44 protein-coding genes, 1 tRNA gene and 2 rRNA genes (1 of these 47 running past the window's edge) are annotated in these 57,671 nt (G+C 66.9%); 27 read left to right on the top strand and 20 right to left on the bottom strand.

Annotation, left to right across the window (positions count from 1 at the left end; translation table 11 throughout):
- The 4 genes from AC5JJ2_RS27140 to AC5JJ2_RS27155 form a co-directional block, all read left to right on the top strand.
- A 23S ribosomal RNA gene (locus AC5JJ2_RS27140) occupies nt 1-313 on the top strand; the annotation flags it as partial.
- 76 nt (nt 314-389) lie between these two features.
- A 5S ribosomal RNA gene (gene rrf / locus AC5JJ2_RS27145) occupies nt 390-498 on the top strand.
- Nucleotides 499-857: 359 nt separating this feature from the next.
- Nucleotides 858-2,006: a PQQ-binding-like beta-propeller repeat protein gene (locus AC5JJ2_RS27150; protein WP_495861194.1), complete on the top strand. Its 1,149-nt coding sequence runs from the start codon at nt 858-860 to the stop codon at nt 2,004-2,006.
- A 31-nt stretch (nt 2,007-2,037) separates the two neighbouring features.
- Nucleotides 2,038-3,009 carry an AAA family ATPase gene (locus tag AC5JJ2_RS27155; RefSeq protein WP_495861195.1) on the top strand — a complete coding sequence of 324 codons (972 nt, stop codon included), beginning with the start codon at nt 2,038-2,040 and terminating at the stop codon, nt 3,007-3,009.
- A 132-nt stretch (nt 3,010-3,141) separates the two neighbouring features.
- On the opposite strand, the gene AC5JJ2_RS27160 is transcribed toward AC5JJ2_RS27155, so the two are convergent.
- Nucleotides 3,142-3,720, bottom strand: a complete 579-nt coding sequence (locus tag AC5JJ2_RS27160; protein WP_495861196.1) for a glutathione peroxidase — start codon at nt 3,718-3,720, stop codon at nt 3,142-3,144.
- Between the two features lie 33 nt (nt 3,721-3,753).
- Nucleotides 3,754-4,386 carry a pyridoxamine 5'-phosphate oxidase gene (pdxH, locus tag AC5JJ2_RS27165; protein WP_495861197.1) on the bottom strand — a complete coding sequence of 211 codons (633 nt, stop codon included), beginning with the start codon at nt 4,384-4,386 and terminating at the stop codon, nt 3,754-3,756.
- A 54-nt stretch (nt 4,387-4,440) separates the two neighbouring features.
- On the opposite strand from pdxH, the gene recO reads away from it, so the two are divergent.
- From recO to lptE, 3 genes are all read left to right on the top strand, one after another.
- Nucleotides 4,441-5,178: a DNA repair protein RecO gene (gene recO, locus AC5JJ2_RS27170; RefSeq protein WP_495861198.1), complete on the top strand. Its 738-nt coding sequence runs from the start codon at nt 4,441-4,443 to the stop codon at nt 5,176-5,178.
- Nucleotides 5,179-5,253: 75 nt separating this feature from the next.
- Nucleotides 5,254-6,402 (top strand): tetratricopeptide repeat protein, encoded by a 1,149-nt coding sequence (locus tag AC5JJ2_RS27175; RefSeq protein ID WP_495861199.1) that lies wholly within the window; start codon nt 5,254-5,256, stop codon nt 6,400-6,402.
- A 17-nt stretch (nt 6,403-6,419) separates the two neighbouring features.
- Nucleotides 6,420-7,034, top strand: a complete 615-nt coding sequence (gene lptE, locus AC5JJ2_RS27180; RefSeq protein ID WP_495861200.1) for an LPS assembly lipoprotein LptE — start codon at nt 6,420-6,422, stop codon at nt 7,032-7,034.
- Between the two features lie 147 nt (nt 7,035-7,181).
- On the opposite strand, the gene AC5JJ2_RS27185 is transcribed toward lptE, so the two are convergent.
- Nucleotides 7,182-10,616, bottom strand: coding sequence for a serine/threonine-protein kinase (locus tag AC5JJ2_RS27185; RefSeq protein ID WP_495861201.1), 3,435 nt, complete (start codon nt 10,614-10,616; stop codon nt 7,182-7,184).
- 180 nt (nt 10,617-10,796) lie between these two features.
- Here AC5JJ2_RS27185 and AC5JJ2_RS27190 point away from each other — a divergent pair, with 180 nt between their 5' ends.
- Genes AC5JJ2_RS27190 through AC5JJ2_RS27205 form a run of 4 tightly spaced genes read left to right on the top strand, consistent with a single transcriptional unit; the run spans nt 10,797 to nt 16,782 of the window.
- The gene (locus tag AC5JJ2_RS27190) at nt 10,797-12,239 is read left to right on the top strand and encodes a hypothetical protein (RefSeq protein ID WP_495861202.1); all 1,443 of its coding nucleotides are present in this window, start codon (nt 10,797-10,799) and stop codon (nt 12,237-12,239) included.
- Between the two features lie 40 nt (nt 12,240-12,279).
- Nucleotides 12,280-14,589 carry a DEAD/DEAH box helicase gene (locus AC5JJ2_RS27195; protein ID WP_495861203.1) on the top strand — a complete coding sequence of 770 codons (2,310 nt, stop codon included), beginning with the start codon at nt 12,280-12,282 and terminating at the stop codon, nt 14,587-14,589.
- A gap of 28 nt (nt 14,590-14,617) precedes the next feature.
- A complete protein-coding gene (locus AC5JJ2_RS27200) occupies nt 14,618-16,078 on the top strand; it encodes an APC family permease (RefSeq protein ID WP_495861204.1) in 1,461 nt (486 codons plus the stop codon).
- The gene (locus tag AC5JJ2_RS27205; RefSeq protein ID WP_495861205.1) at nt 16,075-16,782 is read left to right on the top strand and encodes a phytanoyl-CoA dioxygenase family protein; all 708 of its coding nucleotides are present in this window, start codon (nt 16,075-16,077) and stop codon (nt 16,780-16,782) included. Before AC5JJ2_RS27200 ends, AC5JJ2_RS27205 begins: the two co-directional genes overlap by 4 nt.
- Before the next feature lies 1 nt (nt 16,783).
- On the opposite strand, the gene AC5JJ2_RS27210 is transcribed toward AC5JJ2_RS27205, so the two are convergent.
- Complete coding sequence (locus tag AC5JJ2_RS27210) at nt 16,784-17,188, bottom strand: hypothetical protein (RefSeq protein ID WP_495861206.1); 405 nt, start codon at nt 17,186-17,188, stop codon at nt 16,784-16,786.
- A 183-nt stretch (nt 17,189-17,371) separates the two neighbouring features.
- On the opposite strand from AC5JJ2_RS27210, the gene AC5JJ2_RS27215 reads away from it, so the two are divergent.
- From AC5JJ2_RS27215 to AC5JJ2_RS27240, 6 genes are all read left to right on the top strand, one after another.
- Nucleotides 17,372-18,112: an RraA family protein gene (locus tag AC5JJ2_RS27215; RefSeq protein ID WP_495861207.1), complete on the top strand. Its 741-nt coding sequence runs from the start codon at nt 17,372-17,374 to the stop codon at nt 18,110-18,112.
- Nucleotides 18,113-18,226: 114 nt separating this feature from the next.
- A tRNA-Cys gene (locus tag AC5JJ2_RS27220) sits at nt 18,227-18,298 on the top strand.
- Nucleotides 18,299-18,361: 63 nt separating this feature from the next.
- The gene (locus AC5JJ2_RS27225) at nt 18,362-18,844 is read left to right on the top strand and encodes a GNAT family N-acetyltransferase (RefSeq protein ID WP_495861208.1); all 483 of its coding nucleotides are present in this window, start codon (nt 18,362-18,364) and stop codon (nt 18,842-18,844) included.
- Between the two features lie 534 nt (nt 18,845-19,378).
- A complete protein-coding gene (locus AC5JJ2_RS27230; RefSeq protein WP_495861209.1) occupies nt 19,379-19,954 on the top strand; it encodes a response regulator in 576 nt (191 codons plus the stop codon).
- A gap of 134 nt (nt 19,955-20,088) precedes the next feature.
- Complete coding sequence (gene aspS, locus AC5JJ2_RS27235; protein ID WP_495861210.1) at nt 20,089-21,963, top strand: aspartate--tRNA ligase; 1,875 nt, start codon at nt 20,089-20,091, stop codon at nt 21,961-21,963.
- Nucleotides 21,964-22,077: 114 nt separating this feature from the next.
- On the top strand, nt 22,078-23,643 hold the full coding sequence (locus AC5JJ2_RS27240; protein ID WP_495861211.1) for a DUF6798 domain-containing protein: 1,566 nt from the start codon (nt 22,078-22,080) through the stop codon (nt 23,641-23,643).
- Here the strand turns inward: AC5JJ2_RS27240 and AC5JJ2_RS27245 are convergent, their stop codons facing one another.
- The 4 genes from AC5JJ2_RS27245 to AC5JJ2_RS27260 form a co-directional block, all read right to left on the bottom strand.
- Nucleotides 23,644-25,392, bottom strand: coding sequence for a multiheme c-type cytochrome (locus AC5JJ2_RS27245; RefSeq protein ID WP_495861212.1), 1,749 nt, complete (start codon nt 25,390-25,392; stop codon nt 23,644-23,646).
- A 79-nt stretch (nt 25,393-25,471) separates the two neighbouring features.
- A complete protein-coding gene (locus AC5JJ2_RS27250) occupies nt 25,472-26,881 on the bottom strand; it encodes a hypothetical protein (RefSeq protein ID WP_495861213.1) in 1,410 nt (469 codons plus the stop codon).
- A 39-nt stretch (nt 26,882-26,920) separates the two neighbouring features.
- Nucleotides 26,921-27,685 carry a UvrB/UvrC motif-containing protein gene (locus AC5JJ2_RS27255; RefSeq protein ID WP_495861214.1) on the bottom strand — a complete coding sequence of 255 codons (765 nt, stop codon included), beginning with the start codon at nt 27,683-27,685 and terminating at the stop codon, nt 26,921-26,923.
- A 1-nt stretch (nt 27,686) separates the two neighbouring features.
- On the bottom strand, nt 27,687-30,422 hold the full coding sequence (locus AC5JJ2_RS27260; protein WP_495861215.1) for a M16 family metallopeptidase: 2,736 nt from the start codon (nt 30,420-30,422) through the stop codon (nt 27,687-27,689).
- Between the two features lie 123 nt (nt 30,423-30,545).
- Here AC5JJ2_RS27260 and AC5JJ2_RS27265 point away from each other — a divergent pair, with 123 nt between their 5' ends.
- Entirely contained in the window at nt 30,546-30,902 is a 357-nt protein-coding gene (locus AC5JJ2_RS27265) for a putative signal transducing protein (protein WP_495861216.1), read from the top strand.
- A 7-nt stretch (nt 30,903-30,909) separates the two neighbouring features.
- Here the strand turns inward: AC5JJ2_RS27265 and AC5JJ2_RS27270 are convergent, their stop codons facing one another.
- Together AC5JJ2_RS27270 and AC5JJ2_RS27275 are read right to left on the bottom strand one after the other, a co-directional pair.
- Entirely contained in the window at nt 30,910-31,932 is a 1,023-nt protein-coding gene (locus tag AC5JJ2_RS27270; RefSeq protein ID WP_495861217.1) for a threonine aldolase family protein, read from the bottom strand.
- Between the two features lie 18 nt (nt 31,933-31,950).
- Nucleotides 31,951-32,568, bottom strand: a complete 618-nt coding sequence (locus AC5JJ2_RS27275; RefSeq protein WP_495861218.1) for a hypothetical protein — start codon at nt 32,566-32,568, stop codon at nt 31,951-31,953.
- A 134-nt stretch (nt 32,569-32,702) separates the two neighbouring features.
- On the opposite strand from AC5JJ2_RS27275, the gene aroC reads away from it, so the two are divergent.
- Nucleotides 32,703-33,785 (top strand): chorismate synthase, encoded by a 1,083-nt coding sequence (gene aroC / locus AC5JJ2_RS27280; protein ID WP_495861219.1) that lies wholly within the window; start codon nt 32,703-32,705, stop codon nt 33,783-33,785.
- Here aroC and AC5JJ2_RS27285 read toward each other — a convergent pair.
- The gene (locus AC5JJ2_RS27285; RefSeq protein ID WP_495861220.1) at nt 33,775-34,764 is read right to left on the bottom strand and encodes a hypothetical protein; all 990 of its coding nucleotides are present in this window, start codon (nt 34,762-34,764) and stop codon (nt 33,775-33,777) included. The genes aroC and AC5JJ2_RS27285 overlap by 11 nt on opposite strands.
- A 27-nt stretch (nt 34,765-34,791) precedes the next feature.
- Entirely contained in the window at nt 34,792-36,492 is a 1,701-nt protein-coding gene (locus tag AC5JJ2_RS27290) for a glycine--tRNA ligase (RefSeq protein ID WP_495861221.1), read from the bottom strand.
- A gap of 166 nt (nt 36,493-36,658) precedes the next feature.
- On the opposite strand from AC5JJ2_RS27290, the gene AC5JJ2_RS27295 reads away from it, so the two are divergent.
- Both AC5JJ2_RS27295 and AC5JJ2_RS27300 read left to right on the top strand, forming a co-directional pair.
- The gene (locus AC5JJ2_RS27295) at nt 36,659-36,892 is read left to right on the top strand and encodes an addiction module protein (protein WP_495861222.1); all 234 of its coding nucleotides are present in this window, start codon (nt 36,659-36,661) and stop codon (nt 36,890-36,892) included.
- A complete protein-coding gene (locus tag AC5JJ2_RS27300; protein ID WP_495861223.1) occupies nt 36,889-37,092 on the top strand; it encodes a hypothetical protein in 204 nt (67 codons plus the stop codon). Before AC5JJ2_RS27295 ends, AC5JJ2_RS27300 begins: the two co-directional genes overlap by 4 nt.
- Before the next feature lie 94 nt (nt 37,093-37,186).
- On the opposite strand, the gene AC5JJ2_RS27305 is transcribed toward AC5JJ2_RS27300, so the two are convergent.
- Nucleotides 37,187-38,803, bottom strand: a complete 1,617-nt coding sequence (locus tag AC5JJ2_RS27305) for a HEAT repeat domain-containing protein (protein ID WP_495861224.1) — start codon at nt 38,801-38,803, stop codon at nt 37,187-37,189.
- Nucleotides 38,804-38,857: 54 nt separating this feature from the next.
- Nucleotides 38,858-40,159, bottom strand: a complete 1,302-nt coding sequence (locus AC5JJ2_RS27310; protein WP_495861225.1) for a Na+/H+ antiporter — start codon at nt 40,157-40,159, stop codon at nt 38,858-38,860.
- A 101-nt stretch (nt 40,160-40,260) separates the two neighbouring features.
- Here AC5JJ2_RS27310 and AC5JJ2_RS27315 point away from each other — a divergent pair, with 101 nt between their 5' ends.
- Nucleotides 40,261-41,304 carry an NHL domain-containing protein gene (locus AC5JJ2_RS27315; RefSeq protein WP_495861226.1) on the top strand — a complete coding sequence of 348 codons (1,044 nt, stop codon included), beginning with the start codon at nt 40,261-40,263 and terminating at the stop codon, nt 41,302-41,304.
- 125 nt (nt 41,305-41,429) lie between these two features.
- On the opposite strand, the gene AC5JJ2_RS27320 is transcribed toward AC5JJ2_RS27315, so the two are convergent.
- The 6 genes from AC5JJ2_RS27320 to AC5JJ2_RS27345 all read right to left on the bottom strand — a co-directional run bounded on the left by AC5JJ2_RS27320 (nt 41,430) and on the right by AC5JJ2_RS27345 (nt 50,112).
- Nucleotides 41,430-41,819, bottom strand: a complete 390-nt coding sequence (locus tag AC5JJ2_RS27320; protein ID WP_495861227.1) for a RidA family protein — start codon at nt 41,817-41,819, stop codon at nt 41,430-41,432.
- Between the two features lie 20 nt (nt 41,820-41,839).
- A complete protein-coding gene (locus tag AC5JJ2_RS27325; protein WP_495861228.1) occupies nt 41,840-42,475 on the bottom strand; it encodes an HAD family hydrolase in 636 nt (211 codons plus the stop codon).
- A gap of 41 nt (nt 42,476-42,516) precedes the next feature.
- The gene (locus AC5JJ2_RS27330) at nt 42,517-44,784 is read right to left on the bottom strand and encodes a site-2 protease family protein (RefSeq protein ID WP_495861229.1); all 2,268 of its coding nucleotides are present in this window, start codon (nt 44,782-44,784) and stop codon (nt 42,517-42,519) included.
- Nucleotides 44,785-44,862: 78 nt separating this feature from the next.
- Entirely contained in the window at nt 44,863-47,043 is a 2,181-nt protein-coding gene (locus tag AC5JJ2_RS27335) for a hypothetical protein (RefSeq protein WP_495861230.1), read from the bottom strand.
- A 137-nt stretch (nt 47,044-47,180) separates the two neighbouring features.
- Nucleotides 47,181-49,331: a hypothetical protein gene (locus AC5JJ2_RS27340; RefSeq protein WP_495861231.1), complete on the bottom strand. Its 2,151-nt coding sequence runs from the start codon at nt 49,329-49,331 to the stop codon at nt 47,181-47,183.
- 418 nt (nt 49,332-49,749) lie between these two features.
- Nucleotides 49,750-50,112 carry a hypothetical protein gene (locus AC5JJ2_RS27345; RefSeq protein WP_495861232.1) on the bottom strand — a complete coding sequence of 121 codons (363 nt, stop codon included), beginning with the start codon at nt 50,110-50,112 and terminating at the stop codon, nt 49,750-49,752.
- A gap of 188 nt (nt 50,113-50,300) precedes the next feature.
- On the opposite strand from AC5JJ2_RS27345, the gene AC5JJ2_RS27350 reads away from it, so the two are divergent.
- The 5 genes from AC5JJ2_RS27350 to AC5JJ2_RS27370 all read left to right on the top strand — a co-directional run.
- Nucleotides 50,301-52,601 carry an AMP-binding protein gene (locus AC5JJ2_RS27350; RefSeq protein ID WP_495861233.1) on the top strand — a complete coding sequence of 767 codons (2,301 nt, stop codon included), beginning with the start codon at nt 50,301-50,303 and terminating at the stop codon, nt 52,599-52,601.
- 99 nt (nt 52,602-52,700) lie between these two features.
- Entirely contained in the window at nt 52,701-53,456 is a 756-nt protein-coding gene (locus AC5JJ2_RS27355; RefSeq protein WP_495861234.1) for an RNA methyltransferase, read from the top strand.
- A gap of 122 nt (nt 53,457-53,578) precedes the next feature.
- On the top strand, nt 53,579-55,291 hold the full coding sequence (locus tag AC5JJ2_RS27360; RefSeq protein ID WP_495861235.1) for a hypothetical protein: 1,713 nt from the start codon (nt 53,579-53,581) through the stop codon (nt 55,289-55,291).
- A 14-nt stretch (nt 55,292-55,305) separates the two neighbouring features.
- Nucleotides 55,306-56,697: a DUF1800 domain-containing protein gene (locus AC5JJ2_RS27365; RefSeq protein WP_495861236.1), complete on the top strand. Its 1,392-nt coding sequence runs from the start codon at nt 55,306-55,308 to the stop codon at nt 56,695-56,697.
- Nucleotides 56,698-56,708: 11 nt separating this feature from the next.
- A protein-coding gene (locus tag AC5JJ2_RS27370; protein ID WP_495861237.1) for a DUF1501 domain-containing protein crosses the window boundary here: on the top strand, nt 56,709-57,671 show its 5' portion. The gene runs 279 nt beyond the window's last position; the window shows 963 of its 1,242 coding nt (coding positions 1-963); it begins with the start codon at nt 56,709-56,711; the stop codon falls past the right edge of the window.

The raw sequence follows: 57,671 nt of genomic DNA on the forward strand, positions 1-57,671 counted from the left end.
CGTGAGCTGGGTTTAGACCGTCGTGAGACAGGTCGGTCCCTATCTGCTGTGGGCGCAGGAAATTTGAGAGGCTTTCTCCCTAGTACGAGAGGACTGGGAGGGACGCACCGCTGGTGTGCCAGTTATGGCGCTAGCCGTATCGCTGGGTAGCTACGTGCGGAATGGATAAACGCTGAAAGCATATAAGCGTGAAACTTCCCTCAAGATCAGATTTCCTTGAAGACTCCTGGGAGACTACCAGGTCGATAGGCCGGGTGTATAAGTGCAGCAATGCACTCAGCTAACCGGTACTAACAGTCAAACGTTTGGCCACATTGTTCATTTTCTCAACCCGTGGCCCGAGAAGTCCGCTTCGTACTCCCCCAAGTTGCATTGATACATTGCGACTTGCCGGTGATTTGACCCAAAGTGGTGAACCCGTTCCCATTCCGAACACGGCCGTAAAACCTTTGGGGCCGATGGTAGTCCGTCTAGGGCGAGAGTAGGTCATTGCCGGCATAATACACGAAGCCCGCGGCTGAAAGGTCGCGGGCTTTTTGTTTTTCCCGTCCCGCTATTCCGATTATCATGACCTTCGCCTCCATCGCCCGCGAGGGTCCACCGTGCGTACCGTCCTTTCGCTCAGTCTACTCGCGCTCGCTTCTTGCGCCCCCGCCTCTCAGCCCGATAAACCGACCCCCAAGAGCAACCGCACGACTCCGCCGGCGGACGTACAAGCCGCGAAGCCGGGGGCGTGGGACCGCGCGAAGCCGTCACGCACAGGCACTGACTGGCCACGGTTCCTCGGCCCGACCTGCGACAACGTTTCCACCGAGACCGGCATTCTGACCGTTTGGCCGCGTGACGGGTTGAAGAAGATGTGGGAAACGAAAATGGGTACGGGGTACGCCCCGCCCTCTCTCGTGGACGGGAAGCTGTACCACGTCGATGCCTTCGAGCTGACTTGTCGGCTGACTTGTAGAAACGCGGAAACCGGCGAGTTCATTTGGAGCCACGAGTACCCGTTTGTCTACGAAGACTTTTACGGCTACGACAACGGCCCGCGGTGCTGTCCCGTGATCGACGAAGGCCGCGTCTACGCCTACGGCGTCGAGGGGACGCTCAACTGCCTGGACGCGAAGACCGGCGTCGTCGTCTGGTCCTTCGACACGCGGACGAAGTATTTTTTCCACCAGAACTTCTTCGGCGTCGGTAGCACGCCGGTCGTCGAGGGCGACCTCCTGCTCCTCGCCGTCGGCGGCAGCCCGAAGGCCGGGCGGCCCGCCGATCTGCGCGACGTGAAGCCGAACGGCACGGCGATCGTCGCGCTCGACAAGAAGACCGGGGCTGTGAAGTATTCCGCGATCGACGAGCTGGCGAGCTACGCCAGCCCCGTCGTCGTGACGCTACACGGCAAGCGGGTCGGCCTCTACTTCGCCCGCGGCGGCCTCGTCGCGTTCGACCCGGCCACCGGCAAACAATTCTTTCACTCGCCGTGGCGGGCGAAAATCCAGGAGAGCGTCAACGCCGCCAACCCGGTCGTCGTCGGCGACACGATCTTGCTGACGGAGTGCTACGGCCCCGGCGCGGTCTGCCTGAAGGTGAAGCCGGACCTGTCGGGCGCGACGGAAGTTTGGAGCGACAAAGAGAAGGACCGCGAGGACCGGTCGCTGGCGTGCCACTGGAACACGCCGATCCACCACGGCGGGTTCGTGTATGGCTCCAGTGGCCGCCACGAGAATGAGGGCGACCTGCGCTGCGTCTCGCTCGCTACCGGGGAGGTCGCGTGGCGCGAGAAGCGAACCGGCCGCAGCTCCCTGCTCGCCATCGACGGCCACCTGCTCAGCCTCGGCGAGCGAGGCGAGCTGCGGCTGTTCAAGATCGACGAGAAGAAGTTTAACGAAGTCGCCCGGTTCGAGACGGACCTCGAATACCCGTGTTGGGCACCACCCGTCGTCAGCCGCGGGTTGCTGTACGTGCGGGGTAAGGACCGGCTCCTCTGCTACGAACTGATCCCCAAGAAGTAGACCGGCCGCGGCCCGGCGATACGCTTTCACCATGACACCACCCGACCCGGCGACCGCGCGGACGCTGCTCGCCCCGTTCTTTCAGTCCGTAGAGGGCGTCGTCGTCGGGCAGCGGAAGCTCATCGACCGCGTTCTGATCGCCCTGCTCACCGACGGCCACGTCCTGCTCGAAGGCGTTCCCGGATTAGCGAAGACGCTCGCGGTTCGCGTGATCGCGCAGACGCTGCACCTGAAGTACCACCGCATCCAGTTCACGCCGGACCTGCTGCCCGCGGACGTGATCGGCACGCAAATCTACAATCCGCGGACCGGCGAGTTCACGGTGAAGCACGGCCCGGTGTTCGCTAACGTCGTTCTCGCGGACGAAATCAACCGCGCCCCTGCGAAGGTGCAGTCCGCACTCCTCGAAGCGATGCAGGAGCGGCAGGTGACCATCGGCGAGACGACGTTCCCGCTGCCGCGGCCGTTCTTCGTGCTTGCGACTCAGAACCCGGTGGAACAGGAGGGTACGTACCCGCTCCCGGAGGCGCAGGTCGATCGGTTCATGTTGAAGGTACTGATCGACTACCCGAACAAGGCGGAAGAGCTGCAAATCCTCGACCGCATGGCGAGCGTGGACGCGACCACGACCGTCACCCCGGTCCTCGCGGAAGCGGACCTCGCGGCGGCGCGGGCGGCGGTCGATGCCCTGTACCTCGACGGCAAGGTGAAGCAGTACGTCGTGGACGTGGTGCGGGCCACGCGGACCCCGGCCGAGTACGGCGTCGATCTCACCGGCCTCTTGCAGTTCGGCGCGTCCCCGCGGGCAACGCTCGCCCTGGTCCGCGCCGCGAAGGGCCACGCCTTTCTCAACGGCCGGAACTACGTGACGCCGGAGGACGTGAAGCTCATGGCCCCGGACGTGCTACGGCATCGGGTGATGCTGTCCTACGAGGCTGAGGCGGAGGAGCTGCGGCCGGACGAAATCGTGAAGCGCATCCTGGACGGGCTTCCGGTTCCATGAGTTGGCCATAGATAAATACAGAGAAAACAGATCAGAAAAGAACGATTTCAAAGACTCGATCGGTACTGGTCTATGAAAATCATTCTTGGTTTTCTCTGATCTGTTTTTATCCGTGTTCCTCTGTGGCCGATGTTACTTCTTCGCGAGTTCGGCGGCCACGGCCTTAGTCAACTCGTCGGAGTCCGGCTTAACCCCCGGCTCGTACCGGCCGACGACATCGCCCTTGCGGTTGACGAGAAACTTCTCAAAGTTCCATGTGATGTCGCCGGCGTACTTGCCATTCGTGTCCTTCGACGTGAGGTGCTTGTACAGCGGTGCGATGCCGTCGCCCTTCACGACCACCTTCGACAGCATCGGGAAGGTGACGCTGTACTTCGTGCTGCAAAACTTCTGAATCTCCTCGTCCGTGCCCGGCTCCTGCGCGCCGAACTCGTTCGCCGGGACACCCACGACGACGAGGCCGTCGTCCTTGTGCTTCTCGTACAGGGCTTGCAGACCCTTGTATTGCGGCGTGTACCCGCAGGCGCTCGCCACGTTCACGAACAGCACGACCTTGCCCTTGTACTGGGCGAGATCGACTTCCTTCCCGTCGATGCCCTTCATTTTGAAGTCGAGTGGACCGCTCACTTTGGCGTCTCCTTTTTTGGCGTCGTCCGCCCGACAGGCGGTGACCGTCAGGCCGAGGACCGCCGCGAGAACGAGGAATCGCATCGCGTAACTCCGGGGTTGGGGAACAGTATCGTTCTAGGGCGAGAGACGCTCCCGCGACCACCCGCCGGCCAGCTTCCGAAACCGGATGCGGTCGTGCAGGCGGCTCGGGCGGCCCTGCCAGAACTCGAAAGCGTCGGGCAGCAGTCGGTAGCCGCCCCAGTGCGGCGGCCTTGGAATGTTGCCGTCCGGGTACTTCGCGAGCAACTCTCGCTGGGCCGTTTCCAGTACCTCGCGGCCGGCGATGACCTCGCTCTGCTCGGACGCCCACGCCCCGAGGCGGCTGCCCATCGGTCGCGAATGAAAGTACATGTCCGACTCCACCGATGTCACCTTCTCAACGGTCCCTTCCACGCGAACCTGACGTTCGAGTTCGTCCCACAGGAACACGGCGGCCGCGAACGGGTTCGCCTCCAACTCGCGGCTCTTGCGGCTCAGGTAGTTCGTGAAGAACGTCAGCCCGTGGTCGAGGCCCTTCAGCAGCACGATGCGGTTCGACGGTCGGCCGGCGGGCGAAACGGTCGCGAGTGCCATCGCGTTCGGCTCCGGCAGCTTCGCCTCGACGGCCGTGTCGAACCACTGTCGGAAGAGTGCGAACGGGTCGGCCCCGGCGTCGGCCTCGGTCAGCCCGGCGAGGGTGTAATTCTTACGGAGGTCGGCGATGGTCATGGCGTCATCTTAGTCGCCTTCGCGGCCGGGCGGCGATCTGCTATTCATCACGGTATGGCCGCCGAACGTGCGACAGCCCTCGTCATCCGCGGGACCGACTGGAGCGAAACCAGCCGGATCACTACGCTCTGGACCCGCGAGTTCGGGAAGGTCCGGGCGCTGGCAAAGGGCGGCCGCCGGTTGAAGTCGAGCTTCGAGGTCGCGTTCGACCTGCTCACTGTCTGCGAGGTCATGTTCCTGCGGAAGGCCCACGGGGGCCTCGACCTGTTGACGGAAGCCACGGTCCGCGAACGGTTCCCGCACCTGCGGACGGACCTGCGGGCGCTCTACTGCGGGTACTACTTCGCGGAACTCCTCGGCGACGGCACGTTCGACTACGACCCGCACCCGGCCCTGTTCGACGCGACGTTGGAAACGATGCGGACACTGGGAAATCAGGCCGCTGATCGCCCGGCGGCCGTCAGCGGGTTTGAGCTTGTCTGGCTCCGGGAACTGGGCTATAGCCCCCGCCTTGAGGACTGTGCCGCTTGCGGAACGGCCGTCGGCCCGACGGCCCGCGTTCAGTTCAGCCCGACGACGGGCGGCGTGCTGTGCGGGAACTGCGCCGCGGCGGCGCACGACCGGCGGTGGCTGACCGGCGACGCACGAGCCTCGCTGATCGCGCTCGCGGCCGGGGAATGCGAACTGCCCGCGGGCGTGCGGAACGAGGTCCGGCAGCTGCTCGGCCAGGCGGTCAGCTCCGTCCTCGGCCGACGGCCGAAGATGCTGGTGTACCTGGACGGGGCCGGGTAGAGCCGCTCGGAAATTGGGGGGATCGACGTGAAGGATTCAGCCGACCGCTTCCGACTTCGCACGCGACTCCCACTGTTGCTCGCTTGCCTCGTGGCGTCCGCCGGCTGCACCGCCGTCAAGAGCCTCAAGCAGAAGGCATACGAATCGTCCCGCGGGTTCGTGTCGAAGTCCTACGACGACCCGCGGGCGGCCGAGAAGATGGCCGACGCCGAGCGGCGGCTCGAGGCCGGCGAGTATTCCGCGGCCCGCGGCGTCTTCCACGACATCGCCAACAACTCGCTCAACCCGGCGCTCATGGCCGAGAAGGCCCGGTTCCTGGAAGCCGAGTGCTACCGGCAGGCGCAGAAGTACCCGGACGCCGTGGACACGTACCACCGCATGCTGAAAGAGCACCCGACCGGGGCGTACCGCGAGCAGGCGTGCCAGGAGATGTTCAAGATCGCCGACTACTGGCTGGACGACACGCGGACCGAGATTCAAGCCGAGCAGGACGGCGAGAACATGTTCCAGCACCGGATGAAGAAGTTCTTCACCTACGACAAGACGAAGCCGACGCTCGACCGCGAGGGGCGGGCGATGCAGGCGCTGGAGAACGTCCACGTCAACGACATCGCCGGGCCGACGGCGGACAAGGCGCTGTTCTGGTGCGGGTTTGTCAACTTCTACCGCGGCAACTACATCGAGGCGGACCACTACTTCAGCACGCTCATCGAGTTCCATAAGGACAGCCCGCTGCGGCCGAAGGCCACGGAGCTGGCGATCATCAGCAAGAACAACAGTACCGGCGGCTCCGTGTACGACGGCCAGAAGGCGGCCGAGGCGCTGCAACTGGTCAACCACGCCGAGGCCGCGATGCCGGAGTTCAACGACCCGGAGCGGCGGGACTTCCTGACGCGGCAGAAGCTGGCCGTCCGCGCCCAGCAGGCGGAAAAGGATTTCAAGACGGCCGAGTACCACGAGCAGACGAAGCACCCCGGCAGCGCGTACTTCTGCTACGAGCTGGTTCGCCGGCGGTATCCCGGCACGAAATACTCCGACTTGGCGACGGAGCGGATGGAAGCGATCCGGGCGAACGCGGAGGTCGAGGCGGCGAAGCCGAAGGCCGGCCCGCTGCAATCGGCCGTGAAGCAGGTCGAGACGCTGCTCGGCCGGACCGAGCCGGAGGCCGTGCCGGGCATCCTGCCGAGTTCGGTGACCGGCCAGCCGCCGCAACAACTGCCGTGACCCACGGGGCGACCACGATGCCGCGACGCAGTCTTCTTCTTGTGTTGCTAGCCGTGACCGGGTGTCAGTCCGGCCGCGACTTCACGCTGTTCGGGTACTCGACGCGGCCGCAGTACGACGACTCGATCCGCACCGTGTACGTGCCGACGATGAAGAACACGGCGTTCCAGACGACGCCGAACCGCGAGCTGGAAGTGGACATCACGAAGGCGATCATTCGGGAGATCGAGGCGAAGACGCGGATGAAGGTCGTGTCCGACCGCGAGCGGGCGGACACGGAGCTGCTCGGCACACTCGTGGGCATCCGCAAGTCCGTCGTGAACGTGACGCAACAGAACCTGACCCGCGAGGCCGAGGTGACGGCGACGGCGAACTTCGTGTGGCGAGACCTCCGCACCGGGGCCGTGCTGTCGAACCGCCGGCCGGCCGTCGCGCCGGAAGCCCCGATTCCGTTCGACCCCAGTTTGCCGCCGCCGGAGGCCGTGCCCGTGGACGAGAAGGCCGTGCCGGCGCAGATCGTGGTCGTCGGGCGGATCATTCCCGAACTCGGCGAGTCGAACGCGACGGCGAACCTGTCCGTGGCGAATCAAATGGCGAAGCAGGTCGTCCACATGATGGAAGCGGCGTGGTGAGCTAGCGCCTGACCTCCGAAGTCCGGCTTCGACTTCGGAAGTCGAGCGGAACCAACACACACACGGGCGGGGGAGAGATGTCCCCGCGCGGGATCGACTTCCGAAGTCGAAGCCGGACTTCGGAAGTCTGAGGGGCTACCCACCCCCTTACGGTGTCTTCTCTCGTATCGGCGGCGCGGGTTCGCGGAACTCGCGGATTGCTGCCTCGTAGTCCTGCAATCCCCGAACCGCCAGCAAGTCCGGGTCGCTCTTGATCTGCTCCAGCCACGCGAAGCCGCTCTCGAGTTCTTCTAGCGCCGCCAGGCCGTTGTCCGCGAGGTCGAGCGCGACCTGCTTCCGCTTCCCCTCGTCCAGGGTCGGGTCGCGGGTCGCCAGCGCCGCGGCCCGGCCGAACAGGCACGCCGCCTCGAACCGGCCGCGGTCCGGCCGCGTCCCGACGGCGGTGATCCGCCGGGCCACGACCGCGACCTGATCATACCGGCCCAGGTCGGACAGCAGGTCGGCGTAGAGTCGTGCGTACCCGCGGATCGTGGTCCAGGTGTTCTCGTCGGTCGCGCTCACGCCCGGTGCGACCGCGGCGGACTGCACGTTATGCCACGCCGCCCCCAGGAGCGTCTCGGCCGGAACGAGCTGCTCGCGGAGGAAGAGGACCGTCGCCAGTTCGATCTGGTAGTACGCGAGGTCGTTCGCGTACCGCGGATTCGCCTTGTTCTGCGCGAGCAGCCTCTCGGCGAAGCTCACGGCCCGCCGCGCGGCGTTCTCGGCCCCGGCGAGGTCGTCTTGCTCCCGCTTCTGAACGGCCTCCGCGTGGGCGGCCCGGCCGCGGTACAGGGCCGTCGTCCGGTCGTTCGGGAAGCGGCGGTCGAGGTCGTCGAGGACGGCCCCCATCGCGGCCAGAGCGTTCGCGGCCGGGCGGAAGCGGCCGGCCTGCTGCTCGGCCGCCGCGAGCGTCAGGTTCGCCCCGGCCAGCGACTGCCGGTAGCCCACGTCCGCCGGGTAGAGGCTCGCCAGCCGCGACCAGTTCTGAACCGCGTTCTCGGCGTGCCGCGCCGCCTCGCTCCGCGTCGGCACGACCGGGGCCGGGGCTGGCGGCGGCGGCGGCGGGAGCAGTTGCTTCGCCCGCGCGATTTTCGCCGGCGGGGCCGGGCGGTTATCGCCCGCCGTGAGCTTCCGTTCGGACGACGCGATCGCGAGGAGGTTGTCGATCTCGGCCAGCAGCACGAGGTTCACGGCCGAGGTCGGGTCGTTCTTCAGCAACCGCTCGCAGATGTCCCGCGCCGCGGTTGCGTCCGCCAGCGCCTCGGACCGGCGGCCGTCGGCGTTACACACCATCGCGATCTGCCGCAAGCTCTGCGCGATGCGGAACTGGTACTCCGGCTCCTCCGGCTGGCGGCCCGCGAGCGTCCGCCGGTTGGCGAGCGAGTTGCGGAACCAGTCCTCGGCCTCCGCGTGGTTCCCCTGGACGTAGAGCGAAAGGCCGAGCCGTTCCTCCGCCTGCCCGAGCCGGTGCCACCATTCCGGCTTGGCGTGAGTGGTCCCGACTTCGACGGCCTGGATCATGTCGAAGAAGATTTGCCGGGCCGTGCGGAACTGCGCTTCGGCTTCGGGCAGGCGGCCGAGCGACATCTGATGGATGCCGAAGTAGAGGTGCGTCTCGCCGCGGAGCTGCGTCCACTCCGGTCCGGGTCGGTCCTTCGTTAGCTCGAAGGCCCGCCGGTACGCCTGTTCCGCGGCCGCGTGCTCGCCGAGCTTTACCTGCAACCGGCCGACGCGGAAGTGCGCCCCGGCGACGAAGAACTTCGACTCCGGCGTGTCCGGCGACTCTTGGACGAACCGCCGGTACATGTCCACGACGGCTTGCAGAAACGCCCACTGCCGGCCGGTCGCGGCGTGCTGGCTCGTCAGGATTTCGCCGATGGCGTCGTCCGTCAGGGCGAGGAGCGCCACCCGCGTGGCCTCCCGGCTGCGCTCGGCCGTGTTCCGCGCGTCGCGGACCCGCTTCTCTTCAACTTGAAGTTGTTCGTAGGCCGTGCGAACCTTCTTCTCTTCCTCGTCGAGCCGGCCGTAGGCTTCCTCGGTCTTCTCCTTCTGGGCGTTCACCGCGAAGAGGCCGTAGCTCAAGGTGACGATGGCCGTAACGAGCACGGCGGCCGTCCCGAGGACGACGTTCCGGTGTCGCCGCGCCCACCGCGCCGCGCGGACGGTCCACGGCTCCCGGTGAACGCTCACCGGCTCGTCGGCCATCCACCGCTCCACGTCGTTCGCCAAATCGAGGGCCGTCGGGTAGCGGTTCTTCGGGTTCACGGCCATCGCCTTCCGGCACACGGCCGCCAGCGCCATCGGCACGCCCGGCTTTTGCTCCTCGAACGGGACGAACTCCCCGCGCTTCACCCGCTCCAGAATCTCGTTCGTGTCCCCCTTGAACGGCGGCTTGCCCGTCAGGATCGAGTAGAGCGTCGCGCCGAGGCTGTAGATGTCCGCGAGCATGCCCACGTCGTCCCACCGGCCGTCGGCCTGCTCCGGGGCCATGTACGCGGGCGTGCCCATCGCCTTGCCGAACTCGGTCAACTCGCCGGTGTTGCCGAACGGCGTCCCGGCCAGGCTCACGCCCGGCCGGTCCTGGATCGCCGTGCGGGTCGCGTCGAACGCCGCGGAGTGGACCGGCGACGAGATCGCCACCGGCGGGGTGACGCCGGAGGTCGGCCGCTCGAACGCCAGCTTCGGGACCACCTGCGTGCCTTCGGGCTTCCTCGCCGGGACGGTCGTGTCTTTCGCCAGCCCCCAGTCCACGACGAGCGTTTCGCCGAACGCGCCGAGCATGACGTTGGCCGGCTTCAAGTCGCGGTGCAGGATGCCGCGGCTGTGGGCGTAGGCGATGGTGTTGCAAACGTCGATGAACCGCTTGAGCAGCTTCCGGAGCGCGAGCGCCCGCTCCCGCGGGTCGCGGTCCGGCGTGTCCGCGCGGTGAAACGCCTGGACGGCGTCCTGCAGGCTCTCGCCGGTGATGAACCGCATCGCGTAGTACGGCCGGCCGTCCGCGTGGCGGTTCAGGCCGTACACCGGGACGATGCCGGGGTGTTCGAGCCGCCCGGTGACGCGGGCCTCGAGCAGGAACCGGGCCGCGACCGACGGGTCGTAGGCGTACCGCGGCTGAATCTCCTTGAGCGCGACCTGTCGGTCGAGTTCCTCGTCCACGGCGATGGACACCTGGCCCATCCCGCCCTTCGCGTGGTCTTGCAGGAACCGATACCGTCCGCCGGGCGGGCCGCCGGACGGCAGCGTACCGCGGGGGAACGCCCCGACGTTCGACGGGCCGGTCGCCATGACCGTGCCGGTCGGCCCGTCCGCGAACGGCCCGGAATCCACCGACGACGCGCCGGCCGGCAGGTAACCCGGCGGGGCCGCGAGCGTCTGCTCGGCCTGGGCGGGGTCCATCATCGACGGCAGGTAAAGGCCGACGGACTGCCCCTCGCGGTCGGGCGGGACCACGGCCGTCGCGGTCGGCGGCGACGCGGTTTGGGGAATGGTTCCGGTGTTCTGCGTGAGGTCGTCTGACGTTTTGTCGGAGGGGTCAGAACTCATGATCGAAGCGATCTCGATGGCGGGCGGGGCTGCGATCCATTCTACTTCGGAATTTCGCCCCCGGCCGACGGTTACCGGGCCGGCCCGGTTTTCCCCCGGAACGCGGCTTTCCGATTCAACCCGCCTTCTCCCCCCGGCCGATACACCCCGATACGACGCGGATTTCGGAAGGAGCCGACCATGGCGCGGGCGATCTGGAAGTGGACCCACGGGCTGGCCGCGACGGCGGCCTTCGCCCTGCCCGCGGCCGCGCAGGTTCCGTCGGCCGTCGAGACGGCCGTGCATCCGGACATCCTCCAGGCCCAGGGGCCGGTCACGCCGACCCCCCGCCCGCCGCAGACGCCGGGGACGGTCCCGGCGACCCCACCGCCGGGGATCACGGCCCCCGTAACACCCGGCGGCCGGCCGCGGACGCCGGTGAGTACGCAGTCCGGCATGGCCCTCGGCCTCACGGCCGCCGGTACGACGGCACGGCCGGTCGAGCTTCCGAACATGTACGGCGACATGGGCGGCCTGTTCAACTACACCCCGTACACGCAGGGGATCACGCCGGCCGGCCAGCGGGTGACGCTGCTGCCGGGCCAGACGCAACGGTTCCCCGCGGGCACGGTGTTCAACCGCGACATCTCCGCCTTCAGCGTCCTGCGGACCGGCACGGTCATTCAGCTGCCGGACATCCCGCTGCCGCCGGGGTTCCGCGAGAAGCTCGGCGAACGCGAGACGTTGACCGCGACCACCCTGACCAGCGGCCAGCGGTCGGCGACCGACATCCTCGTGACGGGCGACGTGCCGAAGGCGCACACCGGGGCGCTGCCGGTCAACACCGTCCGTGGGGCGTTCAAGATCGCGGAGAACGAAAGCCCGCGGCCGGTGGACCGTGTGTACCTCACGTACAACTTCTTCCACGACGTAAACAGCTCGCTCGCCGTCCCCGGCCTGCCGATCACGAACGTCCACCGGCAGACGCTCGGCTTTGAGAAGACGTTCCTCGGCGGCGATGCGTCCATCGGCTTCCGGCTGCCGCTGCTGCAACTCACCGGCCCGTCCGACCTCGACCGCGCCACGGTCGGCGACCTGAGCATCGTGCTCAAGTACGCGCTCATCAACAACCCGTTCGAGCCGACCCCCGACGGCACACTTTCCGGCGGCGAGGTTCTCTCGACCGGCCTCGTCATCACGACGCCGACCGGCGGCGCGGCCGCGTTCACGGCCCAGGACCCGCAGGTCCACCCGACCGTGATTCAGCCGTGGGTCGGCGGGATCGTGACGTTCCCGCGGGCCTACGCCCAGTTTTTCAGTTCGCTCGCCGTGCCGACCGACGGGCGGGATACCGTCTTCTACTTCAACAGCCTCCAGGTCGGGTATCTCCTGTACCGCGACCCGACCGGCTCGCGCTACCTCTCCTCGGTAACTCCACTGGCCGAGGTCCACGTCAACACGCCGCTGAACAACCGCGGCATCCTTCGCCTACCGATCGCGGCCGTCGATCAGGTCAGCTTCACGGGCGGTACGACGTTCGGCCTCGGCCGGCGGTCGTTCCTGAACCTCGGGGCGAACGTCCCGGTGACGGGGCCGCGGCCGTACACGGTCGAGGCGATGGCCCACCTGAACATCCTCTACTAGCGCGGCGAACCGGGCGGCGGGGTTGGCGTAAGATGTCCGGATGACCGCACCCACCCGCGAAGACCTCGCCACCCGCTACCTCGACCAGTTGCCCTACCCGCCGTACCCCGTGCAGGAGGAAGCCCTCCTCGCGTGGTTCACGTCCGCCGAGGGGGTGATGGTCTGCGCCCCGACCGGCACGGGCAAGACGATGATCGCCCAGGCCGCGCTGTTCGAGGCGTTGCACACGAATCAGGTCGCGTACTACACGACGCCGCTCATCGCGCTGACCGATCAGAAGTTCCAGGAAATGCAGGCCGCCGCGGAGCGGTGGGGCTTTTCCCGCGACGACATCGGCCTCGTCACCGGCAACCGGAAGGTGAACCCGAACGCCCGCGTCCTCGTCGTCGTCGCCGAGATTCTGCTCAACCGCCTCTTGCACCCCGAGGGGTTCGACTTCGCGAACGTCTCGTCGGTCGTGATGGACGAGTTCCACAGCTTCGCCGACCCCGAACGCGGCATCGTCTGGGAGCTGTCCCTCTCGCTTTTGCCGAAGCACATTCGTCTGATGCTCCTGTCCGCGACCGTCGGGAACTCGGTCGAGTTCCTGAACTGGCTCGACCGCTGCCACGGCCGCAAGCTCGAACTCGCCGAGGGCCGGGAGCGTAAAATCCCGCTGACGTACCACTGGGTTCCCGACGAGTACCTGAACGACATGCTCGTCGAGATGGCGAAGGGCGACGACGCGACACGGAAGACGCCGGCGTTGGTGTTCGCGTTCAACCGCGACGAGTGCTGGTCCATCGCGGAGCAACTGAAGGGCCTCGACCTGCTAAACGCGGCGCAGAAGTCGGCGTTGAACCAGGCCGTGGACAAGCTCGAATGGCCGCAGGGCGTCGGGCCGAAGCTGAAGCAGATGCTCCGCCGCGGCGTCGGCGTCCACCACGCCGGGCTGCTGCCGAAGTACCGCCGCGTCATCGAACAGCTCTTCGAGAAGAAGCTGCTCAGCGTCGCGCTCTGCACGGAAACGCTCGCCGCCGGGATCAACCTGCCGGCCCGCTCCGTCGTCCTCACGTCGCTGGTGAAGGGGCCGTTCGGCAAGGAGAAGCTGATCGACCCGAGTTCCGCGCACCAAATCTTCGGCCGGGCAGGGCGGCCGCAGTTCGATACGGAGGGGCACGTCTTCGTCGGCCCGCACGAGGACGACGTGCGGATCGTGAAGTGGAAGAAGCAGTACGACCAAATCCCCGAGACGACGAAAGACCCGGCCATGTTGAAGATGAAGAAGGCGCTGCTGAAGAAGAAGCCGACGCGGAACAACACGAAGAAGTATTGGACGGAGAGCGACTTCGAGAAGCTGAAGGCCGCGCCGCCCGCCCGCCTCTATAGCAAGGGGCCGCTCCCGTGGCGGCTTCTCGCGTACCTGCTGAAGGTGTCGCCGGACGTGGAGAAGATTCGCGCCGTCGTGCGGAAGCGGCTGCTCGACCAGCCGCGGATCGAGGCCGGGATGAAGCAGCTCGATCGGATGTTGCTCGTGTTGCACAACCGCGGCTTCGTGAAACTCGAACCCGAACCGCCACCGCCGGCCGAGGGCGTCGAGTCGCAGCCGTTCCAGGCGGCGCGGGCCGTGCCGACGGAGGCGCTCGACAAGCTGCTCGTCTTCCGCGCGTGCCACCCGATCTACGGCGCGTTCCTCGTCGATCAGCTCGCCGTCGCGAACCCGGACGAGCGGGTTCAACTGCTCGAATCCGTCCTCGAAATCCCGCGGCCGATCTTGAAGTTCGTCCGCGTCCCGTTCGACCTGCCCCCCGGCCCGCTCGCGACGGAAAAACTGGACCCGGAGTTGATCGCCCGCGGCCTCATCATCGCGAAGCCGCCGAAGGCCGAAGGTGAGGAAGAAGACGAGGAAGAGGAGTTCGAGGAACGGCCGCCGACGCTGGCGGAGAAGGTGCGGATGCTGTTCGACGCGACGCACCCGGACGTGACGGACGTGAACACCCAGGCCGTCTGGGCCGCCGGCGAGGTTCTCCGCTACGGCGGCAACTTCAACCAGTACGTGACCTCCAAAGACCTGACGAAACAGGAAGGGATCATCTTCCGCCACCTGTTACGGTTCATCCTGTTGCTCGAAGAGTTCGCGCAGCTGACGCCGCCGGGCATCGACCCGGTCCAGTGGCAGGCGGACCTCCGCGAACTCGGCGACAAGCTGACCGAGGCGTGCCGACAAGTGGACCCGACGAGCACGGAGGAAACGATCAAGAAGGCGCACGCCGCCGACGTGGTCGAGGGCGAGGACCACGCGAAACCCGCGACGGCTGCCGAAATCGCGGCGAAACCGGAAGACGAGTTCGGGGCGGGAATCTTGGACTAATCGCCCTGGAGGGGTTAAACTTTCGCGAATGAATCAACAATCACTTCCCCGCGTCATCGGCCCGTGGATGGCGGCGGCCGTCGTCGTCGGCACGGTCATCGGGTCCGGCGTCTTCAAGAAGGGGCAGAAGGTCTCCGAACTCTGCCCCGAGTTCGGCGTCGCCATCGCCGTCTGGGTCATGGGCGGGGTGCTGGCGCTACTGGGGGCGCTGACGATCGCCGAGGTCGCGTCGCGACTACCGAAGGCCGGCGGGAACTACGCCTTCCTCCGCGACGCCTACGGGCGGTGGGCCGGATTCCTGTGGGGGTGGGTCGATTTCGGCATCATCCGCACGTCGTCCATCGCCGTCCTCGCGGTCATGTTCGTCGAGTCCCTCAACAACGTGCTGCTCATCACCCGCGACCAGTACCCCGCCGCGTCGTGGATCGGCAGCGGCCTCGGCCGGTGGGACCAGGTGTTCGTCACGCTCGCCGTCATCGCCGGGCTGACGCTCGTGAACGTCCGCGGCACGCTCGTCGGCGGCGGGTTGCAGATGGTCCTCACGGCGCTCAAGGTCCTCTCGATCCTCGCGATCATGGCGTTGCCGGTTCTGATCCTCTGGTTCTCCCCGACGACGGTTCCGCAGCCGACGACCGCGCACTTTTCCCCGGCGTGGCCGGCCGACCCGGCGCGGATCGAGTGGGGGGCGTTCCTGTCCGCGTTCGCCACGGCCATTGTCGCCGTCATGTGGGCGTACCACGGGTGGCTGAACATCACGCCGATCGCGGAGGAGGTGAAGGAGCCGCAGCGGAACATCCCGCTCGCGCTGCTCGGCGGGATCGCGTTGCTCATCTTCCTCTACGTCGGGGCGCAGGTCGCGTACTACACCGTCATCCCGCGCGACGAGATGATGCACCTGAAGACCACGCCGGTCTCGACCGAGTTCTGCCACCGGTTGTTGGGGCCTGTCGGCGTGCTGATCGGCTCGGTCGTGCTGATGACCTCGGTACTCGGGTCGCTGAACGGGAACATCCTGGTCGCCCCGCGGCTGCTGTACGCGATGAGCGACGACGGCCTCGCCCCCAACCGGCTACGACGGTTGCACGCCCGGTTCCAGACGCCGGCCGCGGCGATGCTCGTCTTCTCCGGGTGGTCGATGATCCTCGTCGTCGCGGTGCAGTTGGGCAAGGACTTCGGCTGGCTGAAGCAGGACAAAAATATCTTCGACGTGCTGACCGACTACTGCATCGTCGGCGCGATCATGTTCGAGACGCTCGGCGTGGCGGCGATCTTCGTCCTCCGCCGGACGCAGCGTGACCTGACACTGACGCTGCCTTACCGCTGCCCCGGCTACCCGGTCGTGCCGGCCCTGTACATCCTGATGATGGCGGCCGTCCTCGCGAACATGTTCATCGGCACGGAACAACGGGCGGAGGCCCAGATCGGGACCTGCTACGCGGTCGTCGGCGGCGTGGTCTATTTCCTTTTCCTGCGGAACAAGCCGGCATGACGTGGCTCGCCGACCTCGACCGCGACGGCTACGCCTGGGTCCGCCGGGCCTTCGCGCCGGATCGCGTGTCGGAAGTCCTCCGACGACTCGAAGACGTGCTTCGAGAGAAGCCGAACGACCCGTCGGTCCTCGCCGGCACGTCCGGCCCCGCCTACGGGATGCGGAATCTCCTCCGCCTGTGGCCGGACGTGCCGACCCTCCTGACCGGGATATCCGACGAGCTGCGGGCCGTTCTCGGCCCGGACGCGGCCGTTGTTCGCGGGCTGTACTTCGACAAGCCGCCCGGCCACTCGTGGGCGCTGCCGTGGCACCGCGACTACACGATCGCCGTGAAGGAACATCGGCCGTCCGCTCTGTTCGCGAAGCCGACGGTGAAGGCCGGCGTGCCGCACCTCGAAGCGCCGGAATCGCTACTCGCGCGGATGCTCACGGTGCGAATCCACCTCGACGCGATGACGGACGACAACGGCCCGCTCCGCGTCGTGCCGGGGTCGCACCGCACGAGCGGCGAGTTGACGGAAGACGCCGTGACGCTCCACTGCGACGCCGGGGACGTGCTGCTCATCCGGCCGCTCGTGCTGCACGCCAGCGGACACACGCGGCCGGGCACGGACCGACACCGGCGGCTGATTCATCTGGAGTGTGCGGGTAGCCGAGAGTTGCCGGACGGGTTGGAATGGGACCGCTACGAGACGATCGGCTGAGTCACTTCTTCTTTTTCTTCGGCGGCGTGGGAGACGCGGACGCCGCCGTCGGCGACGGGCCGACGACGTACCCTAGCTGCTTGAGCAAGGGGACGAGCTGGTCCGCCTGCGCGGTGGCCGCGATCGAATCGACCTTCGCCAGCCCGATGGCCATGTACCACATCTTCTCCCGGTCCCGCGGGGCGAGCGCGTCCGGGTCGGCCCCGAGTTCCTGGACCAGTTCCTTGTCGAACTTCGCGGCCTTGAGAATGTTCGCGAGTTGCCGCCACGTTAGCCCGGTCGAGATCATCGTACCGTCGGCCTTGCTCACCCGACGGCCGATCAGGACGTGAAAGACGCCCGCCAGCCGGCCCTTCGCGAGTTTGTTCTCGTCGATGAGTTCCAACAAACCGCGAAGCTCGTCCATTCCCTGACTCCGTCCGAGGCTCGCCGAACGTCCGGGCCGACCCTCTTATTTTGCCCATCCCGCGGATTTTGCCAAGTGCGATTCAGACTGCCCTTTCTTCGTCATTTCACACGCCCGACGTGGAGGGGAATCGGAGCCGTCGCGAAGTTTCTAAACTGAGCATACCACAAACAAGGAACCCCCATGTCCTGGACGATCCACGCCCCGGAAGTGATTGCCAACCTCCGCCGGTTCGACACCCCGACGATCTGCAACGTGATGGAACTGTTCGACTACATGCCGCGGACGGCCGGGTACATGGACGGCCGCGTGCGGGCCGCGTTCCCGCAACTGCCGCCGATGGTCGGGTACGCGGTGACGGCCACGTTCCGGGCCGGGGCGAAGCCGCGGGGCGGGGACATCTACGCCGGGCTGGAGAAGCAGGTGCGGCTGCTCGCGGACCTGCCGGGGCCGAAGGTGATCGTCTTCCAGGACCTCGACGACCCGACCGTGGCCGCGACTTTCGGCGAGGTGATGTGTACCAGCTACCAGGCGTTCGGCGGCGTCGGCCTCGTCACCAGCGGGACCGGCCGCGACCTCGATCAGGTTGAGGCCCTCGAGTTCCCGTGCTTCACGAACGGCACGGTCTGCTCGCACGGGTACTGTCAGATCGTCGAGCTGAACGTGCCGGTCCGAGTCGGCGGAGTCTGGGTGAACCCCGGCGACCTGCTGCACGGCGATCGCAACGGCGTGGCCGTGATCCCGCACGCGCTCGCGGTCGGCACGGCGGCGGCGTGCCCACAACTCGCGACGGCGGAGGCCGTTGTCCTCGACTACCTGAAGACGCCGAACCCGACGGCCGACGGGTTCTCGAAGGCCCGCGTCGAGTGCCACCGGCAGGTCCAAGAGCTGTCGGCGAACTTGAAGCAGTCAGTCCGCGGCTGACGGGCGAATCCGGTGGAGTTACGGGCGAAGTGTGCCGATAAAATAAGACCTGCGGAACGGGCGGGTTCGTTGACGTTCCGCGGTACGACCGATACGATTCATCCAAGTCAACACGGCCCCGTAGCCAAGTGGTAAGGCAGCGGTTTGCAAAACCGTTATCCGCCGGTTCGAATCCGGCCGGGGCCTCTCGATCGAACCTCCTCAGGCCGCCCGGTGTTCCGGCGGCCTGATTCGTTTTCCGGACCCGCCATGATCCGCCCCACGACCCCCGCCGACACCGACGCCCTCGTGCCGCTCGCCGACGCCACCGGCGTCTTCAAGCCGCACGAGATCGTCGCGCTCCGTGAAGTCCTCGACGACTACCACGCGGCGAACCGCGACGAGGGGCACGTCGCGTTCACGTCGGAGGACGGGGGCCGCGCCTTGGGGTTCGTCTACTACGCGCCGGTGGCGATGACGGACAACACGTGGGAGGTGTGGTGGATCGCCGTGGCGGCGAGCGAACAGCGCCGCGGCCTCGGGAAGCAACTCCTCGACTTCGCCGAGGCCGACGTGCGAGACCGCGGGGGTCGGCTGCTGCTCATCGACACCAGTTCATTGCCGAACTACGAGCCGACGCGCCAGTTCTACCTGCGGCGAGGGTACGCGATTTCGGCTCAAATCCCGGACTTTTATCGTGACGGCGACGACAAGGTCGTGTTCTGGAAGAAGCTCTCCGACCGTTCGATCTGATCCCCACGGCTACGCCGCACATTCGCCCGCGACACCCGTTCGCGACCACTCGCGGCGCGTAGAATGCTGCGGCCGCGCGTCACAACCGGACCAACCGGCACCCGCCGACCGGCCGCCGCCGCGAACTGCCCCCCGCCCGGCACAATTACCTCTCAGTCCAGTCACACCGTGTCGATTGCTTCTAGTAGTTCCGCGGTTGGCCGAGGTCGTGCCGGAATGGGTCGGTACGACGGCCGCAATGCCTACCGGGACGACGGCGGGTTTACCGAGTTCGCCAGGTTCGCCAACCTGAGGAAGTTCGCCAACCCAGGTTAATCTTCGCGGAGCGCGTCTGCCGATGAAAATGACGCAGTTGTGTCACCGCGGTGATTCCCGACCGCCCCGATGACGCGGCCTACCGCTCCGCGAAGACGCGAATGGATGCCCCCGCCGGGCGACCCGCCCTCGCCGCGATGTCGTCCCGCCCCCTCGGGCTTGCCGCCGCCCCTAACCGGGGTGGCCAGCCGTGAGTGCGATGAAAATGGAGTGCCCCCGATGAAAAAGGTGTTCACCACGGGTCAGGTTGCCAAAATCTGCAAAGTGGCCCCCCGGACCGTCTCCAAGTGGTTCGACAGCGGCCGGCTGAAGGGGTATCGCATCCCCGGCAGCCAGGACCGCCGCATCCCCCGCGAGCAGCTCATCCGGTTCCTCAAGGAACACGGCATGCCGCTCGGGGAGCTCGAGGAGGAAGAGTGGCACAAGGTGCTGCTCATCGGCACGGAGAAGCTGTTCAACGACCGTATGAAGGAACTCCTCCCGGAGGTGGACGACTTCAAGTACGAGCTGGCCCAGAGCGGGTTCGAGGCCGGGACGCTCGCCCAGAGCTTCCACCCGGACACGATCATCATCGACCTCGGCCTCGGCCGCAGCGAGTCGATGCAAATCGCGTCGAACCTGCGGAAGAACGACGCCTACTCGACGACCCTCATCATCGGCCTCGCCGGCGAGGACGAGGCGGCCCCCGAGAAGCTCAACGAGTACGGGTTCAACGAGGTGTTCAAGAAGCCGTTCGACGTGGCGCTGCTCGCCGAACGCATCCGCCGCCTCGCGGACTCGAAGCGGGACGCGTAATAACAGTTCACCCTCTCGAAAGCCCACGGGTCGATCCGTGGGCTTTCTGCATTTCCGGGCGAACCGTTCGCGAAATCCCGGCCTCCGTATAATGCCCTTCGCGGTTTTTTCCCCGTTTTCAGAGGTCGATTGCAATGGCCGAGTGGCAGCGGACCCACACCTGTGGCGAACTTCGGGAAGCACACCTCGGGCAGACCGTCACCCTGAACGGGTGGGTCCTCATCACCCGGAACTTCCCGAATCAGGTGTTCGTGGACCTCCGCGACCGGTACGGCCTCACGCAAGTCGTCGTCGAGGACGCGGACCCGGCGCTGTTCGCGGAGGCGAACAAGGTCGGCCGCGAGTACGTGCTGTCCGTCACCGGCGTCGTCCGCAAGCGGATCGCGGGGAAGGAGCGCGCGGACATCCCGACCGGACAAGTCGAACTGGAAGCGAAGGCCGTGCGGGTTCTGAACGCCTGCCCACCGCTGCCGTTCAGCGTGACCGAGTTCCCGGACGAGGAACTGGCGAACGAAGACTTGCGGCTCCAATACCGCTACCTCGACCTGCGGCGGCGGTCGATCCAGCACGTCCTGATGCTCCGCCACCGCGTCTGCAAGATCATCCGCGATTACATGGACGCGAACGGGTTCCTCGAACTCGAAACGCCGCTGCTCGGCAAGAGCACGCCGGAGGGGGCGCGGGATTACCTCGTGCCGAGTCGTGTGTTCAACGGCGAGTTCTTCGCCCTCCCGCAGTCGCCGCAGTTGTACAAGCAACTGCTCATGATCTCCGGGTACGACCGGTATTTCCAGATCGCCCGCTGCCTACGGGACGAGGACCTGCGGGCCGACCGGCAGCCGGAGTTCACGCAACTCGACGTGGAGATGTCGTTCGTCGAGCGGGACGACGTGCTGAGCGTGATGGAGGGGCTGGCCGCGGACCTGTTCGAGAAGTGCCTCGGCGTGAAGATTCAACTCCCGCTGCCGCGGATGAGCTACAAGGACGTGATGCTCAAGTACGGGAGCGACAAGCCGGACCTACGGTTCGGCATGGAGATCGTTGACGTTTCCGACATTGCCGGCGAGAGCGAGTTCAAAGTGTTCAAGGACGTGATCGCGGCCGGCGGCGTGGTCCGCGGACTGAACGCGAAGGTAGCGGCCGACAAGTTCAGTAACACCGACCTGAAGCCGGGCGGCAAGCTGTCCGCGTTCGTCACCCAGTTCAAGGCCAAGGGTCTCGCGTGGATGAAGTGCGAGGGGGACAAGCTCACCGGCAGCATCGAGAAGTTCTTCCCGGACGCGGTGAAGGCGAAGTTGAAGGAGCGGATGGGCGTCGCGGCCGGGGACGTGCTGCTGTTCGTCGCGGACAAGGAGGCGGTCGTGTGCGACGCGCTCGGCGCGCTGCGGGGCCAGCTCGCCGTGGACCTGAAGTTGTACAAGAACTGGTGGGACGAGAAGGCCGAGTACGACGCGGCCGAGGAGAAGGCGGCGAAGAAGGAGAAGCGAGCGCCGACGCCGTTCGTGGTGAAGCCGGAGCACTTCAAGATGCTCTGGGTGCTCGACTTCCCGATGTTCGCGTTCGACGACGAGGAGAAGCGGTGGGTGGCCATCCACCACCCGTTCACCGCGCCGATGGACGAGGACGTGGCGACGCTGGAATCCAGCCCCGGCACGGCGCGGGCGAAGGCTTACGACATGGTGCTGAACGGGTACGAGGTCGGCGGCGGCTCGATCCGGATTCACCGCCCGGACGTGCAGGCGACCGTGTTCAAGATGCTCGGCATGCCGCCGGAGGACGCGAAGGCCCGGTTCGGGTTCCTCCTGGACGCGCTGCAGAGCGGCGCGCCGCCGCACGGCGGGATCGCGCTCGGGCTGGACCGGTGGTGCATGATCCTGGCCGGGACGACGAACATCCGCGACGTGATCGCGTTCCCGAAGAACCAGAAGGCCCGCGACCTGATGACCGGCGCGCCGGCCGTCGTGGAGCCGCGGCAACTGAAGGAACTGGGCGTCGAGTTGAAAAAGTAAAGAATCCGCGCAAGACCGCCGACACGGGTCGTCCCGAGGTTGCACCAACTCTTCCCCAGAGTTGCAGGCCGCCGGGGACGGTCCTCGGCGGCCGTGCTTTTTCCGGGGCGTGTGGTGCGAAACTCCCTCCTTTTGCTCCTCGCGGCGGCCGCCTTCGCCGTGGCGTACACGCAGTCGCCGCTCTACTTCTCGAACCAGAACCAGTACCTGCTGCACGGGGGGGCGAACGCCGGCCACGGCCACCTCGCGACCGACTGGCTGGCAAACACCCGCGACCCGACGCCGCTTTTCTCGGCCGTGGTGGAACTCTTCTACCGAATCGGCTGGCCGCAAGGCGTGGCCGCCGTTTATGCCCTCGTTCTCGGCGGGTACGTGATTGCGCTAGCCGCGTTGGTGGCGAAACTGCCGCGCCGCCCGCGGACGTTCCCCGGCTGGCTCGCCGCCTTCGCGACGCTCCTGCTGACGCACGCGGCCCTCTTCCGGTGGGCCTCCGTCCTCGCGTTCGGCGCGGACTATCCGTGGTACTTCCAGTGCGGCGTGGCGAACCAGTACGTCCTTGGGGCCGGGTTCCAGCCGTGCGTCTTCGGCGTCAGCCTCGTCGCATCGCTGGCCGCGTTCCTCCACGACCGGCGCGGGCTGGCGGTCGGGTTCGTTCTGCTCGCCTGCGTCATCCACTTCACGTACCTGCTGCCGGCTGCGCTCCTCGGGCTGGGCTACCTCGCCGCCAGCCCGCGGCGCGACGCCGTCCGCCTCGGCGCGTTCTTGACGCTCGGCATCGCACCGATCGTTGCCTTCAACCTCGTGCGCTTTCAGCCGCACGACGCCGCGACGTTTGCGGAGGCGCAGCGGCTGCTGGTCGAGGTTCGCATCCCGCACCACACGCTCGTGACGAAGTGGCTCGGCCCGCTCGACGGGCTGCAACTCGCCTGGGTCGCCCTCGCGATATTGGCGGTGCGGCGGACCGTACTAGGCCGCGTGATGCTCGTCGCGGCGCTCGGCGGCGTGGCGCTGTCGCTCGCCGCGTACTTCGGGCATTCCCACCTGTTGATGCTCGTGTTCCCGTGGCGCGTTTCGGCGGCCCTCGTCCCGGTGGCGACGGCCATCCTGATGGCGCGGGCCGCGGCGTGGGTCGAGGAAAACTTCGCCGCGGATGTCGTGGTGCCGTTGGCCGGCGTCGTCGTGTTGCTCGCGGTGGTCGCGGGTCTGCTGCTCCCGTTCCGCGGCGTCGGCTATTCGATGAACGAACGCGCGGAACGCGGCCTCCTCGATTTCGTCAATCGAACGAAACGGCCCGGCGACGTGTACCTTATTCCGACGCGAATCCCCAAGCTGTCCGGCGGGGCAAGGGGGTCGGCCTCCACAACCTTCACCTCGCCGCCGCGGCCGACGAGCGGCAACCTCATCCCCGTGGACCTGCAGCGCTTCCGTCTCGCGACCGGGGCGGCGATCTACGTCGATTTCAAGTCGATCCCCTACGCCGACACGGAGGTGCTGGAGTGGTATCGTCGGGTGCAGTTCGCGCAGAAGCGGTACGACGAAAAGGACTGGGCCGCGGCCGTCGAAGGGCTACGGGCCGAGGGCATCACCCACGTGGTCACGCCCGCCGCACAGCCGATTTCGGCCGCGCGGTACGGGCGCGTTTACGAAGACGAATCGTTTCACGTCTACGAGTTGAAGTGACTACTTCGCGTTCGGCGGCAGCCCGCCGGCCTGGGCCTTGAACCCGGAGTGCCACACCTTCGGCATGTACTTGTACACGTCGAACTTCGGGTCGTTCTCCTGGTCGTGGCACTTCATACACCGGGCGGACACAGCCGTCACCAGCCGCTGTTCGGCCGGCTTGATCTGAACCGCGGCGGCCTCGCCCGGCTTCGTCTCGGCCAACTTCTTCAGCACGTCCTTCGCCGGCAGCTTGTCGGTCGGGGCCGACTTCCACTTGCTCATCGACGCCAGGAACCCTTTGTCGGCCGGGTTCGCGACGTGCCCGCTGCCGGGGCCGTGGCAGCTCTCGCACCCGACGTGCTTCAGGTGCGGCGTGGCCGCCTCGTTCGTGTACCCGGTCTTGTACCCGAAGCCGACCGTGTGGCACTGCACGCAGTCGCCGTCGAACTGCCGGAGGCCGGGCCGGTCCGCGATCTTCTCCAGCGCGTCGAGGGCGTGGCCGTGCTTGCTCTCGGCCCAGACCTTGAACTCGTTCGGGTGGCAGGCCGTGCACTTGTCCGACCCGACGAACGACAGGTTCGCCGCGTCGTGCTCGATCTGCGCCTCGTGCGGGATCGGCTTCTCGACGTACTTCGCCAGCAGGTTCTCCTTCTTCACCTTCGCCGTGTACTGTTCCAACAATTGAAGCGTCGCGTTCGCCTTCGCCGCCTCCTCGCCCTTCGGCGTCAGGAACTCCTCGCCGAGCGGGACGAGCTGGTACTTCAACTCGTACCCGTTGCCGGCCTTGAAGACGCCGACGACGCCGAGGTTCTGGCCCTTGTGCCCGACCTGGATCACGAACGTCTTGCCGTTGTTCGCGACGGTCGGGAATTGCGGCGGTTCGGACTCCTCGCTCTGGCAGAGGATCACGTTGAAGTCGGGGTATTGCTGGGCGAGCTTCTCCGTGTCGTCCTTGCTCCCGGCGTAGAGAAGCACGTTGATGACCGGCTTCTTCGCCTCGGCCTTCAGCGCCGCGACGACGCCGGGAAGCGTGTCGTCCGCCTTCGCGACGACGAACGACTTGTCGATCTGGGCCACCTTCTCCGCGACGGTCGGGCCGAGGACGCCGACGACGCCGACCGGCAGGTGCGGCCGCGGCCTCGCCGCCTTGCGGTCTTCGTGGACGACATCGTAAGCCTCGACCATCGGCCGCTTGCCGGGCACGTCGAACAGCTTCTCCCGCGGGACGACGGCCCCGCCGTCCTTGCCGCCCAGGTTCGCGGCCAGGATGATCGGCGGCTCGTTCGGCTTCTGGAGCGTGTACTTGGAGAGCAAGTGCCAGAGCTGCTGGTCGAAGTCCTGCACGCCGAGGCCGACGGCGGAATAGCCCATCTCGGCCAGGGCCTTCATCGTGTACTCGTACTTGAGGTGGTCCTGCTCCTGGACCTTCTTCGGCGGGGCGAGGTCGCCGAGGTCGAGGGCCACGACCGGCCAGCCCTTCTCGCGGATGAGCTTGATGAAGTTCGCCCGCCGCTCGAGGCCGCCCTTCTGCGGCCGGCTGCACCCGCACGGCGACAGGTAGCCGTAGGTCTGGCCGGTCAGCACGATGGCGACTTCCGGCTTCGCGTCCTTCGGCCACGTCGCGAACAGCGGGACGCCACCGACCGTCGGCTCGCCGGCGGTGGCGGCCTTCGGCTTGTCCTCGGGCATCGCGCACCCGGCGAGTGTCACGAGAACTGTAGCGAGCGGGAGGGACCAACGGGCGATGGCGGGACTCGTTGCGGTCATGGTCGGTCACCCCTCCTGGAAGGCGGTCAAGTTACCCGAACGGGGCGGCGGGCGTAAAGGTCAGCGGAGGGGCGGCGGGTCAGCGGCCGTGGCCGGAGACGGGGACCTTCACCGTCACCGGGTTCGGCCCCTTCGTGCGGAGGTAGACGATGCCGTCCCACGGCGGCTGCTTGCCTTCCTTCGCCGGGATTTGCACGGTCATCGTCCAGTACGTCCGCCCGGCCACCGCGGACGGCGGGCCGAGGGTCGGCTTCAGGAAGTTCGGGTGCGTCTGCTCCGTCAGCACCTCCAACTCGACGCCCGGCCGCTCGGTCCAGAGTCGGACTTCCTTCTTCTGAACGAAGTCCCCCGCGTAGGAGCCGAAGTCGATCTTCGACTGGTTGCCGTCGAGCCGGATGAACCCGAGTACCGTGCCGTGCAGCCGGACGGTGTACGGCTTCTGGAGGACGACGCCGGGGCCGCCGCTGACGAACAACTCTTTCGAGAACTCGCCCATGTCCATCGGCTTGCCGTTCGCCTCCCGCGCGACGGTGACCGTGTACCGGTAGCCGCACCGGAAGTTGACGGCCGGCGGCGGGGGCGCGCCCTGCTGGGGCGGCGGCGTCTTGGCCCGCGAGTACGCCTCCAGCGCGTCCGCCGTCAGCGGCTGCGGGTCGCCGATCTTGACGTAGGGGTCGTTGTTGTTCGCCCTGAGCACCGCCGGCGGGAGGGCGTCGCGGATGGCGGAGACGCACGCGACCTCGATCGTCTGCGTCGGCGTGCCCTCGGACAGGTCCGGGAGCGTGTACTCGTACTGCGTGAGTTCCATGGCCTCCCGCGCGCCGCAGTTCACGGAGAACTCGAACGGCTTGGGGGTGAGCTTCGTCCCCTTCGCGTCGTAGGCGTCGAACCACGCCCACTTCGGGGCCGGCGGGCCGACGGCCGCCATCTTGAACCCGAGTTCCAACAGCGCCCACGTCTCGCCGCCGTCGGGGGCGGCGGGGAGTTCGAGCCGGTTGCGGGGGTTGTTGAACTCGAACTCGTGCCAGGTCAACTTGTCGCGGAGGTGGACCCAGCCGAGGGCGGCGAACAGGTTGCCGGTCTGCGTCGGGCCGAAGAGCGACCCGGCGGCGGCCTCTTGGAGGTACGCCCGGAACACGTCGGGGGGTAGTACCGTGCCGCGGATCGACGTGCAGGTCGTGCAGCTCGGCGCGAGCGCGGTCAGGGAGACGCCGGCGGGCCGGACGTTCCGGACGAAGAACCCGACGCGGTTGTCCTTCCCTTCCGTCCCGATCTCGAAGTAGCTCTGGAAGACGCGGTTGACCGCGTCCGGGTGGGACGGGTTGTACGTCCGCTCGGTGTTGCCGATCACCAGCACCGGCAGGTCCTCGACGGCCTCGGCCTCCTCCCGCGGCTTCGTCGGGGCGGTGAACTGCGACATGAACGTCAGCCCGAACACCATGACCACGACCAGGACGATCGGCAGGGCGGTCTTCAGCGTCGAATTCATGGTCGGCATCCGGTCGAAACGGGGGTCGGCCCAGGGGTGTTACGCCCCGCCCGTGGGTTCGGTTCGCTGCTCGCCCTTGCGGCGGATCGTGTCCCGCAGCCGCGCGGCCGTCTCGTAGTCCTCCTGGGCGACGGCCTGCGCGAGTTGCTCCTCCAGCGTCTGTCGGACGCCGTGCCGCTGGCGGATTTCCTCCTCCAGTTGCGTCAGTTGCGCCAGCATCGGGTCGGCGTCCGCGTCCGCCTCCTCGCCGCTCGCGGCGAGGAAGTCGCGGATCTTCTCGGCCCCGCGGCGCAGCGCGTTGACCGCCCCTTCCGGGTCCTCGTCCTCGGCCAACCCCGCGGCCTCCGCCTGCGCCCGGTGGAACAGGACGAACCCGCGGTACTGCTCGTGCGCCTCCGTGTAGGCGTCCGACGGCGAGTGGTCGCGGACGAAGTCCATGAACGCCAGCGTGTGGTCCGCGTCCGTCACCGCCCGGCCGTACTCGCCGAGCGCCAGCCAGCAAATCCGCCGCTGATAGAACTGCATGAACTCGCGGTCCGCCTCTTGCGCCTGCGTCTCGTTGATGGTGAACTTCTTCCCGGCCAGCTCCGCGGCGAGCGCCTTCGACTTCAGGTACTCGTAGTACGTGCCGAAGCTGTGCGGCCGGGTCCCGTCCGGCCGGTCGGTCATTTCCATCTGGAGGATGCCGAGGTCGAGCCGCATCTGCAACACCTCCCGGCCGTCGCGGGCGTTGATGACCCGCGCCTGCAGCACGTTCGGCTTGTGCTCCCAACCCTTCATGGCGCTGTCGATGTCTTGCCGCATGTTATTGATCGCCCTTCTTGTCCGGGCCTTTCTTTTTGAGTGGCTTCCCCTCGCCGTCGATCGGCCCGCAGGCCACGACGACGACCTTGTCCGGGTGGAGGTGCTTCTTCGCCACCGCCTGCACGTCCTCCGGGGTGACCGCGGTGACGGTCGCCCGGTACTTCTCTAGCACGTCAAATCCGAGGCCGTACCGCTCGACGGCGAGCAGCTCCCCGGCCACCTGGTCGTTCGTCGTCAGCCGAAACGCGAGGCTGCCCAGCAAGTATTTCTTAGCATCCTCCACCTCGTCCTTGCCGGGTAGTTCGTCCCGAATCCGGTTGAATTCCTTAAGGAACCCCTCGCGGACCCAGGTGAACTTGTCCGGGAACGTCCCGATGTACCCCGTGAACGCCCCGACCTGATCGCCGGCGGAGTCGGTAATCATCGCCCGGACGGTGTACGCCAGCCCCTGGCGGTCGCGGAGGTTGGCGGACAGGCGGTCGGTGAACCCCGGCCCCGTGCCGAGGACGTTGTCCATGACGAGCAGCTTGTAGTAGTCCGGGTCGTTCCGCTTGATGCCCAGGTGGCCGATGAACACGTGCGTCTGGGCCGCCGTCGGGTCGCTGATGATCTTCTCCTCGGCCTTCTCCCGGGTCGGCGGGGCGGGCAGCGTCGGCTTCGCCGCGTCCCCTTTCTTCCAGTCGGCGGTCAGCTTCTTGACCTTCTCGATCATCTCGTTCGTGTCGAAGTCGCCGACGATCACGACCGTCGTGCGGTTCGGCAGGAATACGCTCTTGTGGAACGCCTTGCAGTCATCCGGCGTCAGTTTCGCGACGATCTCCTTCTTGCCGCTGGCCGGCCGGCCGAACGGGTGTTGGCCGTAGACGGCGGCGCTGAACGCGAGCCGCGCCTTCGTGTTCGGCTGCGTCTCCGAGTCGGCGATGGCCGCGACGAGCTGCTCCCGCTTCGCCTCGAACTCCTCCTGCGGGAACGTCGGCTGGGTCAGACACTCGAACAGCAGGCCGAGGCCCAGGTCGGTGTCGGTCGTGAGAACCTTCAGCGACCCGCCGCTTGACCCCATCGAGAGGGAGCCGCCAGTGTCCTCCATCAGCGTTGCGATTTCCGTGCCCTTGTGCTTTGTCGTTCCCTCTTCGAGCATGTCGCCGACGAGGGCCGCGGCGCCGGACTTCTCGGCCGGTTCGAGGAGCCGCACGTCCGCGACGGAGGCGCGGGCGACGACGATGGGCAGTCGGCGGTTTTCGAGCAGCAGCAACTTGATGCCGTTGTCGAGTTCGACCCGCTTGGCACTTGCCAGCGAGAACCCGCCGGCCCCGGTGGTTTCGGCGCGTTGAAGCGTGCGGGCGGCGACGGACCGTGACTTCGTCGGCCGGGCCGACCCCTTCTTCTCGCCCTCCGGCGGGACGGACCAGACGATGACGGCCGACTCTTCCTTCAGCAGCTTCGCCGCAACTCGCTGGATGTCGGCGGGCGTAACAGCCAGCGCCTTGTCGAGGTACGTCGTGAGGTAGTTCAGGTCCGAGTGCGTCACCGCCCGCGCGATCTGGTTCGCCAGCCCGTGGACGCTCTCTTTGCCGAACACGTTGGACGCGAGCAGCGACCGCCGGGCGCGGGCCAGTTCCGCCGCGGTCACCGGCTCCGTCGCGAGTTTCTTCAGCTCGGCGAAGACGAGTTGCTCGATCTTCTTGCGGTCCTTGCCCTGGAGGGCTTCCACGTCCACGCCGAACCAGCCGGGGTAGCGGCCGGCGTTGTTGCTCGTGTCCACCTCGCCGGCGACGCGCTCGCCTTCCACCAGCTTGCGGTACAGCCGCGAGGTCTTGCCGGACGACAGCACGAGGCTGGCCATGTCCAGGACGTAATCCTCCTCGCTGCCGACGGCGACGGTGTTGAACCCCATCATCATCCGCGGCACGTCGAACTTCGACTCGAACTCCTTGCGGACCGTCTCCTTCCGCGGCGGGAACTGCGGGGCCTCCTTCCGCGGCGGCAACTCCCCCTTCGGGGTCGCGCCGAATTTGTCCTTGATCGTCTTGAGCGCGTCGTCGGCGTCGAACCCGCCGACGACGATGATTGCGGCGTTGTTCGGGTGGTACCACTTGTCGTAGTACCGGGTGATGATTTCCGCCGTCGCGTTGCGGACGTGCGCCTCCTCGCCGATGACCGGGTGCGAATACGGGTTCATCTTCGGGAAGAGCAGGGGGAGGATCGCCTTGTACTCGAGGTCCCACGGCCGGTCCTCGCCGCCCTTCAGTTCCGAAATGACGGCCCCCTTTTCCTGCTCGAACTCGTGGCGGGTGTCGATCCGGGTGTTCCGCATCCGGTCGGCCTCGATGTCCAGCGCGATCTTCCACCGGTCGGCCGCGAAGTCGAAGTGGTAGACGGTCATGTCCTCGCTGGTGTAGGCGTTGTTCGCCCCGCCGTTCCGCTGCGTCGCCCGGTCCACGTCGCCGGGGTTCAGCTTGTCCGTGCCCTTGAAGAGCAGGTGTTCGAGGTAGTGCGACAGCCCGGTCTGGTCCTTGTCCTCGTCGCCCGCGCCGACCTTGTACGCGACCATCGTGGTCACGACCGGCGACGTGGGGATCGGCAGCAGGTAGACCCGCAGGCCGTTCGGTAGCGTCTCGGTGCGGATGTTCTTGAAGATCGCGCTGGCCGTGGCCGCGAGCTTCGCGTCCGGGCCGTCGGCGGCACGGGTCAGCGGGGCGGCGACTACGAACGCGAGAGCCAGGTAACGGAACGCCATATTCGAGTCCTTCCACGAGGAGCGTGCGAATACTCTTAGTTTAGTTGTCCGTTAGTGGCCGAACACGGGAATATCGGCGAACGGCGGGGTCCGCGGGTTCTTCCAACCCTTCGAGGTGTCGCGATGGCAGACTCCCTGGTCACGTTGGCCACGTACTGGACCGTGATGCCGGCCGAGACGGCGAAGTGGGCGCTCGGCGAGCAAGGGATTGCCGCGTACATCGCGGACGACAACATCGTCCTGGCCGACTGGTTCCTCGGCAACGCGGTCGGCGGCGTGAAGCTGATGGTCGCGGAGGCCGACGCGGTTCGGGCACTCGCGTTCCTCGAACAGAACCCGCGGCTGCTTGGCGTGGTCCAGGAACCCGCGAAGGACGATTCGCTGACCTGTCTGAGTTGCGGGAAGCCGATGGCCGATGAGGACACCGAATGTGCCGGGTGCGGGTGGTCGTTCGCGGCGGACGGGGAAGCGGGGGCATAGAAGTCGCTCATTTCAATTGCTGGATCGCGGCGGCCGCCTGCTCGCACTGTTCGCGGCTCACGTCCAGGTGCGTACACATGCGGACCGTCTGCCCGTCGAGCGCCGACACGCGGACGCCTTGCTCGCGGAGCTTTGCAACGACCGCCTGGGCCGACCCGTGCCGGGAATCGACCTCGAACCAGACGAGGTTCGTCTCCACCTTCGGCGGCTTTAGAGTGAACCCGGCGACGCTGGCGACCGCCTCGCCGAGCAGCTTCGCGTTCGCGTGGTCGTTGGCGAGGCGGTCGAGCTGCCGGTCCATCCCGTACCGGCACGCGGCCGCGAGGTAGCCGACCTGCCGCATCGCGCCGCCGAACAGCTTCCGCAGCCGCCGGGCCTTCTCCATGTGCGGCTTGCTGCCGACGAGGGCCGAGCCGACCGGCGCGCCGAGGCCCTTGCTGAACGCGACCATGATCGTGTCGAAGTGGCGTCCCCACTCGCGACCCGGCACGCCGGACGCGACGATCGCGTTCCAGATGCGCGCCCCGTCGAGGTGCATGGCGAGGCCGTGCGACCTCGCCCAGGTAGAAATCGCCGCGACCGTTTCGAGTGAATAGACCGTACCACCGCCGCGGTTATGCGTGTTCTCCAGCGACACCTGCCGCGTACGGACGCTGTGCATGTCTCCGGGCCGGACCTTGCCGTCGAGGTGTTCGGGTCTGAGCAAGCCCCACTCGCCGTCGATGGGCCGGATGGTCACGCCGGCGTGGACGGCCGCGCCGCCGGCTTCCCACAGGACGATGTGGCTCGTCGATTCGGTAAGGATTTCGTCGCCCGGCTCGCAGTGGACGCGGACGGCGACCTGGTTCGCCATCGTGCCGGTCGGGAAGAAGACGGCCGCCGCGTGGCCGAAGTACGCGGCGACGTGTTCCTCAAGTTGGTTGACCGTGGGGTCTTCGCCGTACACGTCGTCGCCGACGGGGGCGGCGTTCATGGCCGCCAACATGCCGGGCGTCGGCTTCGTGACGGTGTCGCTTCGCAGGTCGATCATGCCGTCATGATAGGCACGTCACTTCTTCTCGACCTTCGCCGGCTCGTCCTGCTTGTCCTCGACGAACCACCGGCCGTTGACCTTCGTGAAGTAGACCGCCTTCCCCTTCACGTCGCGGAGGGTGACGGCGGCGTTGTCGCCGGTGACGTTGAACGTGCCGTCTCGGAGGTACCGTTTCATTTCCTTGACGATGCTCGAATCGGCGACGAACTTCTTGCGAACGTCCTCGATGGCGGCGCGGAACCCGCGGACCTTTGCCTCGGCCTTCACGAACTCCGCGAACGCGGCCGGCTCGTAGGGGAGCTTCTCTTCGGCCTTAACGCCGACCGGGTTGGCCCGCTGCCGCTCGCGGAGCTGCCGCAGGTCGTCCTCGACCTGGTTCTCCAACAGCCGGGCGTTCTCGGCCGCCTTCGCTTCCGTGACTTTCTCTTCGATCAGGTGCGCGACCAGCACGTCGAACCGGGCGTCCTCGATCGCCTTGATCGTGGACGCGAGCGTTTCCTGCGGCGTCTGCTGGGTGAACGTCCGCGTATTGATGTTGATCCCGTACCGCGGCGGAACCTTTAGCTCGATCAACTGGCTCGACCCGACGGCGGGGACGGTCAGCAAAATCGTTACGGCCCACAGGGTTCGCATGGTCGGCTCCGGCGGAAGGCGTGTCCCTTCAATCTACACCATCGTCGCGTCGCGCACGACGGGCGCGGCCGCCGGGCGACTTCTTTTCCCCGGCGGGCGGACGTGCCTCGCGGCCGGTCGGTATAATCCGCAACATGGCAGGCAACACCTTCGGCAAACTCTTCCGCGTCACGACCGCCGGCGTCTCGCACGGCCTCGGCTACCTCTGCATCATCGACGGCTGCCCGGCCGGGCTGGACCTCTCCGTCGAGGACTTGCTCCCGGACCTGGCCCGCCGCAAGCCGGGCCAGTCGAAGTTAACGACGCAGCGGGACGAGGCCGACCTGCCGGAAATCTGGTCCGGCGTGTTCGAGGGGAAGACGGACGGCACGCCCATCGGCATCTCGTTCCGCAACGGCGACCAGCGGAGCGGGGACTACGGCGACATCAAGGACAAGTACCGGCCCGGCCACGCGGACTACACGTTCGACGCGAAGTACGGGTTCCGCGACTACCGCGGCGGCGGCCGGAGTTCCGCCCGCGAGACGATCTGCCGCGTCGCGGCCGGGGCCGTGGCGAAGAAACTGCTCGCCCTCGAAGGCATTCGCGTGCTGGGGTACGTGAGTCAGGTCGGCGACGTGGTCGCGAACGTGGCGGACCCGACGGCCGTGACGCTGGAGCAGGTGGAAGCGTCGCCGACGCGATGCCCGATTCCTGCTGTTGCTGCCGAGATGGAGGCACTGATCGACGCGGTGCGGAAGGACCGTGACAGCATCGGCGGGGCGTGCGAACTGGTCGCTGTCGGTGTGCCGCCGGGATTGGGCGAACCCGTCTTCGATAAACTCAAGGCGGACTTGGGGAAGGCATTGTTGTCGCTGCCCGCCGTGTTAGGGTTCGAGTACGGGGCCGGGTTCGCCGTCGCGAAGATGCGCGGCAGCGAGAACAACGACCTGTTCTCCCCGAACCCGATTCACACGGACACGAATCGCCACGGCGGGATGCTCGGCGGCATCTCGTCCGGGATGCCGATCGTCTGCCGCGTCGCGATCAAGCCGACCAGCAGTATCCCGCGGAGTCAAAAGACGGTCACGCGGGCGGGCGAACCCACAGAGATTCTGGTGCGCGGCCGCCACGACCCGTGCCTGCTGCCGCGGTTCGTGCCGATGGGCGAGGCGATGATGGCCCTCGTTCTCGTCGATCACTTGATGCGGTCGCGGGTCGGGCGGCTCACCCCTTGAGCGGCGGGACCGCGAACGCCGGGTCGAGCCGCAGCGAGTCGAACATCCGCTTCACGTTCGGGTGCGTCGCGTTGAACCCGCGGCCGCCGGCCAGAATAATGATCATCCGCCCGTTCACGAGGTAGCACCGGGACACCATCTGCCCGCCGCCGGCGCGAACGTCCACGACCAGCTCCTTGCCGGGGTACTCACCGTAGGTGATCGACTTGCGGCGGACCTCCTTCCCGCCCATCGCCTCCAGGTTGCGGGCCGACCCGTCGCAGGCGTCGTTGAGGAGTTCCTCGACCGGCAGCCGGGCGCGTTCCGGCGGCAGCTTGCCGTCCGACACGCCGATCCCGAACACCGCGTCCTTCGCGAACATGACCGAGTACATTTTCATCGAGAACCCCGGCCCGACGGACATCTGCTGCTCGTCGGGGTGGCCGGGCAGGTCGATCTTGAGGGTGTTCGGGATTTCGTACTCCCGCCACTGGCTGTCCGCGATGACGTTCCGCGGCTTGCCCAGTTGCGAGACGGCGTAGTACATCAGCCCGCACACCGCCAACCCGACGGCGATCTTTAGGAAGAGCAAGACCTTCGTTTCGCCATGCAGCAGCCGTTCCGAGAAGTTCTTCTTGGCCGCAGCCCCCTTCTTTTTCTTCCGCCGCGGCCGCTCCTCCTCGTCCTCCTCAGCGTCCCGGCGTCGTCGGCCCCGCGGTTCGTCGTCGTCCTCGTCATCGTCGTCCCGCCGTCGGCCGCGCCGGGGCCGCTCGTCTTCGTCGGCCTCATACCGCCGCCCCCGGCGCGGCCGGTCGTCGTCATCATCGAGGCTCCGCTTTCGCGGCGGCGGCTCGGCGTCGCGGGACGACGGGCGTTGCCTCGGCAGCCGGGCGGCGAACTCCTTCTCGCACGTCGGACACTGCACGTCGCCGCCCATCAGATCGGGCGGCACGGACAGTTCGGCCCGGCAATGCGGACAAGGAATGATCTGGTCTTCCATCGCCCCGACGCCTCCAGAAAGAGCCGGTCAGCCGCCCGACAGCACATTCTGAATCGTTTGCCGGACCTCCGCCATCGGAATCCGCCGCTGCTGCATCGAGTCCCGGTCGCGGATCGTCACGGTGTCGTTCGTCATCGTATCGCCGTCGATGGTGACGCAGAACGGCGTCCCGATCTCGTCCTGCCGCCGGTAGCGGCGGCCTACGGCCCCCTTGTCGTCGAAGACGACGTTGAAGTGCGCCTTCAGCTCGCGGTACAGCTTTAGCGCCTTCTCCGGCATCCCGTCCTTGTTCACGAGCGGGAAAACAGCGCACTTGACCGGCGCGAGCCGCGGGTGGAATCGCATGACGATTCGCTCCTCAAGGTTCCCCTTCGCGTCCGGGACCTTGTCCTCGGAGTACGCCTCCGTCAGCACGGCGAGCGTGAACCGGTCGGCCCCCGCGCTCGGCTCGATGACGTGCGGCACGAACTTGTACTTCGCGACCTGCTCGGCCGTCGGGTTCGACTTCAGCCACTCTTTGAACGACCGCGTCGCCATCGCCTGCGAGTCATTATTCCACAGCTCCTCGTCGAAGTACGCGAGGTCGTCGGCCTTCCCGCTATGCTTGGCGTGCTGCGTGAGGTCGTAGTCCGCGCGGTGGGCCACGCCTTCGAGTTCCTGGGGTTCATCGCTGAACGGGAACATGTATTCGATGTCGGTCGTACCGACCGAGTAGAACGCTCGTTCGTCGGCGGACTGTTCGCGAGGGATAAGGTTGTCACTCTTAATCCCGAGCGTGCTGTACCATTTTTTCCGGACATCACGCCAATACTCGTACCACTTGAAGCCGTCTTTTGGATGGCAAAAGAACTCGATTTCCATCTGCTCGAACTCGCGCGAGCGGAAGGTGTAGTTCCGCGGCGTCACCTCGTTGCGGAACGCCTTCCCGATCTGCGCGATCCCGAACGGCAACTTGAGCCGGGTGCTGTTCAGCACGTTGCGGTAGTTGGCGAAGATACCCTGTGCCGTTTCCGGTCGGAGGTACACTTTGGATTCGGCCGTCTTTTCTAGGCCCGCGTGGGACTCGAACATCAGCGAGACTTGTTTGGCTTCGCCGAGCGGTGCGCCGCACGCGGGGCAGGGGTCTTGTAACCCTGTCTGGGCGAATTGTTCGGTGGCAAGGTATCGCGTCAACTCTTGTAAACTCGGCGGGTTGCCCGGCTGGGAGTTCACCCGTTCCGCGAGCCAGGTGAGCGTCACCTGTGGGTTGCGGACGAGGGCAAGGTTCGGGGCCAGCTTCTTCCCCTTCGCGTCGGCCCACTTCATCAACCGCGGTGTGTCGATCGCGCCGGTGATCGGCGTGAAAACCTGTATCAAAGAGTTCATCCACTCGCATTCGGCGAGAATCGCCCAGAGGTGATCGGCGCGGGTGAACTTCCCACAGCTAGAACACTTCCGCGTCGGGTCGGCGAACGCCGCGACGTGCCCGCTCGCGACCCACACCTGCGGGTTCATGATGATCGAGCAGTCCAGCCCGACCATGCGGATCTCCTGGCCGTCCGGCCCCGGCGGCGGGTTGCGGACCATGTCCTGCCACCACGCGTCCTTGATGTTCTTCTTCAGCTCGACGCCGAGCGGGCCGTAGTCCCAGAACCCGTTGATGCCGCCGTAGATCTCGCTGGACTGGAAGATGAACCCGGTGTCCTTGCAGAACTTGGCGAACTTGGCCATGTCGATTTTCGTCGGCATCGCGGTGCGTCTCCGAGGGCGACGCCCGTGGCAGGGGCGGCGCGAGGTGTCACGAACAGAGGGCGGAACCGCCCCCGTGGGTTCGGGGATTGTACGGAAACGGGAATCGTGTTCCGCACCGTCCGGCCGCGTGATAAACTCACACCGTACTCGACGAGGACGACCGATGCCGGGTCTGTTTGAAGAACTGCAGATTTCACGCTTCACGGCCGACGAGCGGCTTCAACTCGTCGGCGACATCTGGGACAGCATGGCCGCGGAGGTCGAAGTGGCTCCTCTCCCGCCGGCGCTTTGCGAAGAACTCGACCGCCGGCTAGCCGCCCACCGCGCCGACCCGGGCACCGCGATCCCCTGGGAGCAGGTTCAACGCGATGCCCTCGCACGGTTGCGAAAGAAATGAGCCTTCCGGTTCAGTTTCGCCCGGAAGCGCAGGCGGAGTACGACTCCGCGATCGACTGGTACGAGCAACAGCGAGCCGGCCTCGGGGCTGACTTCATGCGTAAAGTCGGCGACGTGGTCGCCCGCATCTCGACGAATCCGCTGCTACACGCGAAGGTCCACCAAGACGTGCGGAAGGCCGTTGTCCGACGGTTCCCCTAAGTGGTCCTCTACCAAGTCGATCCGACGGAAATCGTCATCGTCTCGTTGTTCCACACCTCGCGCGACCCGAACGAATGGAAGTCGCGGGTCTGATTCACGCCCCCACGCTCTTGAGCTTGTTCTTCGCCGACTTGCCGACCTCGCCCTTCGGGGCACGCTTCACCACGAGCTTCAGCAGGTCGATGCCGAACTGCCGCGGGCGGCCGATCTGCTCCGCGAAGTGGAACCCCACGTAGAACAGGTCCTCCGGGTCCAGGAACTTCGCCTTCTCCAACTCCTTCATCAGCTCCTCGGCGTCCTGCTGGAACAGCGTGTCGAAGTTCCGCAGGGCGTGGTCCGACTCGCGGGAGTGCGGGTCGAGGTCCTTCGCCGACACCTTCACGCCGGTCGTCGCGATCTCCAGCCGGACGGCGAACCCGACCGACGGGTCGCGGGCCACGGCTCGTAGGTACGTCATCGCCTCGGCGTACTTCTTCTTCTTGCGGAGGGTGACCGCCCGCTCGACGAGCTTCTCCTGCAGTTCTGCCGGGTCGATCTCGCGGAGGACGAAGAGGAACGGGTCGGTCCGGTGGTCGCTCTTTTCGAGGTATCCGCACGCCGTCTCGAAGATTTCGCCCCGCGCCGCCGGGGCGAGTTCCTTCGCGAACCCGGCGATCGTGCGGGCGAGCTGCCACGTGTCGTCGTGGCCCTGGCATTCGACGAGCGCTTTCACGAGCGCCTTCCGGCCGCTCTTGAGCTTCTGGAGCTTGCCGCGGGCTGCGTCGCGGACGCCGCGGTCGGAGTGGTGGAACTGGGCGAGCAGCCCCTCGGCGACCTCGGCCGTGTCGCGGTCGCCGATTTTGTCCATCGCCAGCCGTCGGGCCGCGATGTCCGGGGCGTGCAGCAGGATCACCCAGTCGTCGAGCGTCTTGTCCGTCACCGGCAGCTTGTTCAGGATCGCCAGGGCCGGGGCCGCGATGCGGAAGTCCGGCTCGCCGGCGCAGTGGAACAGCCGCTTCAATTGCTCCTTGTTCGGCGACGGCGTCCACCCGCCGACGGCTTGCAGGGCCATCGTCCGCACCTCCGGCGGGTGCGGCAGGAGGATGCGGTCCCACATCACGTCCGCGGCCGACGGCTCGTTCAGCGCGACCAAGAGCCGCACGACCGGGACTTCGGAAGTCGTCGGGATCGGCTTCTTCTTGCTCTTCGCGAGGGCGGTCAGTTCCTCGGCCAGTTCTTTCTTGCGGGCCGGGGCGAGCGTCGGAATCTTGCCGATGATCGCCGCCGACGCGGAGGCCGCGACCTGCGGGTCGTGGTCCAGCAGCACGGCGATGCCGGCCGCGTCGCCGCCGTGGGAGACGTGCGACGTGAGGGCCGCGGCGATGTACTTCCGCACGCCGGGGACGACCTTGTGCATCAGGTCCTGCAGCCCCTTCACGCCCTTCGCGCCGAGGCCGACGGCCGCTTCCGCGGCGAGCGATGCCTCCGGCCCGCCGTGGCCGATGCGGTCGAGAAGCGTCGGCAGCGCCTTGTCGATCTTCAACTGGCCGGCCGACTTGATCGCGTTCGCCCGCACGTCCGCGGAAGCATCGGAGAGCAACCCTAGCACCGCGGCAGACACGTCCCCCTCGCGGACGCCGAGTTCGCCGACCACGAGCGCGGCCGCGGCCCGAACGTCCGGCGGCACGTCCTCGGAGAGGAGGCGGAGCAATTTCTTCGCGGGGATGTCCATCGGTGTCGTCGCGCGGGTAAGGGTCGGTTGCGGTCGATCATATGGAACGAACCCTTAACATTCGGCCTTTTCCGCCGGGGATTCGTCTTTCTCGCCGATCCCGCGGCCGACCCCCAAGCCCCGGATCAACAGCGGGAGCGTCAGCCCCTGGCCGACGAGCGTGGCGAAGATGACCCAGAACGTGATGAACTGGATCAGGTCGCGGCCGGGGAACGGCGAGCCGTCGGTCGTGACCCGCGGCAGGGCCATCGCGGCCGCGAGGGACACGACGCCCCGCATCCCCGTCCACGCTACTACCGAGACGTTCTGCCACGACGGGTACTCGGCGGGCTTGCCGAAGAACGTGCGGTCGATCCACCGCGGCACGTACGCGCCGGGGAAGACCCACACGATCCGGGCGAGGATCGTCGCGGCGGAAACGGCGGCGGCGAACCCGAACAACTGTTGCGGGCTGTACTGGTCGCCTAGTTCGTCGAGAATCACCGGCAGTTGCAGGCCGATGAGGATGAAGATGAGGCTGTTCAAGACGAACTCGAGCATCTCCCAGACGGCCTTCGCCTCGACGTAGAGGTCGTGCTGGAAGATTTTTTCGCACCGCTGGCCGACCCACAGCCCGGCCGTGACGACCGCGAGCACGCCGGAGACGTGAAGCCGTTCCGCGATGAAGAAGAGCGAGAACGGCGTCAACAGCGTGATGACGATGGTCAGCTTCGCGTCCGCGAGCCGCCGGCGGTTGAGCCAGCGGTGCAGGGCCACGATGAGAATCGCGCCGAGCATGCCGACCGCGATGCCGCCGACGCTGACGACGGCGAACGTCGTCCCGGCCTCGACCCAGGAGAACGCCCCGCCGACCACGGCCGCCACGCCCATCCGGTACGCCACCAGTGCGGAAGCGTCGTTCACCAGGCTCTCGCCTTCCAGGATCGTCGTCACCACCTTCGAGATTTTCACCTGCTGCGTGATCGCGAGCGCGGCCACGGCGTCCGGGGGCGACACGATCGCGCCGAGGACGAACCCGACGCTGTACGGCAGGCCAATCAACTCGTGTGCCACCACGGCGACGACCGCGGACGTGAACAGCACCAGCCCTACGGCCAGGAGCGAGATGGCCCGGAGGTGCGTGCGGAACGCCCGCCAGTGGGTGTGGAACGCGGCCGCGTAGAGCAGGGGCGGCAGGAAGAACGTTAGTGCAATGTTCGGGTCGAGCGGCGGGATCGGCGGCAGCCACGGCTGGAAGCTGAGCAAGAGGCCGACGACAACGAGCAGGATCGGGTACGGAACCCGCAACCACCGCGCGAGGATGCCGAGGGCCACGCAGAGGGCGAGCAAGAGTAAGACGACTTCGACCAGGTGCATAAGGGTCCGTCCTCCGGGGGCGTTGACGAGATACGAACTCGGCGATTGACACGCCACGGACGCCGGCCTACCTTCACCCGAAACTTCCCCCGGATGCCGCCATGTCGCGATTCCTTCCCGCCGTAGTCGTTCTCTTCTTCGCGAACCCGCTCCCGGCCGCCGACACGGTCGTCCTCGCCCACGGCGCGGACGAGAAACTGGTCACGCCGTTCGGCGTCGAGTTCGGCCAGGACGGCACACTCTACTTCGTCGAGATGGCGAAGGGCGAGCGGCTGCGGAAGGTCGTCAACGGCACGGTCGTCACGGTCTCCGGGACGGGCGCGAAGGGGGACACCGGCGACGGGAAGAAGGGGCTGACGGCGACGTTCAACGGGATGCACAGCCTCGCCATCGACGGCGACGGGCTGATCTACTTGGCCGACACGTGGAACAATCGGATTCGCACGTTCGACCCGAAAAAGGGGGAGGTGAGCAAGTTCGCGGGGACCGGGGAGAAGGGGTTCGCCGGCGACGGCGGGCCGGCCGACGACGCGAAGTTCGGCGGCGTGTTCTGCGTTTCCTTCGACAAGCCGAAGGCGAACCTGTACGTGACGGACCTCGACAACCGGCGGGTCCGCAAGATCGAGTTGAAAAAGCGGATCGTCACGACCGTGGCCGGGAACGGGTCGAAGGGCGTGCCGAAGGACGGCAAGAAGGCGACCGAGCAGCCGCTCGTGGACCCGCGGGCCGCGGCCGTGGACGGAAAGGGGCGGCTGTACGTACTCGAACGCGGCGGGCACGCCCTGCGGGTGGTGGAGGAGGACGGAACGATCCGCACCGTGGCCGGGACCGGCAAGGCCGGGGCGGACGGCATCGGCGGGCCGGCGCTGAAGGCGGCGATGAACGGGCCGAAGCACCTCTGCGTGGACGCGGACGACTCCGTGCTGATCGCGGACACGGAGAACCATCGGGTCGTGCGATACGTGCCGAAGACGGAAAAGCTGGAACTGGTCGCGGGGACGGGGAAGAAGGGGTCGGGCGGTGTCGGCGGCGACCCGTTGAAGGTGGAACTGAGTCAGCCGCACGGCGTCACCGTACAGCCGAAGACCGGCGTGCTGTTCATCACCGACAGCTACAACAACCGAATTCTGAAAATATTGAAGTGACCTGACTTCCGAAGTCCGGCTTCGACTTCGGAAGTCGATCCCGCGCGGCGGCGTTTGCGGCAACGGTAGACTCCCTCGATCCGCTCGACTTCCGAAGTCGAAGCCGGACTTCGGAAGTCAAGGTTTCATCCGTTCGGGATCACCGCGTCGGCTTCAATCTCCACGAGCATGTCCAGGTCGATCAGCTTGCTCACCTCGACCATCGCCGTCGCCGGGCGGACCGCACCGAACACCTCGCCGTGGGCCTTGCCCACGGCCTCCCAGTCGGCCATCCGCGTCAGGTAGATGCGCGTCCGAACCACGTCTTCCGGCTTCGCCCCGGCCTTCTCGAGCGCCGAAACCACGGTCTTCAGCGTCTGCACGGCCTGGGCGTAGGGGTCGCCCTTGCCGACGAGGCCGTCGGCCGTCGAGGCCGTGCAGCCGGAGACGTACACGAACGCCCCGACGCGGACGGCCCGCGAGTAGCCGACGATCGGTTCCCACTTGCCGCCGCTGCTGATGTTTTGCCGGTGCATGGTCGCTCCTGGTGCTGGGGTTAGATGAGCTTCTGGATTTCGGCGAAGTCCGTCAAGATGCGGTCGGGCTTCGCGGCTTCGAGTACGGCGACCGGCGACGCCCCGCCGGGGACGATCCACCCCGGCACGCCTGCCGCCCGTGCGACTTCCACGTCGATCACCATGTCGCCGACATAGATGGTGTCGGCGGCCGTCGCGCCGAGCCGCCGCATGGCCTCGTGCAGCATCGCCGGGTCCGGCTTCGGCACGCCCACGTCTTCCGGGCCGAGCACCTCGTCGAACAGCGCGGCGACCTGCTTCTCGCGGACGAGCATCTTCGTGAACTGGACGTGCTTGTTGCTGCACACCGCCGTCTTTACGCCGCGTTCGCGGAGGAACCGCAGCGTCTCGACGACGCCGGGAAAGAGGGTCGTGCCTGCGGCCATGACGCCGGGGTGGTGATCCCGGTACGCGGCGACCGCCTCGGCCGGGTCGGCCGTCGGGACGAGTTGCTCCATCAGGTTCGCGAGGCCGTAGCCGACGTACCCGCGGATCGCGTCCTCGGTCATCGGCGGCAGGCCGTACTTGTGGCGGACGTGGTTTGTACTGAGCGTGATCGCCGCGAAGCTGTCGGCGAGCGTGCCGTCGAAGTCGAAAAGTATGGCGCGGATCGGCATTACGTCCTCCCGTAATGCCGATCATCTTACGACGCGGAATCTCAATACAACCCGATGTCCAGCGCCGACGAAATGAACCGGGCCACCCACCACGCCCCGGTCCGCCACCGGCAGTGAATCTTCGCCTGGACGAGCGCGCCCGGTCGGACCGTGCCGTCGGGGTCGGTCAACTCCGCCTCGACGAGGTACGTCTGCGCGAGCGGGACCGTCTCCTGCCCGCCCTCGCCGGCCTGCTTCACGGCCAGCGGGCCGCCGCCGCGTTGCGTCAGCGCAACCGGGACCTGCTTCGCGTCCGAGTCCGGCAGCCGGAGGAGGCGGCCCTTAAAGATGCGATCTGTCCGGCCGATGACGTAGAACGAGACTTCCAGACCCTTCTTTGCTTCGTCGTCCTTTAGTAGCCCCTGGTCTTCCTTCAGCAGCCGGTAGTCGTTCGCGGACACCGGGATTTTCACGATCAGCTTCGTCGGGTCGCCGACCGTGCAAACCGGCTTCTGGTCCTGGAAGTTGCGGTCGTACTGCTTGCCGAGGTCCGTGCCGCTCGGCAGGCCCATGACGACGCCGTTCCGCGGGGCGCGGACCTGGTATAGGTCGTCGGCCCGCCGCTTAAGTTCGTCGAGCTTCTGCGTCGCGGCCACCGCCCGCTGGCGGTACTCGACCTCCTGCGCCAGGAGTTGCGTTACCGACGCCGGCGGCAGGTTCTTCTCGCTCTCCCGCTGGCGGCGGAGGTTGTCGGCGATCTGCAAGCCCTCCCGCATCTCGGCCTCCACCCGCGTCATCTCCTCCGTCAGCGGCTGGCTGATAAACCGGGCCAGCACCTGGCCCTCGACGACGGCCTGGCCCTCGACGACTTCCTTCTTGTGCAGGCGCGCCGGCTCGGTGAGGCCGACGGACACCCCGTGGTCCGGGTGGACGGACACGAGGCCGGTGTCGCGGACGCGGCTGATCGGCAGCGGCAGCAGGAAGAACCCCGCCACCAGCGCCACGAACAGCGTCAGTGTGATGTAGACCCGCTTCGCTTTCATGTCTGGCAACCGCCCCCGTTGACGAACGTTCTTCACCATCCGGTAGGCCGGCCAGACGAACATGCTGACCAGCGACATGATGGCGATCATGTGCGACAAGACTTTGAGCTTCGGCCCCAAGAAGTCGGACAGCATCCAGATGATGCTGAACGTCACGACCCACCGGTACACCCAGCTCAGGACCGCGTAACTAATGAACAACACCTTCCGGGACGGGGCCATGTACGGCTCCGGCGGGACCTCGATGCCGAGGCCCTTGTCCAGGAACGTGTTCGTGATGTACCGGTTCGACCGGTCCCGCAGGTTCGGGATTTCCAGCCAGTCGGCCATGATGTAGTAGCCGTCGAACCGCATCAGCGGGTTCGCGTTGAAGAAGAACGTGCTGACCGAGCAGAGCGTCATCAGGCACAGCGCGATGTTGTTCACGACCGGCATGTGCGGCGTGTACCACCAGACGAACGTGCTGATCGCCGCGATGATGAGTTCGACGTATATCCCGGCGAAGCTGATGATGATCCGCTTCCACTTGTCGCTGATCGTCCAGGCGTCCGTCACGTTGCAATAGAGCGCCGGGGACAGGCACATGAGCAATATTCCCATCTCGTGGCACTCGCCGCCGAACGCCTTGCAACTCAGCCCGTGGCCGAACTCGTGGATGACCTTCACCACGCCGAGGGACAGCCACAGGTAGAGGACCGAGTTGAACGAGAAGAACTCGTGGTACGCGGGCAGCTTGTCGTAGAACGTCTGGAAGTGCAGCGCGACGTGGAACACGGCGGCGAGCATGAGGCCGCACGACGCCACGAAGAACGGCACGGTGAACATCCACCAGAGCCAGCCGTACATCCACGTCAGGATGCGGTCCGGGTCGAAGACCGGAATCTTCCAGTAGAGGATGCTCGACAGCGCGGCCAGCCGCTTCATCCGCCGCTGCTTGGCCCGCCGCTCGAACAGGTGCTTGCCGGTCCCGACCGTCTCGCTCTGCACGAGGCCGGCGGTGATGAGCTGCCGGGCGAACCCTTCGAGGTCGTTGTACTCCAACCGGTGCGGCTTGAACTCGTCCTCGAACTTCCCCTTCACCTCCTCCATCGTGTGGTTGCCGTTGAAGAGGTTGAAGACGAAGAACTCCTGCCGGTTGAACCGGTAGTACCGCAGGCAGACCGGGTCCTTGACGACGTGGTAGACCTTGCCCTCGTACCGCTGCTCCGTGATCTGGAGGTCCGGGCGGGTCCGCAGGCGGACGGCCTTTCGCCGCTCGACCGGGTTGTTGAGAAGACCTGTATCCATGGCGTGGTAAACCGCGCGGGGTCGAAGGTCGAAACCGGGGCCGGTCGGCCGGCCCCGGAACGCGATACGCCCTAACGGTTACTTGTCCCCCGGCAACTTCGGGATGACGACCCCGCCGGCGGGGACGACGGCCCCAGCCGCCGGGCCGCCGGCCGGGACGACGACGTTCATCGGCCCCTTCGGCTCCATCGGCACCACGGCCGTCGAACCGGTCGCCGCGACCGGGGCGGCGACCTCGCCCGGCTTCACGATGATCGTGGCGCTCGACTTGTCTTGCAGCACCGTGCCGGCGTCCGCCCCGCGGTCCACGACGACGGTGACGCGGACGGTCCGGGCGTCGTTCGGGATCACGGCCGTCACCTGGCCGGTCCGCTCCTTGCCGTGTTGGGTCAGGATCGGGGCCGTCCAGACGTGGACGCTGCCGGCCTGCGTGCCGACGACGGCGAACCAGTTGCCGGCCTCCGGGCCGAACGCGGCGCACGTCGGGTTCGCCCGGCCCGGCACGACGAGCCGCTTCCGCTCCGACCCGCGGCCGTTCGCGGCCGGGGCGGTCCACAGTTGCAGCTCGCCCTTCATGTCGCCGTCGCCGCCGGCCGTCATGATGAGCGAATCGTCCGGCGAGAACATGGCGAGCGTCGCGAACCGCGCCGCCGGGCCGATGTTCTGCACGCTACCGATCGGCAGCCCGTTCGACAGGCTGACCACGTCGATCTTGCCGTCCTCCTTGTCGAACAGGACGCGGCCGCCCTTCGACGAGATGCCGAGGGAATCGACCGTCCCCTTGCGGTGGTCGATGGTCCGCTCGACGGCGGCCCCCTTGTCGCCGAGCTTCCAGACGCGGATGGCCCGGTCCCGCGAAACGGTCACGAGCGTGGACTGCGGGGTGAACCGCACGGACGTGACGGCGTCCTTCAACTCGCCGCCGAGGGAGTAGAGCGTCTTGCCGTCGGCGACGCTCCACACGAACACTTCGCGGCCCGCGGCCGACGCGAGATAGCGCCCGTCCGGGCTGAACGACAGCGCGGCCACGCCGGTCCCGTGCGCGTCCTCGAGTTCCCGCATCGGCTTGTCGCTGAGCTTTTCCGGGTTCGACAGATCCCAGAGGCGGACCTTGCCGTCCTCGCCGCCGGTCGCCAGGACCGGCTTCGCGACCTTGTCCCCGGTCACGGCCAGCGACCGGACGCCTTGCACTTCCGGCGCGTGCTGGAGGCGGTACGCCGCCCGCGGCTTGCCGGCCGGCGGGAACGCGTCCCAGATGACGACCGTGTTGTCCAGGCTGGCCGACACGATCATCGGCCGGTCCTTGTGCGCCGTGACGACGACGCCGGTGACCTCGCGGCCGTGGTCCACGCGGCCGAACCGCATGTCCGGGCCGACCGGGACGGACGGCTCGACGACGACCTTCATCCCCGGCCGGATCACGTCCGCATAGTGCGCCTCCAGGATGCCCTCGACCCGCACGTCGTCGGTCGAGAGGACTTCCATGATCGGGTCGCCGGCCTTCACGTACTCGCCGGGTTCCCGCATGAGCTTCGTGATGATGCCGCCGTCCTGGGACTTCGAGCGGTGACGCAACCGCATCGCCTCGGCCCGCTTCTGGTCCCCCTCGGCCTTAACCTTTTCCTTCTCGGACTGGGCAACGTTTTCGCGGTAGCGGGCGAGCGTGGCTTCGAGTTGGATGAGTTCCAACTTCGAGGCCGCGCCTTCCAGCTTTTTCATCGTCGTCGCCTGTTCCTCGATCTTGCTCGCGGCGAACTGGGCCTCCTTGATGGCCGCCACGCACGCCCGGCTGACGAGGCCGTTCGCCTCGACGGCCACGCGGGCTTCGAGGTCGTCGAGTACGCACACGATCGATTTGCTAGCGATCCGGTCCCCTTCGCGGAGTCGCTTGTACGGGAACTTCTGGTCCGCGTCGGCGCTCTCGAACATCAGGTTCCGGTCGTCCTTGCTGAACGTCGCCATGGGCGGCAGCGGGATGCCGATGACCTCGATGTTGCCGTCCACCAGGGCGGAGATCAGCTGCTTCTTGTCGAGCCGGACGACCGCGTCCGGGACGATCACCTCGCCGCTCGGCGCGGTCGAAGCGGTCAGCTCCTCGACCGCCTCCTTCTTGTACAGGACGCTCCCGATCTCGACCGGGGCCACGTTCGTCACGGCCTTGGGGGCCGGCGTGGTGTCGGTGGAGCGGGTGCTGTCACACGCCGTCACCGCGAGGCAGCTCAGGCCCGCGACCGTCTTGAGAACCCAGCGACGATTCATGACTCGACCTCGATAAAGAATGTTTGCCCGGAAGCCGGGCGGGTGTTGTGTGGTGGCCGCCGCAGGGACACCGCGCGGGGCGGGACGACGGCCGGGACAGCGCGAAGGCATTCGCCCGCGGGTGCGGGCGACGCCGGTTAGAAGAAGAAGACGACCTTCTCGTAGAACCACTCCCAGACGCCGTGGAACAGGGAGTAGCCCAGCGAGTGCTGGCCGCACAGGATGCGGATGTGGACTTCCTGGCCGGACGCGAACAGCGTCCGCGGCACGCGGCGGCCCTCCGGGATTTGCGAGATGTCGATCTTGACGTACCCGACGGACACCGGCTCGGACTCGTTGTGGTCGTCCCGGTTCGGAATGACCTCACGCGCCAAATCCTCCTCGTACAGCCGGCCGAAGTACTTCGTGTCCGACTCGCTCGTCACGAGCAGGTCCACGTCCAGGTACTTCTTCCCCTTGTCGTCGGTCTTGTAGTGGGCCGCGTCGGTGAACGCCTTCAGGACGTGCCCGAGGTTCCGCTGCGGAACCTTCAGGTGGACGTGCCACTCGCCCTCGTAGTACCCGAGCTTCTGGATCGGCTCGTTCGGCCGGAGGACGCGGTTCATCAGCTCGTTCGTGTTGTCCGAGTTGAGGACGGTCAGCCGGGCGTCCGGCGACACCTTGCTCGGGTCGAGCGTCGGGGCCGGGACGAACATCACGCCGGGCCGCTTCGTGTCCAGGTTGTACAGCCGGATCATCTCGTCGCGGAGCCGCTCGTTGTTCTGGGCGTTCGCCTCGAACTCGGCCAGCCGTTGGTTGTGCGTCGCGAGGTCGGACGGCGAGAAATTCTTCGTGTCCTGCGACCGCATCGAGTCGGCCTTCGTCCGGTTGATGACGACCTCGTCGCGGATCTTCCGGTACTTCTCGCCGATTTCGTCGCTGTACAACTCGGCGACGGTCGCGCCGGGGTTGATCCGGTTCCCCGGCTTGAACAGCAGGTTCCGCAGTTTCCCGGCTTCCGCCGAGTAGACGTAGTGGAGTTGCGTCGGCTGGAGTTCGCCCTTCGCGTCCATCTTTAACTGGTACGGCACGAACACCATCGCCACCGTCAGCGCGATCAGTGCGGCGATGATGGAGAACGTGATGAGCCGGGCCTTCCCGCCGAGGCCGTCCTGGACCTTCTTGACCGGCCACCAGATCGTCTTCAGCGGGATCGACTTCATCTCCGCCGCGTTGAACAGGGCGGGGGCCGCGTGCTTCGCCACGATGTCCAGCTTCTGGATCATCGGGTCGATGTTTTCGGGCGGGTTAAAGCTCTCCAGCAGCAGCACGGACCGGGCCGGCTTCTTCTCGTCCTTCTCCCGCTCGTCGCGGATCGGCTGGACGACGAGCAGCTTCGGCTGGCTCTCGGCGAGGTAGTCGTCGAGCGCGTGAATGACGGCGGGGGGAAGGCTCTCGTCCTTCTCGCCCTTGAAGACGAGCTTGTCGCCCCAGACGAGGACGGCGTCGAACAGTTGCCGCATCCGCCGGACGTGCGTGGCCGCCTTCTCGACCACGTCCGCCCCGGAGACGGACTCGACGGTCGTCTTCTTCCCGTGCCGGATGCCGACGCACAGGCGGTCGCACTCGACGAGCCGGCGGCCCTCGTTCGCGACGTGGTAGGCGCACTCGGTCGGGTTCAGCGTGCCGTGGATGAGCCGGGCGAACGCCTCGACCTGGGTATACACCCGGTCCAGGCCCGCCGCCTGGCGGGTGTTGCTGAACTTGTGGTACTGGCTAGCGTACCCGGCCATCTGAACCGAGAAGTTCAGGAACGTCGGGTACATCCGCGGGTCGTGCGTCGAGTCCTGGAAGATTTCCAGCAACCCCATCGCCGTCTTGTCCTCCTGGACAATCGGGGCGAAGAGCGTGAAGTAGTCCGTGAGATTCCGAGCCGGGACTTGTCCCGGTTCCGCGAGACCGCTGACCTGGCCCTGCGGTTCGATCGACACCGGCCGGGGCGGTTGGGCCTGGAACACCTGCCGGAGAATCTCGTTGTGGCACTGCCTCCCGCCGCGCTTGGCGTCGAGGCCGACCTTGTCGAGGTTCAACTGGCACGCGACCTGGAGGAAGCCTTGCGGCGTCCGCAGCCAGACGGCCCCGGCGGGTGCGCCGATGGCGGTGATCGCAGTGTTGAGAAATTGTTCGTAGAACTCGCTCGGGGCTAACGTCGAGCCGGCGAGCTTGGAGGCCTTGGTAAACGCTTCGTCAATCAACTGGCTGAACCGGTTCTTGTCCGGCTGTTGCCCGGTCGGCGGGTTGGTGCTCACGGCGGCTCTCGGGTGAGGCGGTAAAGTCGGAACTCACGGCAAATTCCGAGTTATCGTACCCTTACGGCGACGCCTTAACAAGCGTTGTCGGCCCCGCCGCGGCTAAATCATTACGGTGTGGTCCCTTCCGGATGCAGTCAAAGCCTACATTTTCCGGCGGGTAGAACGGAACGGGGCGAAACGACCCGAACAGTCTCTCTACCTTATCGACCAAAGTGATACCGGAGATTATACCGGTCACTAGTGCGACGGTGAAAAACCGCCCACAGATTTCAGCGATTGGGCGAATCAGGGATTTATAGAACGCGATTTGGCAAGGTGGTTGGTTTCGGAGCTGATACTCCCCGCGGACGTTCGTCCGCGGGCTTTCTATTGTTTTAGGGCGAAAGCCCGCGGACGAACGTCCGCGGGGATCGCCTCACTCGACCGGGTGTTCGTTTTCCCACGTCAGGATGTGCTGCATCAGGTCCGGCGGGTCCACGTTGTCGCACGGCAGCGGCCACGCGAACCGCTCGGACGCGGCCAGTTGAGTCGCCCCGGTGCGGTCGTACACGTCGAAGTCGCACCACAGCTTCACGAACTTGCCGATGGCCCGGCCGCGCCGCCGGAGGCGGCCGATCAGTTCGCGGGCGTCGTCGTCGGTCCGGGCGGCCTCCGCGAGGAGTTCCGCCCAATCGACGACCCACTCGACCAACATGCGGGCTTCCTCGTCCCCCAGCCCCCGCGTGAGGGCCTCGTCCCGCACGATCTCGCGCACCAGCGCGTCACAGTCCACGGCCATCCCTGCCCCCATCGCCTTTGCGAGTCGGCGGGCGGCCCGTCCCCCAACGGGCCGCCCCAGCCAACTCTCCCCCACGCCTGCTTCGCCTCGGTGTGCGGCGGGATATAACGGCCGCGGGGTCCGTTCGCAAGCGTGAATTCTTCATAAATCGCTTTCGTCCCGCCGCCGGACTCGCGAAGATGCCAACGATGTCCACCCTCTCCGACCTCGCCCTCGCATTCCTGGGGGCGTTCCTCGCGTTCGCCGTCCTGTCCTGGTTGTTCCCGTCGCTGCTCCGCGGCCTGTGGCGACTGATCCTTCATGCGCTGTACCGGTTCCGCGTCTACAACGCCGACCGCATCCCGGCGACCGGCCCGGCCCTGATCGTCGCGAACCACGTCAGTTACCTCGACTGGATGATCTTCTGGGCCGCCACGCCGCGGCGGGTGAACTACGTCTTCTACGCCGGGTACTACAAGAACCCGGTCCTACGATTCTTCCTCTCGTGGGTCCGCCACCAGTCGGTCAGCCTCGACAACCGCCGGAACCAACCGCACGCGACGATGGACGCGCTGAAGGCCGTGGCCGCCGCCCTCGACCGCGGCGAGGTCGTGGTCTACTTCCCGGAGGGCCGCCTGACCCGCAACGGGCAGATGCTCCCGTTCGGCCGCGGCCTGGAACGCATCCTGCAACTAGTTACGGTGGACGTGCCGGTCATCCCGGCGTGCAGCGACGGCATGTGGGGCAGCTTCTTCACCCACAAGGACGGCCCGATCATGGCCAAGTGGCCCGGCGGGTTCCGGCGGAAGGTGTCCGTCTGGTTCGGCCAGCCGCTGCCGGGGAAGCCGACCGCCGCGGAAGTCCGGGCCGCCGTCGTAGAGGCGGTGGCGGACGTGGCGATCCGCGAGAGCGGCGAGTTGCCGAGCGTCCACTACGCCTTCGTCCGCACGGCCTGCCGGTGGCGGAACACGTTCCGCGTCGGCTTCATCGACGCCGCCACCGACCGCAAGCTGACGTTCGGCCAGGGCCTCGTCGCGACGTGGTGCTTGTCGGGTTGGTTGAAGAAGAAACTCGGACCCTCCGATGAACCCGTCGGCTTGTGGCTGCCGACCGGCCTCGGCTCGACGCTCGCCAACCTCGCCCTCGGCTACCTCGGCCGTACGACCGTGAACCTCAACTACACCGCCGGCCGCGAGTCGGTCGAATCGGCGGCCCGCCAGTCCGGGCTGAAGGTCGTCATCACGGCGAAGCGATTCATCGAGCGCATCCCGTTGGAACTTCCGCCCGACATCGAACGAATCTACCTCGAAGACGCCCTCGGCGGCATCTCGAAGCCCGCGAAGCTCGTGCGATTCCTCGCCGTCGTCCTCCTTCCCGCGTGGCTGGTCGCCCGGCTGATCGGCCTGCCGACACGCGCCACGGACGACGTGCAGACGATCATCTTCAGCAGCGGCAGCACCGGCGAGCCGAAGGGCGTGATGCTCACCCGCCGGAACATCGCCGGGAACGTGGACGGCTTCCTCCGCGGCGTGCCGATCTCGGACAAGGACACGATGCTCGCGACGCTGCCGTTCTTCCACAGCTTCGGGTACACCGTCTGCCTGTGGGCGTGCGTGTACGAGGGCGTGGTCGCCATCTACTACCCGGACCCGCGCGCGGCGAAAGAGGTCGGCGAACTCTGCAAGAAACATTCCTGCACGATCATGATGGGCACCGCCACGTTCCTTCGGTTCTACCTCCGTCGCAGCGACCCGGCCGACTTCCGGTCCGTGACGCTGCTCATCTGCGGGGCGGAGAAGCTGCCGGTGAAACTCGCCCACGAGTTCCACGCGAAGTTCGGCATCATGCCGCTCGAAGGGTACGGCTGCACGGAAACGTCGCCGGTCGTTTGCACGAACCTGCACGACGTGGAGGTGAAGGGCGTCAAGCAAGTAGCGAACACGTTCGGCACGGTCGGCCAGCCGATCCCCGGCGTCGTCGCTAAGGCGTTCCACCCGGAGACGCGGCAGCCGCTCCTGCCCGGCGAGGAGGGCGTGCTGGGCGTGAAGGGGCCGAACGTGATGCTCGGCTACTGGCAACAGCCGGAGAAGACGGCACAAGTGATGATCGACGGGGCGTGGTACGTGACCGGCGACGTGGGCCGGATCGAGCCGGACGGGTTCATCCGCATCACCGGGCGGATCAGCCGGTTCGCGAAGATCGCCGGCGAGATGGTCCCGCTGGAGAAGCTCGAACAGGAGATGCAGGAACTGTTCGGGACCGGCGAGCGGCTGGTGACGGTGTGTGCCGTGCCGGACGAGAAGCGGGGCGAGCGGCTGGTCGTGCTGTACCTGCCGGACGCGGCGGCGAAGCTGGACGAGGTGTTGGAGGCGTTGCCGAAACAGGGGCTGCCGAACCTGTGGGTTCCGGACCGGCGGAACTGTCGGGAGGTGGAGGCGTTCCCGGCGCTGGGCAGCGGGAAGCTGGACCTGAAAGCGGTGGACGAGCTGGCGAGGAAGTTGGCGGGGTGATGTTTCCCACGGATGTTCATCCGTGGGCTTCGCCCAAAAAGAAGTAGCGGGCGAAAGCCCGCGGACGAACGTCCGCGGGGTGTCGGCTAAACTACCCCCATGCTCGCCAACTGCCGCGTCGTCCTCGTTCGCACGCACTACGCCGGGAACATCGGGTCCGTCGCGCGGGCCATGAAGAACTTCGGCCTCCGCGACCTCGTCCTCGTCGATCCCGTCGCCGACGTTGCGTCCCACCAGGCCCGGATGCTGGCCGCCAGCGCCCAGGACATCCTCGACGCGGCCCGCCCCGTGCCCACCTTCGACGAAGCCGTCGCGGATTGCGGCGTCGTCCTCGGCTCGTCCGGCGAGACGGCCGGCACGCTCCGGCAAACCCTCGCCGGCACGCCGCGGGACGTGTTCCCCCGATTCGTCGAAGCGCTCGCACATTCGCCGTGCGCCCTCGTCTTCGGCCCCGAGCCGCACGGCCTGGCGAACGAAGAACTGGCCCGCTGCCACGGCCTGCTGTTCCTACCTACGGAGGCGGAGTACACGTCTTTGAACCTGTCGCTGGCCGTCGGGATCGCCCTCTACGAGCTTCGCAACGCCTCGCGGTCGCAGCCGGAATCACTCGCACGGTCGCCGGCCGCGTTCGCCGATTTCGACCGTGCCATGACGCACCTGCACGCGGCGATGACGGACGTTCGCTTCCTGTTCGGCCAGAACGCCGAGGCTCTGATGAACGCCTTCCGCCACATGGTCGGCCGTGCCACGCCGACGGACCAGGAGGTGAAGATGCTGCACGGCCTCGCCCGGCAGTTGGAACACGCCGCCGACCGGATGAAAAAAGCTGAAACCCTTCTGAGAGGCGGGAAGTAACACTTGGCAATCGTAGGGCGGGTCAAGGCTTTGCCCCGACCCGCCGGGGCTGAGTGCGCCGCGGCGGGTCGGCGCAAAGCCTTGACCCGCCCTACAAATCCCGCCCGGATCGGGTACGCATCATGTTCCGCGCTGCCATCGCGTTCCTGCTTGTGTTCGGCCCGACGGCCCTCGCCGCCGACCCGCTCGACCGCATCCCGGCGCAAGCGGGATTCGTCTTCAAGGTTGAGAACCCGCGCCAGTTCGTGCAGGGGCTGACGAAGATCGACGCCTACCACGGGCTGCAACAGTTCCCCGCGGTGAAGGAGTACCTCGACTCCACGCAGGTGCGGCGGTTCTTCCAGGTCGTGAAGTACCTCGAAGCCGAACTCGGCGGGCCGTGGCCGGAGCAGCTGGACAAGGTCGCCGGCAACGGCATCGCCCTCGGGGTGGCGCTCGCCCCGGAGCCGCAGCCGGCGCTGTTGGTGATCGAGGGGACCGACGCGGCGACCGTCGCGAAAGCGTTCAAGCTGTTCGCCGCGACCGTCCAGGAGGAAGTCGCCCGCGGCGAGGGGAAGCAGGAAGTCATGAAGGCGGAGGTCGAGGGCGTCCCGGTCCTGGGCGTCGGCAAGGACTTCCGAACCGCCCACGTCGGTACGACGATCTACATCGCGAACAAGGACGTGGCGCTCGCCGAGGCGTTGAAGATGGCCGCGGGCAAGACGAAGGGCCGCGTGACGGACCACGCCACCGTCGCCGCGGCCCGAAAGCTGGCCGGGAAGAACCCGGCCGCGTGGGGCTGGCTCGACTTCGCGAAGGTGAAGGAATCGCAGCAGTCGAAGGACTTCTTCGCGGCGACCAAGAAGGACATCTTCCAGACGCTCCTCTTCGGCAGCACGGCCGACGCCGCCCGCCGGGCCGAGTTCATCGCGTTCGCCGTCGAGCAGACGCCGAGGGGGTTCTCGTTCGCCGTCCGGCTTCCGGCGAAGCGGAGCGAACTCGACCCGAACATGGCGGTCCACGCCCCGATGAAAGGCGAACCCGGCTCCCGGCCGCTGCTAATGCCGAAGGGCGTCATCTACAGCCAGAGCTTCTACCTCGACCTCGGCTTCCTGTGGAAGGAGCGGAACAAGCTGTTCAACCCGGAAAACCTCAAGGACGTGGAGAAGGGCATCAAGGACCTCGACAAGGTGCTGCCGAACACGAGCTTCGGCCAACTCCTGGAGATGTCCGGCCCTTACCACCGGCTGGTTTCGGCCCACACCGGCGAGAAGTTGTACGGCATCGAACCCGGTCAAGTGATCCCGCCGTCCGCCTACGTCGCGTCGATGCGGGACGCCCAGTACGGCGAGACGATGGACGCGCTTCTGCGGGCCGGCGGGCTGATCGCGGGCTTCCAGACCGGGTGGAAGCTCAGCGAGGAGACGTTCGACGGCGTGAAGCTGGTGACGTACCGGTTCCCGGAGAAGGCCGACCCGAAGTTCGACGACGACGAGAACCTGCGGTTCAACGCCGCCCCGACGTTCGCGGTCGTGGGCGACTCGCTCGTCGTCGGCAGCACGCCGGGCATCGTAAAGCTGCTGATCCCGGAGTTGAAGAAGGAGTCGAAGGCGTCCGGGTCGCCGGTCGTGTGGCGGGCCAGCGCGTTCGCGGACGGGGCGAGCCGATTCTTGAACGCGGCCCCGGAGCCGACGGTCACGCAGGCGATCCTGACGCAGGGGATCGGCCTCGCGGAAGCGAAGGAGCAGACCCGGAAGTTCGCCGACTGGCTGAAGACGATCGGCAGCCTCGACGTGAGCATCGACCACGCGGCCGAGATGTACGAGTTCAAACTGGCCTGGACGTTCGGCAAGTAACAGGGGAGTTCACCATGTCCGCCGCAACCGGTTGGCACCCGTACACGCCGACGGCCGACAACCCGTGGGACGCGAAGAAGGTCGGCCACCTGTACCGCCGGGCCGGGTTCGGGGCGTCGCACGCGGAGCTGGACGCGGGCGTGAAGAACGGCCCGGCGAAGACGCTCGACCTGATCCTCAACGGCGGCCCGGCTGACGCCGACTTCGAGCAGTCCTCCGAGTTCATGGCGAGCGAGCGGAGCCTGCCCGCCGGGACGACGGCCGTGCCGCTCGGCGCGTGGTGGCTGTACCGGATGCTCCGGACGCCGCACCCGTTCCACGAGAAGATGTGCCTGTTCTGGCACAACCACTTCGCCACGAGCATCCTCAAGGTCCGCAACGCCCGGTACATGCTCGGCCAGTACCGGTTGGTCCACAAGCACGCCCTCGGCAGCTTCCGCACGCTGCTGCACGAGATGACGCTCGACCCGGCGATGATGGTCTGGCTCGACACGAAGGACAGCAAGAAGGGGAAGCCGAACGAGAACTACGCCCGCGAGCTGATGGAACTCTTCTCGCTCGGCATCGGGAACTACACGGAGAAGGACATCCGCGAGGCGGCGCGGGCGTTCACCGGGTACGGCATCAAGGCCGGGAAGTCGGTGTTCACCGAGAAAGAACACGAGGCCGGCTCGAAGTCCGTTTTCGGCAAGACGGGGAACTTCATGGCGAAGGAGGTCGTGGACCTCTGCCTGGACCAGACGGCGTGCCCGCGGTTCCTCGTGACGAAGCTGTACCACTTCCTCTTCAGCGATGCCGAGACACCGAAGCCGGGGTTCCTCGACCCGCTCGTGCAGCAGTACCGCAAGAGCAATTTCAACACGGCCGAGCTGGTTTCGACGATGCTGCGGTCGAATCATTTTTTCTCGCCGGACGTGTACCGGGCGAAGGTGAAGTCGCCGGTCGAGTTCGCCGTCGGCATCGTCCGTGGCTTGGAGGGGAACGTCGGCCCGCTTAACCTCGCGTCGGCCCTGGAAACGCTCGGCCAGGTGCTGTTCGCGCCGCCGTCGGTCAAGGGCTGGGACGGCGGCCCGGCGTGGCTGAACGGGCAGACGCTGCTCTTCCGCCAGAACCTCGCGCTGGCGCTGACCTCGACGGAAGACACTCGGTTTGGCCGGCGGTGCGACCCGGTCGCGGTGTTGTCGCGGTACGACCGCCGCACGGACGAGGCCGCCGTCGAGTTCCTGCTGCACGTCTTCCTCCAGGGCGACGTGTCGGCCGAGGCCCGCGAGCAACTGGCCGAGTACGCGAAGAAGTCGAAGGCGACGAAGTACCCGCCGTTCTGGTCGGCCGAGGACGTGGCGAACCACCGCACCCGAACGCTCGCCCACCTGACGCTAACGCTGCCCGAATTCCAACTCGCCTGATCGAGGTTCCTATGACGACGCGACGCGACTTCCTGAAATCGTCCTCGCTGCTCGGGTTCGGGGCGACCGTCCCGGCGTTCCTCGGCACGACGGCGGCCGCCGCCCCCGCGAACGGCAAGGCCGGGGCGAAGGACACGATCCTCGTGGTCGTCCAACTCACCGGCGGCAACGACGGGCTGAACACCGTCATCCCGCTCAAGAACGACCTGTACCAAAAGTACCGGCCGACCATCGCCGTCCCGAAGGACAAGGCGTTCGGCGTGACGGCTGACTACGGCCTTCACCCGTCGATGGCGGCGCTCGGCCGGCTGCTCAACGACCGGCAGGCGGCCTGCGTCGTCCACGGCGTCGGCTACCCGAACCCGGACCAGTCGCATTTCCGGTCGATGGACATCTGGCACGCCGCCAGCACGAAGGAGTCGCTCACCGAGGGCTGGCTCGGCAAGGCGATGAAGGCGAAGCCGCTGCCCGGCTTCCACCTCGCGGCCGACAACGAGATTGCCCCGCTGGCGCTGACCGGCGCGCCGGCGCGGGTTCCGTCGATCGCGAAGCTGGACGACTTCCAACTGAAGATCGGCGGCGCGAGCGGCAAGGACAAGGCCGACCAGAAGAGCGTCATCGAGTCGGTCGCGAAGGGCGAGGCGGACGCGAAGAAGCCGAAGCTGCTCGACTTCGTCCGCCGCACGGCGATGAACACCTACGAGAGTACCGACCGGCTCCGCGAGATCGGCAAGAGCTACGAGCCGAAGGTCCCGTACCCGGCGAACGAGTTCGCAAACCGGCTGAAGCTCGCGGCCCAGCTCATCGACGCCGGAATCGGGGCACGGCTGTTCTACGTCTCGCTCGACGGGTTCGACACGCACTCCGGGCAGGGCGGCGTCACCGGGGCGCACGCGAACCTGCTCGACACCGTCGCGGCCGGCATCTCGGCGTTCTACCGCGACCTCGCGGAGCGGGGCCACGGCGACCGGGTG

This window comes from Limnoglobus sp., from assembly GCF_059499385.1.

Coding starts and splice junctions, on each gene's coding strand:
- recO (WP_495861198.1), top strand. CDS start 4,441: ATGGCCGCCGAACGTGCGACAGCCCTCGTCATCCGCGGGACCGACTGG.
- pdxH (WP_495861197.1), bottom strand. CDS start 4,386: ATGACCATCGCCGACCTCCGTAAGAATTACACCCTCGCCGGGCTGACC.
- AC5JJ2_RS27190 (WP_495861202.1), top strand. CDS start 10,797: ATGGCGCGGGCGATCTGGAAGTGGACCCACGGGCTGGCCGCGACGGCG.
- AC5JJ2_RS27335 (WP_495861230.1), bottom strand. CDS start 47,043: ATGAATCGTCGCTGGGTTCTCAAGACGGTCGCGGGCCTGAGCTGCCTC.
- AC5JJ2_RS27325 (WP_495861228.1), bottom strand. CDS start 42,475: ATGCCGATCCGCGCCATACTTTTCGACTTCGACGGCACGCTCGCCGAC.
- AC5JJ2_RS27210 (WP_495861206.1), bottom strand. CDS start 17,188: ATGGACGAGCTTCGCGGTTTGTTGGAACTCATCGACGAGAACAAACTC.
- AC5JJ2_RS27350 (WP_495861233.1), top strand. CDS start 50,301: ATGTCCACCCTCTCCGACCTCGCCCTCGCATTCCTGGGGGCGTTCCTC.
- AC5JJ2_RS27300 (WP_495861223.1), top strand. CDS start 36,889: ATGAGCCTTCCGGTTCAGTTTCGCCCGGAAGCGCAGGCGGAGTACGAC.
- AC5JJ2_RS27155 (WP_495861195.1), top strand. CDS start 2,038: ATGACACCACCCGACCCGGCGACCGCGCGGACGCTGCTCGCCCCGTTC.
- AC5JJ2_RS27195 (WP_495861203.1), top strand. CDS start 12,280: ATGACCGCACCCACCCGCGAAGACCTCGCCACCCGCTACCTCGACCAG.
- AC5JJ2_RS27215 (WP_495861207.1), top strand. CDS start 17,372: ATGTCCTGGACGATCCACGCCCCGGAAGTGATTGCCAACCTCCGCCGG.
- AC5JJ2_RS27330 (WP_495861229.1), bottom strand. CDS start 44,784: ATGGATACAGGTCTTCTCAACAACCCGGTCGAGCGGCGAAAGGCCGTC.
- AC5JJ2_RS27270 (WP_495861217.1), bottom strand. CDS start 31,932: ATGATCGACCTGCGAAGCGACACCGTCACGAAGCCGACGCCCGGCATG.
- lptE (WP_495861200.1), top strand. CDS start 6,420: ATGCCGCGACGCAGTCTTCTTCTTGTGTTGCTAGCCGTGACCGGGTGT.
- AC5JJ2_RS27285 (WP_495861220.1), bottom strand. CDS start 34,764: ATGGAAGACCAGATCATTCCTTGTCCGCATTGCCGGGCCGAACTGTCC.
- AC5JJ2_RS27230 (WP_495861209.1), top strand. CDS start 19,379: ATGAAAAAGGTGTTCACCACGGGTCAGGTTGCCAAAATCTGCAAAGTG.
- AC5JJ2_RS27310 (WP_495861225.1), bottom strand. CDS start 40,159: ATGCACCTGGTCGAAGTCGTCTTACTCTTGCTCGCCCTCTGCGTGGCC.
- AC5JJ2_RS27315 (WP_495861226.1), top strand. CDS start 40,261: ATGTCGCGATTCCTTCCCGCCGTAGTCGTTCTCTTCTTCGCGAACCCG.
- AC5JJ2_RS27250 (WP_495861213.1), bottom strand. CDS start 26,881: ATGAATTCGACGCTGAAGACCGCCCTGCCGATCGTCCTGGTCGTGGTC.
- AC5JJ2_RS27255 (WP_495861214.1), bottom strand. CDS start 27,685: ATGCGGCAAGACATCGACAGCGCCATGAAGGGTTGGGAGCACAAGCCG.
- AC5JJ2_RS27320 (WP_495861227.1), bottom strand. CDS start 41,819: ATGCACCGGCAAAACATCAGCAGCGGCGGCAAGTGGGAACCGATCGTC.
- AC5JJ2_RS27205 (WP_495861205.1), top strand. CDS start 16,075: ATGACGTGGCTCGCCGACCTCGACCGCGACGGCTACGCCTGGGTCCGC.
- AC5JJ2_RS27245 (WP_495861212.1), bottom strand. CDS start 25,392: ATGACCGCAACGAGTCCCGCCATCGCCCGTTGGTCCCTCCCGCTCGCT.
- AC5JJ2_RS27355 (WP_495861234.1), top strand. CDS start 52,701: ATGCTCGCCAACTGCCGCGTCGTCCTCGTTCGCACGCACTACGCCGGG.
- AC5JJ2_RS27295 (WP_495861222.1), top strand. CDS start 36,659: ATGCCGGGTCTGTTTGAAGAACTGCAGATTTCACGCTTCACGGCCGAC.
- AC5JJ2_RS27160 (WP_495861196.1), bottom strand. CDS start 3,720: ATGCGATTCCTCGTTCTCGCGGCGGTCCTCGGCCTGACGGTCACCGCC.
- AC5JJ2_RS27360 (WP_495861235.1), top strand. CDS start 53,579: ATGTTCCGCGCTGCCATCGCGTTCCTGCTTGTGTTCGGCCCGACGGCC.
- AC5JJ2_RS27185 (WP_495861201.1), bottom strand. CDS start 10,616: ATGAGTTCTGACCCCTCCGACAAAACGTCAGACGACCTCACGCAGAAC.
- AC5JJ2_RS27290 (WP_495861221.1), bottom strand. CDS start 36,492: ATGCCGACGAAAATCGACATGGCCAAGTTCGCCAAGTTCTGCAAGGAC.
- AC5JJ2_RS27265 (WP_495861216.1), top strand. CDS start 30,546: ATGGCAGACTCCCTGGTCACGTTGGCCACGTACTGGACCGTGATGCCG.
- AC5JJ2_RS27365 (WP_495861236.1), top strand. CDS start 55,306: ATGTCCGCCGCAACCGGTTGGCACCCGTACACGCCGACGGCCGACAAC.
- AC5JJ2_RS27225 (WP_495861208.1), top strand. CDS start 18,362: ATGATCCGCCCCACGACCCCCGCCGACACCGACGCCCTCGTGCCGCTC.
- AC5JJ2_RS27260 (WP_495861215.1), bottom strand. CDS start 30,422: ATGGCGTTCCGTTACCTGGCTCTCGCGTTCGTAGTCGCCGCCCCGCTG.
- AC5JJ2_RS27305 (WP_495861224.1), bottom strand. CDS start 38,803: ATGGACATCCCCGCGAAGAAATTGCTCCGCCTCCTCTCCGAGGACGTG.
- AC5JJ2_RS27345 (WP_495861232.1), bottom strand. CDS start 50,112: ATGGCCGTGGACTGTGACGCGCTGGTGCGCGAGATCGTGCGGGACGAG.
- AC5JJ2_RS27150 (WP_495861194.1), top strand. CDS start 858: ATGTGGGAAACGAAAATGGGTACGGGGTACGCCCCGCCCTCTCTCGTG.
- aroC (WP_495861219.1), top strand. CDS start 32,703: ATGGCAGGCAACACCTTCGGCAAACTCTTCCGCGTCACGACCGCCGGC.
- AC5JJ2_RS27275 (WP_495861218.1), bottom strand. CDS start 32,568: ATGCGAACCCTGTGGGCCGTAACGATTTTGCTGACCGTCCCCGCCGTC.
- AC5JJ2_RS27200 (WP_495861204.1), top strand. CDS start 14,618: ATGAATCAACAATCACTTCCCCGCGTCATCGGCCCGTGGATGGCGGCG.
- aspS (WP_495861210.1), top strand. CDS start 20,089: ATGGCCGAGTGGCAGCGGACCCACACCTGTGGCGAACTTCGGGAAGCA.